At 61.3% G+C, this 56,599-nt stretch carries 54 protein-coding genes and 1 tRNA gene (1 of these 55 only partly in view); 31 read left to right on the forward strand and 24 right to left on the reverse strand.

The genetic code is table 11. The annotated features are described in order from the left end of the window. The 7 genes from rpoB to I5L03_RS03530 all read left to right on the forward strand — a co-directional run. Nucleotides 1–1,901, forward strand: the 3' portion of a protein-coding gene (gene rpoB / locus I5L03_RS03500; protein ID WP_197920290.1) for a DNA-directed RNA polymerase subunit beta. It extends 2,290 nt beyond the left edge of the window; only the last 1,901 of its 4,191 coding nucleotides appear in the window; its start codon lies off the left edge, out of view; the stop codon is at nt 1,899–1,901. Between the two features lie 71 nt (nt 1,902–1,972). Further along, complete coding sequence (gene rpoC / locus I5L03_RS03505; protein ID WP_197920291.1) at nt 1,973–6,313, forward strand: DNA-directed RNA polymerase subunit beta'; 4,341 nt, start codon at nt 1,973–1,975, stop codon at nt 6,311–6,313. A gap of 90 nt (nt 6,314–6,403) precedes the next feature. Beyond that, nucleotides 6,404–7,216, forward strand: coding sequence for a hypothetical protein (locus tag I5L03_RS03510; protein ID WP_197920292.1), 813 nt, complete (start codon nt 6,404–6,406; stop codon nt 7,214–7,216). Continuing rightward, nucleotides 7,213–7,701, forward strand: coding sequence for a hypothetical protein (locus tag I5L03_RS03515; RefSeq protein ID WP_197920293.1), 489 nt, complete (start codon nt 7,213–7,215; stop codon nt 7,699–7,701). Before I5L03_RS03510 ends, I5L03_RS03515 begins: the two co-directional genes overlap by 4 nt. Nucleotides 7,702–7,799: 98 nt before the next feature. Beyond that, nucleotides 7,800–8,243: a DNA-directed RNA polymerase subunit beta' gene (locus I5L03_RS03520; protein ID WP_197920294.1), complete on the forward strand. Its 444-nt coding sequence runs from the start codon at nt 7,800–7,802 to the stop codon at nt 8,241–8,243. A 61-nt stretch (nt 8,244–8,304) separates the two neighbouring features. Then, entirely contained in the window at nt 8,305–9,636 is a 1,332-nt protein-coding gene (gene gltX, locus I5L03_RS03525; protein WP_197920295.1) for a glutamate--tRNA ligase, read from the forward strand. A 128-nt stretch (nt 9,637–9,764) separates the two neighbouring features. Then, entirely contained in the window at nt 9,765–11,903 is a 2,139-nt protein-coding gene (locus I5L03_RS03530; protein WP_197920296.1) for a TonB-dependent receptor, read from the forward strand. Between the two features lie 318 nt (nt 11,904–12,221). Here the strand turns inward: I5L03_RS03530 and dcd are convergent, their stop codons facing one another. Continuing rightward, entirely contained in the window at nt 12,222–12,776 is a 555-nt protein-coding gene (dcd, locus tag I5L03_RS03535; RefSeq protein ID WP_197920297.1) for a dCTP deaminase, read from the reverse strand. Nucleotides 12,777–12,961: 185 nt separating this feature from the next. Between dcd and I5L03_RS03540 the strand changes: the two genes are divergently transcribed. Next, nucleotides 12,962–13,912: a hypothetical protein gene (locus tag I5L03_RS03540; protein WP_197920298.1), complete on the forward strand. Its 951-nt coding sequence runs from the start codon at nt 12,962–12,964 to the stop codon at nt 13,910–13,912. Here the strand turns inward: I5L03_RS03540 and putA are convergent, their stop codons facing one another. Next, the gene (putA, locus tag I5L03_RS03545; protein ID WP_197920299.1) at nt 13,913–17,020 is read right to left on the reverse strand and encodes a bifunctional proline dehydrogenase/L-glutamate gamma-semialdehyde dehydrogenase PutA; all 3,108 of its coding nucleotides are present in this window, start codon (nt 17,018–17,020) and stop codon (nt 13,913–13,915) included. 89 nt (nt 17,021–17,109) lie between these two features. On the opposite strand from putA, the gene I5L03_RS03550 reads away from it, so the two are divergent. Beyond that, the gene (locus I5L03_RS03550; protein ID WP_197920300.1) at nt 17,110–17,841 is read left to right on the forward strand and encodes an Nmad3 family putative nucleotide modification protein; all 732 of its coding nucleotides are present in this window, start codon (nt 17,110–17,112) and stop codon (nt 17,839–17,841) included. Here the strand turns inward: I5L03_RS03550 and I5L03_RS03555 are convergent. Genes I5L03_RS03555 through ftsE form a run of 4 tightly spaced genes read right to left on the reverse strand, consistent with a single transcriptional unit; the run spans nt 17,838 to nt 20,765 of the window. After that, nucleotides 17,838–18,545, reverse strand: coding sequence for a lysophospholipid acyltransferase family protein (locus tag I5L03_RS03555; protein WP_197920301.1), 708 nt, complete (start codon nt 18,543–18,545; stop codon nt 17,838–17,840). The two genes, I5L03_RS03550 and I5L03_RS03555, sit on opposite strands and share 4 nt — an antisense overlap. 9 nt (nt 18,546–18,554) lie before the next feature. Then, on the reverse strand, nt 18,555–19,082 hold the full coding sequence (locus I5L03_RS03560; protein ID WP_197920302.1) for a YdcF family protein: 528 nt from the start codon (nt 19,080–19,082) through the stop codon (nt 18,555–18,557). Between the two features lie 40 nt (nt 19,083–19,122). After that, entirely contained in the window at nt 19,123–20,043 is a 921-nt protein-coding gene (locus I5L03_RS03565) for a cell division protein FtsX (RefSeq protein ID WP_197920303.1), read from the reverse strand. After that, entirely contained in the window at nt 20,040–20,765 is a 726-nt protein-coding gene (ftsE, locus tag I5L03_RS03570; protein WP_197920304.1) for a cell division ATP-binding protein FtsE, read from the reverse strand. The genes I5L03_RS03565 and ftsE overlap by 4 nt, the downstream gene beginning before the upstream one ends. A 161-nt stretch (nt 20,766–20,926) precedes the next feature. Here ftsE and I5L03_RS03575 point away from each other — a divergent pair, with 161 nt between their 5' ends. Together I5L03_RS03575 and I5L03_RS03580 are read left to right on the forward strand one after the other, a co-directional pair. Beyond that, a complete protein-coding gene (locus I5L03_RS03575; RefSeq protein ID WP_197920305.1) occupies nt 20,927–21,742 on the forward strand; it encodes a zinc-ribbon domain-containing protein in 816 nt (271 codons plus the stop codon). Between the two features lie 114 nt (nt 21,743–21,856). Then, nucleotides 21,857–21,943 (forward strand) — tRNA-Leu (locus I5L03_RS03580). Between the two features lie 142 nt (nt 21,944–22,085). On the opposite strand, the gene I5L03_RS03585 is transcribed toward I5L03_RS03580, so the two are convergent. Next, on the reverse strand, nt 22,086–22,976 hold the full coding sequence (locus tag I5L03_RS03585; protein WP_197920306.1) for a LysR family transcriptional regulator: 891 nt from the start codon (nt 22,974–22,976) through the stop codon (nt 22,086–22,088). 106 nt (nt 22,977–23,082) lie between these two features. Between I5L03_RS03585 and I5L03_RS03590 the strand changes: the two genes are divergently transcribed. Both I5L03_RS03590 and I5L03_RS03595 read left to right on the forward strand, forming a co-directional pair. After that, on the forward strand, nt 23,083–23,784 hold the full coding sequence (locus I5L03_RS03590; protein WP_197920307.1) for a pirin family protein: 702 nt from the start codon (nt 23,083–23,085) through the stop codon (nt 23,782–23,784). An 83-nt stretch (nt 23,785–23,867) separates the two neighbouring features. Next, the gene (locus tag I5L03_RS03595) at nt 23,868–24,461 is read left to right on the forward strand and encodes an FMN-dependent NADH-azoreductase (RefSeq protein WP_197920308.1); all 594 of its coding nucleotides are present in this window, start codon (nt 23,868–23,870) and stop codon (nt 24,459–24,461) included. Nucleotides 24,462–24,491: 30 nt separating this feature from the next. On the opposite strand, the gene kynU is transcribed toward I5L03_RS03595, so the two are convergent. From kynU to I5L03_RS03610, 3 genes are read right to left on the reverse strand one after another with little or no spacing between them, the layout of a single operon-like run. After that, the gene (gene kynU, locus I5L03_RS03600) at nt 24,492–25,727 is read right to left on the reverse strand and encodes a kynureninase (protein ID WP_197920309.1); all 1,236 of its coding nucleotides are present in this window, start codon (nt 25,725–25,727) and stop codon (nt 24,492–24,494) included. Continuing rightward, the gene (kynB, locus tag I5L03_RS03605; RefSeq protein WP_197920310.1) at nt 25,727–26,362 is read right to left on the reverse strand and encodes an arylformamidase; all 636 of its coding nucleotides are present in this window, start codon (nt 26,360–26,362) and stop codon (nt 25,727–25,729) included. Before kynB ends, kynU begins: the two co-directional genes overlap by 1 nt. Continuing rightward, nucleotides 26,359–27,282 carry a tryptophan 2,3-dioxygenase gene (locus I5L03_RS03610; protein ID WP_199803177.1) on the reverse strand — a complete coding sequence of 308 codons (924 nt, stop codon included), beginning with the start codon at nt 27,280–27,282 and terminating at the stop codon, nt 26,359–26,361. The genes kynB and I5L03_RS03610 overlap by 4 nt, the downstream gene beginning before the upstream one ends. Nucleotides 27,283–27,468: 186 nt before the next feature. On the opposite strand from I5L03_RS03610, the gene trxB reads away from it, so the two are divergent. From trxB to I5L03_RS03630, 4 genes are all read left to right on the forward strand, one after another. Further along, complete coding sequence (gene trxB, locus I5L03_RS03615) at nt 27,469–28,440, forward strand: thioredoxin-disulfide reductase (protein WP_197920311.1); 972 nt, start codon at nt 27,469–27,471, stop codon at nt 28,438–28,440. A gap of 5 nt (nt 28,441–28,445) precedes the next feature. Further along, nucleotides 28,446–28,901, forward strand: coding sequence for a MaoC family dehydratase (locus I5L03_RS03620; protein WP_197920312.1), 456 nt, complete (start codon nt 28,446–28,448; stop codon nt 28,899–28,901). Then, the gene (locus I5L03_RS03625; protein WP_197920313.1) at nt 28,898–29,299 is read left to right on the forward strand and encodes a hypothetical protein; all 402 of its coding nucleotides are present in this window, start codon (nt 28,898–28,900) and stop codon (nt 29,297–29,299) included. Before I5L03_RS03620 ends, I5L03_RS03625 begins: the two co-directional genes overlap by 4 nt. A gap of 104 nt (nt 29,300–29,403) precedes the next feature. Further along, on the forward strand, nt 29,404–29,634 hold the full coding sequence (locus tag I5L03_RS03630) for a hypothetical protein (protein WP_197920314.1): 231 nt from the start codon (nt 29,404–29,406) through the stop codon (nt 29,632–29,634). A gap of 9 nt (nt 29,635–29,643) precedes the next feature. Here the strand turns inward: I5L03_RS03630 and I5L03_RS03635 are convergent, their stop codons facing one another. Genes I5L03_RS03635 through hisC form a run of 3 tightly spaced genes read right to left on the reverse strand, consistent with a single transcriptional unit; the run spans nt 29,644 to nt 32,442 of the window. Next, on the reverse strand, nt 29,644–30,411 hold the full coding sequence (locus tag I5L03_RS03635; RefSeq protein ID WP_197920315.1) for an enoyl-CoA hydratase: 768 nt from the start codon (nt 30,409–30,411) through the stop codon (nt 29,644–29,646). Between the two features lie 26 nt (nt 30,412–30,437). After that, nucleotides 30,438–31,343 (reverse strand): prephenate/arogenate dehydrogenase family protein, encoded by a 906-nt coding sequence (locus I5L03_RS03640; protein WP_197920316.1) that lies wholly within the window; start codon nt 31,341–31,343, stop codon nt 30,438–30,440. Continuing rightward, nucleotides 31,330–32,442: a histidinol-phosphate transaminase gene (gene hisC / locus I5L03_RS03645; protein ID WP_197920317.1), complete on the reverse strand. Its 1,113-nt coding sequence runs from the start codon at nt 32,440–32,442 to the stop codon at nt 31,330–31,332. The genes I5L03_RS03640 and hisC overlap by 14 nt, the downstream gene beginning before the upstream one ends. Nucleotides 32,443–32,516: 74 nt before the next feature. Between hisC and metX the strand changes: the two genes are divergently transcribed. Next, a complete protein-coding gene (gene metX, locus I5L03_RS03650; protein ID WP_197920318.1) occupies nt 32,517–33,620 on the forward strand; it encodes a homoserine O-acetyltransferase MetX in 1,104 nt (367 codons plus the stop codon). Then, a complete protein-coding gene (metW, locus tag I5L03_RS03655; RefSeq protein WP_197920319.1) occupies nt 33,617–34,207 on the forward strand; it encodes a methionine biosynthesis protein MetW in 591 nt (196 codons plus the stop codon). Before metX ends, metW begins: the two co-directional genes overlap by 4 nt. Here metW and I5L03_RS03660 read toward each other — a convergent pair. The 6 genes from I5L03_RS03660 to I5L03_RS03685 all read right to left on the reverse strand — a co-directional run bounded on the left by I5L03_RS03660 (nt 34,204) and on the right by I5L03_RS03685 (nt 39,016). Continuing rightward, nucleotides 34,204–34,698, reverse strand: coding sequence for a VTT domain-containing protein (locus I5L03_RS03660; protein WP_197920320.1), 495 nt, complete (start codon nt 34,696–34,698; stop codon nt 34,204–34,206). The two genes, metW and I5L03_RS03660, sit on opposite strands and share 4 nt — an antisense overlap. Before the next feature lie 84 nt (nt 34,699–34,782). Then, nucleotides 34,783–35,616 (reverse strand): S-formylglutathione hydrolase, encoded by an 834-nt coding sequence (gene fghA / locus I5L03_RS03665; protein ID WP_197920321.1) that lies wholly within the window; start codon nt 35,614–35,616, stop codon nt 34,783–34,785. After that, nucleotides 35,616–36,011, reverse strand: a complete 396-nt coding sequence (locus I5L03_RS03670) for a VOC family protein (protein ID WP_197920322.1) — start codon at nt 36,009–36,011, stop codon at nt 35,616–35,618. Before I5L03_RS03670 ends, fghA begins: the two co-directional genes overlap by 1 nt. A 9-nt stretch (nt 36,012–36,020) precedes the next feature. Further along, nucleotides 36,021–36,359: a hypothetical protein gene (locus I5L03_RS03675; RefSeq protein WP_197920323.1), complete on the reverse strand. Its 339-nt coding sequence runs from the start codon at nt 36,357–36,359 to the stop codon at nt 36,021–36,023. A 109-nt stretch (nt 36,360–36,468) separates the two neighbouring features. Further along, complete coding sequence (locus I5L03_RS03680; RefSeq protein ID WP_197920324.1) at nt 36,469–37,575, reverse strand: S-(hydroxymethyl)glutathione dehydrogenase/class III alcohol dehydrogenase; 1,107 nt, start codon at nt 37,573–37,575, stop codon at nt 36,469–36,471. A 10-nt stretch (nt 37,576–37,585) separates the two neighbouring features. Beyond that, the gene (locus tag I5L03_RS03685; protein WP_197920325.1) at nt 37,586–39,016 is read right to left on the reverse strand and encodes an NAD-dependent succinate-semialdehyde dehydrogenase; all 1,431 of its coding nucleotides are present in this window, start codon (nt 39,014–39,016) and stop codon (nt 37,586–37,588) included. A 132-nt stretch (nt 39,017–39,148) separates the two neighbouring features. Here I5L03_RS03685 and I5L03_RS03690 point away from each other — a divergent pair, with 132 nt between their 5' ends. From I5L03_RS03690 to I5L03_RS03705, 4 genes are all read left to right on the forward strand, one after another. Next, a complete protein-coding gene (locus I5L03_RS03690) occupies nt 39,149–39,499 on the forward strand; it encodes a hypothetical protein (RefSeq protein WP_234035006.1) in 351 nt (116 codons plus the stop codon). Nucleotides 39,500–39,554: 55 nt separating this feature from the next. Beyond that, nucleotides 39,555–40,226: a glutathione S-transferase family protein gene (locus I5L03_RS03695; protein WP_197920327.1), complete on the forward strand. Its 672-nt coding sequence runs from the start codon at nt 39,555–39,557 to the stop codon at nt 40,224–40,226. A gap of 268 nt (nt 40,227–40,494) precedes the next feature. Continuing rightward, a complete protein-coding gene (msrB, locus tag I5L03_RS03700; protein ID WP_197920328.1) occupies nt 40,495–40,905 on the forward strand; it encodes a peptide-methionine (R)-S-oxide reductase MsrB in 411 nt (136 codons plus the stop codon). Between the two features lie 116 nt (nt 40,906–41,021). Next, the gene (locus tag I5L03_RS03705; RefSeq protein ID WP_197920329.1) at nt 41,022–43,286 is read left to right on the forward strand and encodes a transglycosylase domain-containing protein; all 2,265 of its coding nucleotides are present in this window, start codon (nt 41,022–41,024) and stop codon (nt 43,284–43,286) included. Between the two features lie 93 nt (nt 43,287–43,379). On the opposite strand, the gene I5L03_RS03710 is transcribed toward I5L03_RS03705, so the two are convergent. From I5L03_RS03710 to hflK, 3 genes are all read right to left on the reverse strand, one after another. Then, on the reverse strand, nt 43,380–44,912 hold the full coding sequence (locus I5L03_RS03710) for a Do family serine endopeptidase (RefSeq protein WP_197920718.1): 1,533 nt from the start codon (nt 44,910–44,912) through the stop codon (nt 43,380–43,382). A 159-nt stretch (nt 44,913–45,071) separates the two neighbouring features. Continuing rightward, nucleotides 45,072–45,941 carry a protease modulator HflC gene (hflC, locus tag I5L03_RS03715; RefSeq protein ID WP_197920330.1) on the reverse strand — a complete coding sequence of 290 codons (870 nt, stop codon included), beginning with the start codon at nt 45,939–45,941 and terminating at the stop codon, nt 45,072–45,074. Nucleotide 45,942: 1 nt separating this feature from the next. Beyond that, nucleotides 45,943–47,094 (reverse strand): protease modulator HflK, encoded by a 1,152-nt coding sequence (gene hflK, locus I5L03_RS03720; RefSeq protein WP_197920331.1) that lies wholly within the window; start codon nt 47,092–47,094, stop codon nt 45,943–45,945. A gap of 137 nt (nt 47,095–47,231) precedes the next feature. Here hflK and I5L03_RS03725 point away from each other — a divergent pair, with 137 nt between their 5' ends. The 3 genes from I5L03_RS03725 to hemH all read left to right on the forward strand — a co-directional run bounded on the left by I5L03_RS03725 (nt 47,232) and on the right by hemH (nt 51,635). Then, nucleotides 47,232–48,200 carry a P-loop NTPase gene (locus I5L03_RS03725; RefSeq protein ID WP_197920332.1) on the forward strand — a complete coding sequence of 323 codons (969 nt, stop codon included), beginning with the start codon at nt 47,232–47,234 and terminating at the stop codon, nt 48,198–48,200. Then, nucleotides 48,197–50,467: a molybdopterin cofactor-binding domain-containing protein gene (locus I5L03_RS03730; RefSeq protein ID WP_197920333.1), complete on the forward strand. Its 2,271-nt coding sequence runs from the start codon at nt 48,197–48,199 to the stop codon at nt 50,465–50,467. Before I5L03_RS03725 ends, I5L03_RS03730 begins: the two co-directional genes overlap by 4 nt. 133 nt (nt 50,468–50,600) lie before the next feature. Continuing rightward, nucleotides 50,601–51,635, forward strand: coding sequence for a ferrochelatase (hemH, locus tag I5L03_RS03735; RefSeq protein ID WP_197920334.1), 1,035 nt, complete (start codon nt 50,601–50,603; stop codon nt 51,633–51,635). A 3-nt stretch (nt 51,636–51,638) separates the two neighbouring features. Here the strand turns inward: hemH and I5L03_RS03740 are convergent, their stop codons facing one another. Then, complete coding sequence (locus I5L03_RS03740; protein WP_197920335.1) at nt 51,639–51,794, reverse strand: DUF1674 domain-containing protein; 156 nt, start codon at nt 51,792–51,794, stop codon at nt 51,639–51,641. Nucleotides 51,795–51,852: 58 nt separating this feature from the next. Between I5L03_RS03740 and I5L03_RS03745 the strand changes: the two genes are divergently transcribed. Together I5L03_RS03745 and I5L03_RS03750 are read left to right on the forward strand one after the other, a co-directional pair. Next, nucleotides 51,853–53,067: an RsmB/NOP family class I SAM-dependent RNA methyltransferase gene (locus tag I5L03_RS03745; protein WP_197920336.1), complete on the forward strand. Its 1,215-nt coding sequence runs from the start codon at nt 51,853–51,855 to the stop codon at nt 53,065–53,067. 76 nt (nt 53,068–53,143) lie between these two features. Continuing rightward, nucleotides 53,144–53,626, forward strand: a complete 483-nt coding sequence (locus tag I5L03_RS03750) for a DM13 domain-containing protein (protein ID WP_197920337.1) — start codon at nt 53,144–53,146, stop codon at nt 53,624–53,626. 105 nt (nt 53,627–53,731) lie between these two features. Here the strand turns inward: I5L03_RS03750 and msrA are convergent, their stop codons facing one another. Then, on the reverse strand, nt 53,732–54,265 hold the full coding sequence (gene msrA / locus I5L03_RS03755; protein ID WP_407647594.1) for a peptide-methionine (S)-S-oxide reductase MsrA: 534 nt from the start codon (nt 54,263–54,265) through the stop codon (nt 53,732–53,734). A 93-nt stretch (nt 54,266–54,358) separates the two neighbouring features. Here msrA and I5L03_RS03760 point away from each other — a divergent pair, with 93 nt between their 5' ends. From I5L03_RS03760 to folK, 3 genes are read left to right on the forward strand one after another with little or no spacing between them, the layout of a single operon-like run. Continuing rightward, a complete protein-coding gene (locus tag I5L03_RS03760) occupies nt 54,359–55,198 on the forward strand; it encodes a class I SAM-dependent methyltransferase (RefSeq protein ID WP_234035007.1) in 840 nt (279 codons plus the stop codon). A gap of 6 nt (nt 55,199–55,204) precedes the next feature. Then, nucleotides 55,205–56,068 carry an N-carbamoylputrescine amidase gene (gene aguB / locus I5L03_RS03765; protein ID WP_197920339.1) on the forward strand — a complete coding sequence of 288 codons (864 nt, stop codon included), beginning with the start codon at nt 55,205–55,207 and terminating at the stop codon, nt 56,066–56,068. A 5-nt stretch (nt 56,069–56,073) separates the two neighbouring features. Then, complete coding sequence (gene folK / locus I5L03_RS03770) at nt 56,074–56,589, forward strand: 2-amino-4-hydroxy-6-hydroxymethyldihydropteridine diphosphokinase (protein WP_197920340.1); 516 nt, start codon at nt 56,074–56,076, stop codon at nt 56,587–56,589. The last annotated feature ends 10 nt before the right edge of the window (nt 56,590–56,599 follow it).

Genomic DNA, 56,599 nt, shown 5'->3' on the forward strand with positions numbered 1-56,599 from the left:
CGGGCGTCGACATCTACAGCCTGCAGAAATTCCAGCGCTCCAACCAGAACACCTGCGTCAACCAGCGTCCGCTGGTGAAAGTGGGCGATGTGGTGGAAAAGGGCGACATCATCGCAGACGGTCCGTCGACCGATCTGGGTGAACTCGCTCTCGGCAAGAACGCGCTCGTCGCCTTCATGCCGTGGAATGGCTACAACTACGAGGACTCCATCCTCATTTCCGAGCGTATCGTGAAGGACGACGTCTTCACCTCGATTCACATCGAGGAATTCGAAGTCATGGCGCGTGACACCAAGCTTGGCCCGGAAGACATCACCCGCGACATTCCCAACGTCGGCGAGGAAGCGCTACGCAACCTCGACGAGGCGGGCATTGTCTACATTGGTGCCGAAGTGCACCCGGGCGATATCCTGGCTGGCAAGATCACGCCGAAGGGCGAGTCCCCGATGACGCCGGAAGAAAAGCTGCTGCGCGCCATCTTCGGTGAAAAGGCCAGCGACGTGCGTGACACCTCGCTCCGCCTGCCGCCGGGCGTTGCGGGTACCGTCGTGGAAGTCCGCGTCTTCAACCGTCACGGCATCGAAATCGATGACCGTACGCGTGCCATCCAGAACGAGGAAATCGAACGCCTCAAGAAGGATAGCGAAGACGAGCGCAACATCCTCAACCGTGCAACCTACAACCGCCTGGAAGAAATGCTGGCCGGCCAGACCGCGTCCGCCGCTCCAAAGGGTGTGAAGAAGGGTACGGTGATTGACGCATCGGTGCTGGAAGGCATCGAGAAGCGCGACTGGTTCAAATTCGCCGTTGCCGATGACAACATGCAGGCGCAGCTCGAAGCTGTGAAAGGCCAGTATGATGAAGCGGTAAAGGCCATCAAGGACAAGTACGAGGACCGCAAGGAGAAGCTCGAACGCGGTGATGAACTCGCGCCGGGCGTTCTGAAGATGGTCAAGGTCTTCGTCGCGGTGAAGCGCAAGCTGCAGCCGGGCGACAAGATGGCTGGCCGACACGGTAACAAGGGTGTGATTTCGCGCATTCTGCCGGAAGAAGACATGCCGTTCCTCGAAGACGGTACGCCGGTCGATATCGTGCTGAACCCGCTGGGCGTGCCTTCGCGCATGAACGTGGGGCAGATCTTCGAAACCCACCTCGGTTTCGCCGCTCGTGGTCTTGGCCACCAGATCGGCGAGCAGCTTGACGAATGGCGTGCATCGAACCCCGATGCCACCGCCGGCAAGCCGCCTGCTGCGCTGATGGACAAGCTCAAGGACGTCTATGGTGAGAACTATTACGACGATCTGGAAAGCCGCACGGGTGAAGAAGTCGCCGAACTCGCACACAACCTTCGTGCCGGTGTCCCGATGGGCACGCCGGTGTTCGATGGCGCGCGTGAAGGCGATGTGACCGACATGCTGCTGAAGGCAGGTTACGACAGCTCCGGCCAGTCCGACCTGTATGACGGCCGCACCGGTGAGGTGTTCGACCGTAAGGTGACCGTGGGCGTGATCTACATGCTCAAGCTGCACCACCTGGTCGACGACAAGATCCACGCCCGCTCGATCGGCCCGTACTCGCTCGTCACCCAGCAGCCGCTGGGCGGTAAGGCGCAGTTCGGTGGCCAGCGCTTCGGTGAAATGGAAGTCTGGGCCCTGCAGGCCTACGGCGCCGCCTACACCTTGCAGGAAATGCTGACGGTGAAGTCCGACGACGTGGTCGGCCGCACCAAGGTTTACGAAGCGATTGTCAAGGGTGACGACACCTTCGAAGCCGGCATTCCGGAGAGCTTCAACGTGCTCGTCAAGGAAATGCGCTCGCTGGGCCTCAACGTCGAACTCACCTCGCTTACCGATGGCGAAGAGGAAGACGAAGACGGCTTTGGCCAGATCGCCGCTGAATAACAGGGGCAGGGCGGGCCGCACGGTCCGCCTCCCCGCCAACCCCTGTTTATCCCCCCAAGGGAAGTGAAGACATGAACGAACTGACAAAATTCACCAACCAGCTCTCCAAGCCGGAGACGTTCGACCAGATCCAGATCGGTCTTGCCTCGCCAGAGCGCATCCGCAGCTGGTCTTTCGGCGAAATCAAGAAGCCGGAAACGATCAACTACCGTACGTTCAAGCCTGAGCGTGATGGCCTGTTCTGTGCGCGCATCTTCGGTCCGGTGAAGGATTACGAATGCCTGTGCGGCAAGTACAAGCGCATGAAGTACAAGGGCGTCGTCTGCGAAAAGTGCGGCGTTGAAGTCACCGTTACCAAGGTGCGTCGTGAGCGCATGGGCCACATCGAGCTCGCTGCTCCGGTCGCGCACATCTGGTTCCTGAAGTCGCTGCCGTCGCGCATCGGCCTGCTGCTCGACATGCAATTGAAGCAGCTCGAGCGCGTGCTGTATTTCGAAAGCTACATCGTGACCGAGCCGGGCCTGACCCCGCTCGAGAAGTTCCAGCTGCTCACTGAAGACGAGCTGATGGACGCGCAGGACGAATATGGCGAAGACGCCTTTACTGCCGGTATCGGTGCCGAAGCTGTCAAGCTTATGCTCATGGATCTCGATCTGGAGCAGGAAAAGGCCGATCTGCTGGAAGAGCTGGAGACCACCAAGTCCAAGCTGAAGCCAGCCAAGATCATCAAGCGTCTGAAAGTCGTTGAAAGCTTCATCGATTCGGGCAACCGCCCCGAATGGATGATCCTTGAAGTCGTACCGGTCATTCCGCCCGAGCTGCGCCCGCTGGTGCCGCTGGATGGTGGCCGTTTCGCGACATCCGATCTCAACGATCTCTATCGCCGCGTCATCAACCGTAACAACCGCCTGAAGCGCCTCATGGAACTGCGCGCGCCGGACATCATCGTCCGCAACGAAAAGCGCATGCTGCAGGAATCGGTCGATGCGCTGTTCGACAACGGCCGCCGCGGCCGTGTGATCACCGGTGCCAATAAGCGTCCGCTGAAGTCGCTGTCCGACATGCTCAAGGGCAAGCAGGGCCGCTTCCGCCAGAACCTTCTGGGTAAGCGCGTCGACTATTCGGGCCGTTCGGTCATCGTGACCGGCCCTGAGCTCAAGCTGCACCAGTGCGGGCTGCCGAAGAAGATGGCGCTCGAACTGTTCAAGCCGTTCATCTACGCCCGCCTCGATGCGAAGGGTCTTTCGATGACCTTGAAGCAGGCGAAGAAGTGGGTCGAGAAAGAGCGCAAGGAAGTCTGGGACATCCTCGACGAAGTGATCCGTGAGCACCCGGTTCTGCTGAACCGCGCGCCGACGCTTCACCGTCTCGGCATCCAGGCGTTCGAGCCTGTGCTGATCGAAGGCAAGGCCATCCAGCTCCACCCGCTCGTCTGCTCGGCCTTCAACGCCGACTTCGACGGTGACCAGATGGCTGTCCACGTTCCGCTGAGCCTTGAAGCCCAGCTGGAAGCGCGCGTGCTGATGATGTCGACCAACAACATCCTCTCGCCCGCCAACGGCAAGCCGATCATCGTTCCTTCGCAGGATATGGTGCTGGGTCTCTACTATCTCTCCATGGACCGCGAAGGCGAGCCGGGAGAGGGCAAGGTGCTGGCCGATATCGATGAAGTGCACCAGGCGCTTCACGTCGGTGCCGTTACGCTGCACTCGAAGATCCACACCCGGGTCCCGCAGACGGACGAAAAGGGCAAGACCTTCATGCAGCGGGTGGAAACCACGCCGGGCCGCATGCTGATCGGCGAATGCCTGCCGAAGTCGCACACCGTCCCTTATGACGTCGTGAACCGCCTTCTCACCAAGAAGGAAATCGGCGATGTGATCGATCAGGTCTATCGCCACACCGGCCAGAAGGACACGGTGCTGTTCGCCGACGCCATCATGTCGTTGGGCTTCCGCCACGCGTTCAAGGCCGGCATTTCCTTTGGTAAGGATGACATGATCATTCCGGACACGAAGGACGGCATGATCGCAGAAACCAAGTCGCTGGTTGCCGATTACGAGCAGCAGTATCAGGACGGTTTCATCACCCAGCAGGAAAAGTACAACAAGGTGATCGACGCGTGGTCGCGTTGCGGTGACCAGGTTGCAGCTGCCATGATGGATGAGATCAAGGCGATGCCGAAGGACGACGATGGTCGCCAGGCACCGATCAACTCGATCTACATGATGAGCCACTCCGGCGCGCGTGGTAGCCCTGCGCAGATGAAGCAGCTTGCCGGTATGCGCGGCCTCATGGCCAAGCCGTCGGGCGAGATCATCGAAACGCCGATCATCTCGAACTTCAAGGAAGGTCTGACCGTTCTTGAATACTTCAACTCGACCCACGGCGCACGTAAGGGCCTCGCGGATACCGCTCTCAAGACGGCAAACTCGGGTTACCTGACTCGCCGCCTTGTCGACGTGTCGCAGGACTGCGTCATCGTGGAAGAGGACTGCAAGACGAAGAACGCACTCGAAATGCGCGCCATCGTGCAGGGCGGCTCCGTAATCGCCTCGCTGGGTGAGCGTATTCTGGGCCGCACGGTCGCGGAAGACATCGTGAATGCCGCAACGGACGAAGTGATCGTCAAGGCCGGCACCATGGTGGACGAAGCGCTGGCGAAGGACATCGAGGAGGCCGAAGTACAGGTCGCCAAGATCCGCTCGCCGCTGGTCTGCGAAGCCGAACAGGGCGTTTGCGCGACCTGCTACGGCCGTGACCTTGCTCGCGGTACGCCGGTCAATATCGGTGAAGCTGTCGGCGTTATCGCCGCTCAGTCGATCGGTGAGCCGGGCACGCAGCTGACCATGCGTACGTTCCACATCGGTGGTGCTGCGCAGATCAACGAAACCTCGCACCTTGAGTCGATCTCGGACGGTAAGGTCGTGTATCGCGACATGCCGACCATCAAGGACAAGAAGGGCCGTCGCCTGTCGCTGGCTCGCTCGGGTGAAATGGTCGTTGTCGATGCCGAGGGCCGTGAGCGCGCGATCCACCGCGTGCCTTACGGTACCGTCCTGATGTTCGAGGATGGCGGCAAGGTGAAGGAAGGCGATCGTCTGGCAGAATGGGATCCGTTCACCCTGCCGATCATCACCGAACAGGCCGGTGTCGTGCGTTATCAGGATCTTGTCGAAGGCAAGACTCTGGAGGAGCGTGTCGACGATGCGACGGGTATTGCCCAGCGCGTGGTCACCGAATATCGCGCCACGGGTCGTTCCAAGAAGGAAGACCTTCGTCCGCGCCTGACTTTCCTTGGTGAAGATGACATCAAGGGCAAGGGCAAGACAAAGAAGGGCGAGGAAACCGAAGCCCAGCGTTACATGCTGGCTCCGGGCACCACCTTGTCGGTCGAAGACGGTCAGGAAGTCGAAGCGGGTGACATCCTTGCGCGAGCATCGCGTGAAGCTGCCAAAACGCGCGACATCACCGGTGGTCTTCCGCGTGTTGCCGAACTGTTCGAAGCCCGCATTCCGAAGGATGCTGCGGTTATCGCCAAGATCTCTGGCCGGATGGAATTCATCCGCGACTATAAGGCGAAGCGCAAGATCGCGATCGTTCCGGAGGAAGGTGAGCCAGTCGAGTATCTGGTCCCCAAGACCAAGGTGATCGACGTCCAGGAAGGCGATTTCGTCAAGAAGGGCGATACGCTCATTTCCGGCTCGCCGAACCCGCATGACATTCTGGAAGTTTTGGGGATCGAGGCGCTGGCCGAATATCTCTGCACGGAAATCCAGGAAGTCTACCGACTGCAGGGCGTGAAGATCAACGACAAGCACATCGAGGTGATCGTTCGCCAGATGCTGCAGAAGGTTGAAATCACGTTCGGTGGGGACACCACGCTGTTGCCGGGCGAACAGGTCGATCTGGAAGAGATGAACGAAGTCAATTCCAAGCTGCCTCCGCGCAAGAAGAAGGCGGAAGGCAAGCCGATCCTCCTGGGCATCACCAAGGCAAGCTTGCAGACGCGTTCGTTTATTTCCGCCGCTTCGTTCCAGGAAACCACCCGCGTGCTCACGCAGGCGGCCGTGGAAGGCAAGAAGGACACGCTCGTCGGTCTCAAGGAGAACGTCATCGTGGGCCGCCTCATCCCGGCTGGTACCGGTGCCGGCATGAACCGCATGCGTGTGACGGCTTCGTCGCGCGACGCGGCGATCCGTGCGCAGTACAAGAAGCAGCAGGAAGCTCTTGCAGCTGAAGAGGCCGCAGCGGATGTCGATGATGTCGAACCCGATGCACCCACCAGCGAAGAAGCGATGCTGGCTGCCATGGGTAATCCGATCGGCAATGCCGAAGGCGAAGCACATGGCACCGATGCCGATGCTGGCGACTACCTGACGGAAGAAGCGAAGGACGATAAAGCCGAATAAGCTCCCGTTCATCGCAACAGTCGGAAATGGCCCCGGAGGTTCGCACCTCCGGGGCTTTTTCGTACCTGTCACGGATGAAAGGGATTGCCGATGAGGATATTGTGGTTTGCTGCACCGCTGGGGCTGCTTGCCTGCACCCCGGCGCCCGCTTCGGGCGACATTGGGGGCGACACCGCGGGCGAACCTGCCGCCGACCTCGAATTCCGCTCTATTCACGGCACCTATGTGGTAAATTACGTGAATGAGGCCGAGCCGATGATCGGCATCGCAGGTCACGAGCCGACCGTCACCATCGATGCAGAGCGCATCCATTTCCAATCGCAATGCATCTACGAGAACTGGTCTTACGAGCGTGACGGCGAAAATCTCGAGACCGGCCCTTGGGACTACGGTGGCGATCCCATCGAGATGTGCGCGCGCGGCGTCGCGGCCGGAGAGGAAGCGATCATTGCTGCGATAGACGGTGCGGATACTGTGCGCTTGCTGGCCGATGGGATCTGGATGAGCGGACGCGGCGGCAATGTGCAAATGGGTTTCGAGCCCGACGCAGAGGATCGCGCCGCACGCGCCGTCGACCTCACCGGCAGCTGGACGGTGCAGGCGCTCGACGGGGAGGACCTCTCACCCGGCATTGCGGTCGAGGTCAGCTGGTTTTCCATCTGGTGGGAGCCGAACTGCGCGGGGCAGGGCGTTAGCTATATGATCGAAGGTGACCGCTTCGACGCCCCCCAACCCGGCAATCCCGGCATGGTCTGCGATATCGGCTTCCCGTCCGAGCTCCCCGAAATCTGGACTGCGATGGCCGAAGCGGACAGTATCGAGCGCACGGCAAATGGCAGCGTGCTGATATCCGGCAATGGTCGCAGCGTGCTGCTTGCACCCGCAGCAGGAGGGGGAGCGTGAGGATCCTTTTGTCGCTGGCGCTACTGATAGCTCTGGCGGGGTGCGAGCAAGCGCCCTCCGATGAGCAGCTAACGACGCTGCCCGCACCAGATGGCATAGAGAATCCGCCGCCTGCGCCTGGTAGACCAGCACCGGCTACCCTCGAAGGTGATTGGCGCGTTGCCGGGATTGACGGGGAAGCACTGGACACAAATTCCGGCCTCGCACTGACGGCGGATGATGAAGAATTGTGGTGGGAGCCGCGCTGCTTTGGAGCCATTCGAGGCTATGTCATTGTCGGCGATGCGATCACTTTCGGCTCCCGCACCAGCACGCCGCCAGCAGTAGAAGGTACGCCGCCTCCTGTCGTCTGCTTGATCGCGCCACCTCCTGGCCTGCATGAGGTGATGCAGGCGATCGACGCGGCCGAGAACATTGAAACCACGCCCAACAATGGTGTGCGCATTTCAGGCGGAGGGCGCAGCGTGACGCTCTTTCGACAATAGGCGATCACAGCTTTTATCGCTATTGCAAATCATTCGCATTGTAATTGGCAAATCACCTGCTAGATCTGTTGCGAATCAATCGCAAAAGAGGTCCATGCATGTCCCACATCCGCAAATCGAGCCCGACCACTGCACAGGTGGCAGTCGCAAATCTCGTCGCCAAGCTTTCGCGTATGCCGCGCATCGGCGATTACGGGATCGATGCGGCGAAGACAGTGATGGCGCTGCGGCTTGTCGCGCTTTGCAGTAAATCAGGTCATGATCCGATGGCGGAACTGACCAAACGGTTGAATGATGTCGGTGCAGCCAAGAACATGCTGGCCCTGCTTGATCGCTGCGGTGCGCTCTGGCCCGAAGCGGTTCACGTCCATCGCCCCTGCTGTGCAGAGCTGAGCCCTGACGAGACAATCATTGCTGGAATGGCCCAAGCTGCCAGCGATGGCGATCACCGAGCATTCGACAAAGTGCTCGACGGCTTCATCCCGGCCGCACAGCGCGAAGGCCTGTTCGCCGAAGCGCTAATGGTAATGGAGACGCTTTAGCCTCTCAATCCGTCTGCAAGTCATGTAGCGCTCTTCTGCGCCGTGCGCTAAGGGCGCGGCTATGACAACGATCACTCGCTTCGCCCCCTCGCCGACAGGCCGCCTTCATGTCGGCAATATCCGCACCGCGCTCCATAATTGGATGCTGGCGCGCAAAACGAGTGGGCGCTTTGTGCTGCGGATCGACGATACCGATGCGGAGCGCAGTGAAGAGCGATTTGTCGATGCGATCCGTGCCGATCTCGATTGGCTGGGCCTGACCCCCGATGCAGAAGAGCGGCAGTCGGAGCGATTAGCGCTTTACGATGCCGCCTTTGAAAAGCTGAAAGCGAGTGGCCGCGTCTATCCTGCATATGAAACGCACCAGGAGCTTGAGCTCAAGCGCAAAATACAGCTCGGGCGTGGCCTGCCACCTATCTATGATCGCGGTGCGCTGCAGCTTTCTGAAGGGGATCGCGTTGCGAAGGAAGCGGACGGCATAGCGCCGCATTGGCGTTTCAAGCTCGATCATGACGAGCCCATCACATGGGATGACGGCGTGCGGGGCGCGCAGAAATTCGATCCGGCGCAGCTCTCCGATCCGGTGATCCGGCGTGCGGACGGCTCTTGGCTCTATATGCTGCCGAGCGCAGTCGATGACATCGATATGGGTATTACCGATGTTCTTCGCGGCGAAGATCATGTGTCCAACACCGCCGTGCAAATCCAGATGTTCACCGCGCTCGGTAGCGAGCCACCGCGTTTCGCACACGAGGCGCTCCTGGTGGGCAAGGAAGGCAAATTGTCGAAGCGTCTTGGTTCGCTCGGTTGCGATGCCATGCGGGAGAAAGGGATCGAGCCCGAAGCGTTGATTGCCATGCTCGCGCGTCTCGGCACATCGCAACCCGTCGAACCTATTGCCGATCGCCATCTGTTGCTCGACACTTTCGATCTATCGACTTTCGGGCGTGCGCCAGCGAAATTCGACGATGCCGAGCTGGAGCGGGTGAACACCGCTATTGTTCACGTCATGCCTTATGCCGATGCTGAACCACGCCTGCCAAAAGGCATCGACGAAGACGGATGGCATGCCATTCGGCCTAATCTCTCGACCGTGGCAGAGGCATCGGAATGGTGGCGATTGGTCACCGGGCCGATCGATGCCCGCGAATTCGATGAAGAGACGCGCGAATATCTGGCGCAGGCGGAAAAGGCGTTGAGTTGGTCCGACACGCCATGGCAGGATCTGATCTCCACGCTGAAAGAGACCACAGGCCGCAAAGGCAAGGCGCTGTTCCTGCCGTTGCGCCAGGCACTGACGGGAATGGATCACGGCCCCGATATGGGCGAGTTGCTGCCGCTTATCGGCGAAGACCGGGCGCGAGAGCGACTAGACCGCGCAAAGCGTGGCTAATTTGCGACACTCTGATCGTAAGAAAACCGCAGTTTGTCGAACTGTGCTGGTTCAACCTTGACTGAGAAGGACGCAATCCTCAGTGAGAAATGATACAACGTAACGTATTCAGGACCGTGTCGTCTCTCATGAAAAAATTTGCTTTCAGCCTTCTCGCTACCGCCGCCATGCCCTTGAGCGCTTTTGCGCAAGACACTTCGCAGCAAGATGCCGATGAAGACACGATTCATCAGGATCGCATCATCGTGCAGGTGGATGGCCTTGATGATCTCAGCATCCTGGCGGGTCAGTCCGTCGTGTCGGGGGAAGATTTGCTTCGCAATCGCTCCGGCCAGATAGGCGAAATTATCGATACTGTTCCTGGGGTCGCGACGACGGGCTTTGCCCCCGGCGCATCGCGCCCGATCCTTCGCGGTCTCGAAGGTGAGCGCGTGCGTGTGTTGACGAATGGCATCGGCAGCATCGATGCCTCTGCTGCATCGGTCGACCACGCCGTTTCGATCGATCCGCTGACGGCCCGCAGCATTGAAATTCTGCGTGGACCTGCAACGCTGCTTTACGGTTCGTCGGCCATCGGCGGCGTCGTCAACGTCAATGACAGCCGCTTGCCGACCGAGCTGCCCGAAGACGGATACGAGCTCAGCGCTTTCGTCTCGGGCGATACCGCTTACGAATTGCGCGAAGCTGGCGCAGCGGTCGATATCGGCCTCGGCGGCGATTTCGTGCTTCACCTCAGCGGAAGCTACCGCGAGACCGATGATTTCGAGATCCCAGGCTTCCAGCTGACCGATGACCTGCGCGCCGATCTTCTCGCCGATGCGGCTGAGGAAGAGGAAGAAATGGAATTCGAAGAAGCCGAAGAGCTTCGCGAACAGGCCAATGTCACGGGCTTCGTGCCCAACAGTGCAACCGAAACCTATTCCTTCGCCGTAGGTGCCGGATATGTGGGCGAAGGCTTCCGCGTAGCAGCCTCCGCAAGCTATTACGACACCTTCTACGGCATTCCGTCCGGCCCCGGCGGCCACGCTCATCATGGCGAAGAAGAGCATGGCGATGACGACGACCATGACGAAGATCACGGCGAGGAAGAAGGCGAAGAGCAAGAGATCGTCTCGATCGACCTCGAGCAGGTTCGCTTCGACTTCGAAGCTGGCGTCGAACTCGGTGGCTTCTTCGAAGAGCTGGTCCTCCGCATCGGACATTCGACCTACACGCATACAGAGCTTGAAGGCGAGGAAACCGGCACGGTGTTCGACGTGCGCGGTACGGAAGGCCGCATCGAGCTTGTGCAGGCTCCGAGTGACAATTGGCGCGGTGTGACAGGCGCCCAGTTCTATATTCGCGACTTTGCAGCTGTGGGTGCCGAAGCTTTCATTCCGCCGCATGAGACCGACCAGTTCTCGGTGTTTACCCTGCAGGAATTCTTCTTCGGCGGCTTCGAGGTGGAAGCCGGCGCGCGATATGAAAGCACCAACCAGGATGCTTTCCTGCTCGGCATCGAGCGTGACTTCGATACGTTCTCCGGCGCACTCGGCCTGTCTTACAATACGCCTTCGGGTCTGCGCGTCGGTGCAAACCTGACGCGGACTGAACGCGCGCCATCGGGTACGGAATTGTTTGCAGACGGCCCACACCTCGCCACGCAGAATTTCGAAATCGGCGACCCTGATCTCGATGTCGAGTCCGCTTGGGGCATCGAGGGCTATGTCGATGCGAGCATCGGCCCCGTGCAACTGCGCGCCAGCGTTTACAACAACTGGTTCGATGACTTCATCTATCTCATGGAAACAGGTGCCGAGGAAGATGAGCTTCCGGTGTTCATGTTTGCGCAGGAGGACGCCGATTTCTTCGGTTTCGAAATTGAAGCTTCTGCCGAACTGTTCGAAATTGGCGGCGGTCGCCTGATCGCCGATGCGGGCCTTGGATATATCGAAGCGGAGCTGAATGACGGCTCTGCGCTGCCTCGCATTCCGCCGCTTGAACTTCTCGGTGCGCTTGAGTGGCAGTCGAACCTGTTCGACCTGCGCGCTGAAGTCGAATATTATGGCGACCAGACCGATGTGGCTGCATTCGAGGAAGAAACCGAAGGCTTCACCCATGTGAACCTGTCGGCATCTATTCACCCCTTCCGCACCGACCGACTGGTGCTGCTGCTGCAGGCGGACAATATCTTCGACGAAGAAGGCCGCCGCCACACCAGCTTTACGAAGGAATTCGTGCCGCTCGCGGGCCGCAACTTCCGTGTGACCGCGCGGGTGAATTTTTAAGGGTTACGCCCGCCCATCCGGGCGGGCATCCTTGGTTTGTTTGTTTCATGATCGCCCATCCGGGCGATCGTCCTCGGTGCTATTCGCTCCGGCGGGCTTCGTCCGCCTGCGCGGCACCTGCGGGTCGCGCCGTGCGCTCGGTCGCTGACCTTCGGCCAGCGAGACCAACGCTCCATTCGGTCGGTATCGCGGAGCACGCTCGGCGACCAGCCGTGGGCAAGGCCGAACGGCCGCCCGCAGCGGGCGCGTAGCGGAGCGGAGCGCGTCTAGCGAGGACGAACCTGCGGATGCAGTTTCATGAGACAAATATTCCCGGGTTCACAACCTCGGCAACGTAACCCCGCGCTGGCCCATATATTTGCCCGCCCTGTCAGCATAGGTCACTTCGGGCCGTTCATTACCCTGAAGGAACAGGAACTGGCACGCGCCTTCATTGGCGTAGATTTTGGCAGGCAGCGGCGTGGTGTTGGAGAACTCCAATGTCACATGGCCTTCCCAGCCCGGCTCCAGCGGGGTGACATTCACGATGATGCCGCACCGCGCATAGGTGCTCTTGCCCAGGCAAATCACCAGCACATCGTCGGGGATGCGGAAATATTCGACCGTGCGCGCGAGAGCAAAGCTGTTGGGCGGGATGATGCAGACATCGGTTTGCCGGTCGACTAGAGAATTGCCGTCGAAATTCTTCGGGTCCACCACCGCGCTATCGACGTTGGTGAAGATCTTGAACTCATCCGCCACCCGCGCGTCATAGCCGAAGGAGCTGACGCCATAGGAAATGCAGCCGTCACGCCGCTGCGCTTCGACGAACGGCTCGATCATGCCGCGCTGTGTCGCCTGTTCCCGAATCCACTTGTCTGAGAGAATTGCCATGCCGACAGGGATTCCCGAAGGCGAGGGCGCTGGCAAGCGGTCGGCTTGCATTTCGGTATCGGCGCGGTGGAAAAATGTCGCTCGAGTGCAAGACAACTCAAACCGAATGCCTGTATGAAAGTCCAAGGGTCACCACTGAGGGAATGGGTCGCGTGCAAAACTGGGGTCGTTTGAGCACTGTCGTCGTGGCGGGTATGTTGGTCGTTTCATGTGGAGGCGGCGGATCGAGCCCGACGCCGACTGCCACGGGCGGGGCAACGCCCACGCCGACGCCCACGCCAACGCCTACTCCCACACCGACTTTCACCTATTCGGAATTTTCCAACCTGACCGGTGTTCAGGACTTCGGTACAGCCTGTTTCGCCTATGGCGTGCGGGGCAACGGAGTGCCTTTTGCGGACGGTTTCGTGCCTTTTTCCGGCCCCGGCGTAATCGATTTGGACGCTGATGCCGGGGTGTGGACCATCTCCGAAATCAATGGCGGTAACTTCGCTTCGGTCGGGCCGAGCGAGCTGGTGCTCGATACGCCTGAACGCTTGGAATACGAAGGCACGGAAACACCGATCCCGACGCGCTACGTAGTGAATGTACCGCCTGTCAGCAGTGGTGGCTTTGCCGAGTATGGCCGCAATGTCTTTTTCCGCCTGCCACTGGCGGGAGGCGGTGTGCAAACGGCAATCTGCACACTTGGCGTGCCAACCGATCCTGAAGACATTCCTAGCGCAACGACGGTCACATACAACGATGTCGAATTCGTGGGCGCGATTTTCGATGAGAACCCGGCTGGTGGCTCGGCATTCATTTCGCAAATCGTGGAGTCCTCTGGCACGTTCGAAGGCAATACCGAGACAGGCATTATCAGCATCAGCCTGACTTTCACTATCGAGGCAGCCGGCGGTGCACGCACAACGATTGGCCCGCTTACAGGGGAAGCGTCAATCGATCTTAGCAGGGATGATCGCGCTGGCTTCGAAGGCATTGTCAACTTCGGTGGAGCGCCGGAATATTTCATCAGTGGCGGCTTTTATGGGCCGCAAGGACGTGAGGCCGGCTTCGTAATCTACGCCAACCAGGACCAGAATTTCGATGGCCTGAATGAACGGTTTGCTTTGATCAGCGGTTACGCAACGCGCTGATTAGCCCCCGGCCAGCAAACTCGCATTGCCTCCGGCTGCTGTCGTATCGATCGTCGTCACCCGCTCGGTGGCGAAGCGTGTCACATAATGCGGGCCGCCAGCCTTCGGGCCGGTGCCTGACAGGCCTTCGCCGCCAAAGGGCTGGCTGCCGACCACGGCGCCGATCTGGTTGCGGTTGACGTAGAAATTGCCGACTTTGGCGTGGGCTTCCACGAATTTGCGCGTTTCTTCGATCCGGCTGTGCAGGCCCATGGTGAGGCCGTATCCGGTCGCATTGATGTTATCGATGACCTGCCGCAGCTTTCCGACGGGGTAGCGCACGACGTGCAGGATCGGGCCGAAATGCTCTTCATCCAGATCGAGGATCGAGCTGATTTCGATGATAGTCGGCGCGACAAAATGGCCGTCCTTGCAATTGACCGGCAACGGCAGGCGCGTCACCGGGAAGCCTTCTTCAGCCATCTCGGCGACGTGGGCTTCCAGCTTGTCCTTGGCTTCCTGATCGATCACCGGGCCGACATCTGTGGCCAGGTCTTTGGGATCGCCCACCACCATCGCATCGAATGCGCCCTTCATCATTTCCAGCATGGTATCGGCAATATCGGATTGCAGGAACAATACGCGCAGCGCCGAACAACGCTGGCCGGCGCTCTGGAATGCACTGGCAATCACATCGCGTGTCACCTGTTCTGGCAGAGCGGAGGAATCGACGATCATCGCGTTCTGGCCGCCTGTCTCCGCAATCAGCGTGCCGATCAATCCATCGCGTTGGGCGAGTGTGCGGTTGATAGCGTGCGCCGTGCCTGTTGAGCCGGTGAAGGCGACGCCTGCTATACGCGGGTCTGATGTGATCGCCGCGCCCACCTTGCCGTCTCCGGGCACGAATTGCAGCACGTCTTTCGGAATGCCCGCTTCGTGGCACAGGTCTATCGCCAAGGCAGCGATAAGAGGGGTTTGCTCGGCTGGCTTGGCAAGCACGCAATTGCCCGCGGCGAGCGCGGCTGCGGCTGGCCCCATAAAGATGGCGAGCGGGAAATTCCACGGGCTGATACAGGCGAATACGCCGCGGCCATGCAGACGAAGCAGGTTCGTCTCGCCCGTAGGCCCGGGCAGCGGCTGCGGTGCACCGAACAGCATGCGCGCCTCGCACGCATAATAGCGCAGAAAATCGACAGCCTCGCGGACTTCGAGCACGGCATCGGGCAGCGATTTTCCGGCCTCGCGCTGACACAGGTCCAGCAGGCGCGCCATATTGTCTTCGAGCAGGTCTGCCGCCTTGATCAGCAATTGGGCGCGCCCTTCGCCTCCGCGCGCATCCCACATGGGCTGGGCAGCCACAGCGCGGGCGATAGCGAGGTCGATATCCTTGTCCGTCGCGGAGACCCATCCGCCCACTTCCTTGCCCGAGAAGGGCGAGCAAACAGGATGCATCTTGCCGCCGCGCTGGGCGCGTAATGTCGGGCGGGCGAGCGGATCATCGTGTGACCATTCCTCCAGCTCCTCGCGCAACGGCGCGAGCACCAACGGATCGGCAAGGTCGACGCCCATCGAGTTACGGCGGTTGGGATAGATATGCGCGGGCAGCGGAATGCTGGGATTGCGCCGTGGGTTCATTTCCGAAAGTTCGGCCACCGGATCGCCGGTCATTTCCTCTATCGGCACATCGGCATCGGCCATGCGATTGACGAAGGACGAGTTCGCACCGTTTTCCAGCAGGCGGCGCACGAGATAGGCGAGTAATTCCTTGTGCCCGCCGACAGGTGCATAAATACGCACGCGGGTTGGCGCATTGTGCTCGATCTTGGCAAGCGTATCATAGACCTCTTCGCCCATGCCGTGCAGGCGCTGGAATTCAAAAGGTGTGCTGCCAGCCAAGGCTTTGATCGCCCCGATGGTGTAGGCGTTATGCGTGGCAAAGGCCGGGTAGATCGCATCGTCTGCCGCGAGCAATTCCTTGGCGCAGGCGAGATAGGACACATCGGTCGCGATCTTGCGGGTGAAGACGGGATAATCTTCATGCCCGCCCACTTGGCTCAGCTTGATTTCCGCGTCCCAATAGGCGCCTTTCACGAGCCGCACGAAAAATTTGCGATCGTGCTTGCGCGCCAGCCGCGCGGCCCATCGGCATAGCGGCACACCGCGCTTTTGATAGCCCTGGATGGCGAGGCCGAAGCCGTCCCACGGTGTGCCATCGGCCTTGGTGAAAAGCGTGTCGTCTTCGGCCAGCGCTTCGATGATATCCATGCTGAGTTCGAGCCGCTCGGCTTCCTCCGCATCGACAGTAAAGTGGATATCCGCCTCACGCGCCTGCTCCGCCAGGTCACGCAGCACGGGCACGATGTGCTCGCGCGCGGCATCCGCATGAAGGAAATCGTATTTGGGATAAAGCGCGGACAGCTTGACCGAAATACCCGGCCCGCCATGCACGCCGCCTTCCTCTTGGGAGAGGCGCTCGATCGCGCGGGAATAGGCCTGCCGATAACGCTCGGCATCGGCCATCGTCATCGCCGCTTCGCCCAACATGTCGAAGCTGTGCGTCAGGTGCTTTTTGCGCTCCGGCGCGGCGCGTTTCATCGCCTCGTCAATCGTGCGGGCGTAGACGAACTGGCCACCAAGGATCCGCATCGCCTGCTGCACAGCCTGCCGGATCACCGGCTCACCCAGCCGCCCCGTCGTGCGGCGCAGCGTGTTGGCGAGGCCTGTCTCACGCTTGTCGCTGCCGCGCAGGACTTCGCCCGTCAGCATCAGCGAAAAGGTGGCGGCATTGACGAAGACCGAACGGCTCTCGCCCAGATGTTCGGCCCAATCGACATTGGCGAGCTTGTCCTTGATCAGCGCATCTGCGGTTTCCTGATCGGGAATGCGCAGAAGCGCCTCCGCCAGGCACATCAGCGCAATGCCTTCATCAGTGTTCAGACCGTACGTCGCCATAAAGGCATCCATGCCTTTGCTGGTGCGCGCACGGGCGCCTTCGATCAGCTGTGTGGCGAGCGCATTGGCTTCGTCATGCACGGCGGACACAGGGGCGGCCTGTTCCAGCCGCTCGGCGATGCAGGCCTCCTCTTCCATGCGATAGGCTTGGCGGAGAGCGAGTCGATCAATCGTCATATGCTGCGCCCCATCGCATACGGCTTCGGGTGCAATCAAGCGAAGTCGAACAGGTGCATGTCCGCGCGCCCTGCGTTAAGGGGGCCCGGATGAAAATTATCTTTAGTCGCAAAGGCTTCGATAGCGCGTCGGGTGGCGGGCCATCGCCCATCGTGAATGGTCGCGCACTGAGCCTGCCGATCCCCGATACGATGGGCATTTCGCGCATAACTTACGGCAATCTGGGCCTGGGCGGGCATGCTAGGCGCGCGAGCCGGGGCAAGCTTTCCGGCCGCCACCGCTGCCACAATGATCCGATGTTCTGCGACGATGGGCAGGCGCTCCTTGGCCAGTGCAGCGCAGCGCAAACGCATCTCGCCAATCACGGGGTGGGGGAGGGGGATGTGTTCCTCTTCTTCGGCCTGTTTTGCGAAGATGGCGGTGCGCCGCATCATCGCATCTTCGGCTATCTTCAGGTCGAGCGTGTTGTCCATCTGGCGCAATGCAGCGAGGCTGAGCGGGCGGAATTTGCCGCACTCGATCATCCGCATGCGCTGGGCATGCATGCGAGCAATGATGCGATTTATTGCGGGCGTGGGTCCGCTGCCGCCCCTGCCGATGACGCGCTGCAATTGACGGCGCAAGGCGAGAACCCGAGCATCTGGCGCATTCCGGCGTGGCTGGAGGAAACCGGCCTGTCCTATCATGCGCGACAAGACCGCTGGCTCGGCGAGGGCCGCTTGCAAAGCGTCGCGCGGGGTCAGGAATTCGTCGCCGATATTGGCGAGCGCGAGGATGCGCGGCGCTGGGCGCAGGAGATAATCGCGCTGATCGAAAGCTAGTCCGTCGCGGCCTTTTCGAGGGCGGGCGCATTCAGCGCATTGATGCCTTCATGCACGCGGCGTTCGACTTCATCGCGCGGAAGGCCCGGCTCGATCGGCTCCCCAAAATGCCAGGTGATCGTGCCCTTTGGTTTGAGCAGGTTGCGATAGATCGGCCCGCTATCGACTGCGACAGGCACCACGGGCAATTTGAACAGCTTGTAGAGGCCAGCAAAGCCCGGGCGCAGCTCGCGATGGTCCCCATGCGGCACGCGTGTGCCCTCGGGAAAGATCACGATGGGCCGGCCTTGCGCCACGGCCTGTTTACCTGCCCGCATCAATTGCCGCAGCGCCACCGCGCCTTGCTCCCGCGCGACGGGGATGAGGCCGTAGGCAATCCCTGCACGGCCCCAAAAGGGCAAGTCGAACAGCTCCTGCTTGGCAACGCCGGCTGGGTTCTCGAACATATGCGCCATCGCAATCGCTTCATAAAAGCTCTCATGCTTGATGGCGTAAAGCGCGGGACCTTCTGGCCGCGATCCGGTTTCGCGGATGGTGAGGCCGAGCAGGCGCGTGCAGCTCCAGTGATGCAGGTCAGACCATTTATCGCATAGCGGCCGCACGAGCGATGGCCGCAAATAGCTGGCTGCTGCCGCCGCCATCGAAATCAGGAATGATCCCGGATAGAAAACCAGATAAAAGGCAAGATTGCGCAGCAGGATCATCGCGATAAGCTATCCCAACACCATCAGCAGCCACGCGGCGATGAATTTGTGAAATTCAAGAAACAGGGTCCAGAGGCTCGGCTCTGATCGCACGGCATCGCGGGTGATGGAGATATTGCTTGGCAGCTGCGCTTCCAACTCAGCCGCCGCGCGGCGCATGTGCCAGTCGGCCGTCACCAAGCGCATGGACGTGTAGCCCTGCTGCTGCATCCATTCCGCCGTCTCAACCGCATTGCCGCGCGTATCGAGAGCGGAGAAGCCCAGCGCCACGCAGCAATCCATCAGCCTGTTCGGCACATCATATTGCACCTGGAATTCGCCCGGTTGCACGGCGACATCGACGCCGGTCACCAGCATCTGCTCTGCGCCCCCCTGCTGCAGGATTTCCAGCCCGCGCTCGATCCGGCCACCGCTGCCAGTGGGGACGACCACAGCATCGCTATGCGCAAGCGGCACCGGCTGCGGCAAAGTGATGACAAACAGGACAAAGCCCAGCGCCCAGATGATGAGCGGAATTGCGATGATGCGGCGGATCATGGCCGAACTTTCAATCCTTGGGCTTGGCAATTTGGCTTTATCACAACATGCGCCTCAATGCGGTGATCACCGTGAACCGCGCCGTAATGGCGGCGAGGATGATCCCGATGATCGGAATCGCCCCTATAGTGATCCAGTCCACGGGGCCAAGCCCCCCTCCGGCGACCAGCCCCGATCCCAGCGCGGCAAATTGCTGGCCGAGGATGAAGACCGCTGTCAAGCCGAGGAGCAATCCCGCCGCGCCGCCAATCGCTGCGTCCCATGCGATGGAGCGCTGAAAGATAGCCGCAATTTGCCCATCCGTCCCGCCAAGGTGGTGTATGACTTCGATCGTATCGCGATTGGCTCCCAGCGCGCTGCGCGCTGCCAGCCAGACAGCCGCTGCACTGGTGATCGCGAGCAGGATCACGAGGCCGAGGGCGAGGATCTGCAGCGAGCGAATGGCATCGAACACTGGGCCGAGCCAGTTCGCCTGTGCATCAACACGCGCCGAAGGTGCTTGCGCGAGCAATTCGCTGCGCATGTCGCGAAGCCGCGCTGCTGTGACCGGGCCGGACAGCCGCACATCGACCATTGCGGGAATCGGCACGCCGTCCTCCGCGCTATCGCCCAACTCGCCGAGCCAGGGCTCGAGCAGTGCCTCAAGTTCATTGTCGGGCACGCGGCGTACGCTGGAAACATCGTCGCGATTGGAGAAATACGAAACGGTGCGTTCAGCTTGCCGATCACGCTCTGCCGGCGCGGCTTCCACGATCTGCACGGTAATCCCCCCGGCGATTTCGTCACGCGCATTATCCGCGACGTTCTTGAGAGCGAGGCCCGCAGATGCCGCCATCACTGTCAGTGCGATCATGATGGCGATCACCCATGGCATGGGGCCAGCGATCCGCGCCTGCTGCAGGATGCGCGCGGAATCGCCAAATCGCGGTGCGCCGCGGCGGATGGGGGAAGGCGAACTCACTTGCCGCTCATCTCTCTTTTGGGCGGATAGCGCAGTGCGCCCGTCGGGTCGGACAAACGCCCCTTGTCGAGCCGCATGATCAGCGAGTCCGGCACTTTGCGCAGCAGATGCACATCGTGCGTTGCGACCACCACGGTTGTGCCGAGCCGATTCAGCGCTTCGAAAAGGCGCAGCAATTTGACTGCCATTTCAGGATCGACGTTGCCGGTCGGCTCATCGGCCACTAAAATTTCGGGACGGGCGATAACCGCACGCGCGATGGCGACACGCTGTTGCTCTCCCCCGGAAAGCGTTTCCGGCCGCGCGTCCATGCGGTGCGTCAGGCCCACCCATTCGAGCATATCGGCGACAGGCTTCTGGATCTGGTTTTCGGACATGCCGCTGATCCGCAATGGCAGCGCGACATTGTCGAAGGCAGAAAGATGAGGGACGAGCCGGAAGTCCTGAAAAACCACGCCGATCCGTCGGCGATAATCGGGAAGGTCACCGCGCGGCAGAGTGATGACATCGCTGCCGAACATCGAAATCATCCCGCGCGATGGGCGCTGTGCGAGATATAATAGCTTCAGCATGCTGGTCTTGCCCGCGCCGCTGGCACCGGTGAGAAAATAGAAGCTGCCGGGATAGAGCGTGAAGGAGATATCGCTCAGCACTTCGCGATCGGTGCCGTAGCGCAGGCCAACATTGGCAAACTGGACAATGGAGCTGTCAGCGGCACTCATTCGGCTTTGCTAAGGCTTTGCGCAGGGGACGGAAAGGGCGTTTGCGGCGCTGGATGCGGAAATTCGTGCTGCTCCTTGTGGAAAAGGCCGCATTCGGGGCACCGACGGGCGCTGTTAATCTTGTTGCATGGCCATGGCGGGCGTAGGCATTGTGTCGGCCCATGATCATTCAATGCCCTGCCTGTTCAACGAAATATGTCGTTCCCGATACAGCCATCGGCGTTGAAGGGCGCACTGTGCGCTGCGCGAAATGCCGCCACAGCTGGTTCCAGGAAGGGCCGGTGATCGACGTGCCGGAGCAGGCCGCTTCCGCCGCTGCTCCGCCGCCCCCTCCTTCAGCGCCTGCTGAAGAGCCGCAAACAGCGCCTCCGGAACCGGTCGAGGAGCCGCAAACCGCGCGGGTCGAGGATCACGAGCCTCCATTGCCGGAGCCGCCTCCGTCCCCGGCATCGCCAGCCGTGCCCGACGAAGTGCCCACTCCGCCTGTCTCAGACAGTTACGGTGATGATGAGCCATCGCATTTCGATCACGAGCCGCCTTTCCGCCCCCGTCGCAATCCGCTGAAGCTTTGGACGTGGGCTGCAGGCATCTTTGCCCTTTTGGCAGCGGCAACGATCTTCGCTGTTTCTTATTGGGGGCTGCCCGACTGGGTGCCAGTCGACCGCCCGACTTTCGCTGCGGCCGATGCCGATCTGCAGCTCGATTTCCCACCCGAGCAGTGGGAGCGGCGCACGCTGCCTAATGGCACCGAATATTTCGGCGCCAGCGGCACCATCACCAATATCGGCACGACCACGCGCGATATCCCGTCGATCCTGATCGTGCTGCGCGATTCGCGCGATCGCAAGGTGTATGAATGGGTCGTCGCGCCGCCGCAGCGCACGCTCGCGCCGGGCGAAACCGTAGTGGTGAACGAGGCTGTGACGGACGTTCCGCGCGCGGCGCGCAATGTGCAAATCGGGTGGAAGCCCGAGTAAGCCTGCGCCCGCTTTCGTAAGGGGCTAATAGAGTGCTTGCAGGCCCGAAACCCTTTTGCTAGGGGCGCGCTCCTACCAAGGCGGGCCGGTATGCGGTCCTTCCTTCATTGATGTGCGGTCGTGGCGGAACTGGTAGACGCGCAACGTTGAGGTCGTTGTGGCCGAAAGGCCGTGGAAGTTCGAGTCTTCTCGACCGCACCATCTTTTAATTTTTGGTTTTGCGCTCGCCCATCTGGGCGAGCATCCTCGCAGCTATTCCTTCCGCTTCGCTGCAGGGCTGCTGCGGGCGGGCGGTTGCGCTTGCGGAGGCTTTGCCTCCGCATTTGCGCTCAATGTTTAGCTGCTAGGCGAGCGCGTCCCGAAATGCGTCGATCATCCAGCTGGCTGAGGGGCCGGGTTTGTCGTCGCGTCGCCACAGCGCGCTGAAAGTGTAATTGGCGCCGGGCTTTTCCGGCAAGTCGAGAACGACAAGTCGGCCCGCCGCAATATCTTCCGCCACTAGCGGGCGCGGCATATTGCCCCAGCCAATGCCTTCTTTCAGCAGCGCATGCTTGGCGCTCAGATCGCCAAGCCGCCATGCGAGAGGACTGAGAACGGAGAACTCCCGTCCCTGTGTGAGGCGAGAGCGGTCAGTGAGGACCAATTGAAGATGCTCGCGGCTTTGTCCGGGCTTCACATCGGGTCGGTCGAGCGCATGGCCGGGCGCCGCGACGGGTAGGAGGTCAACCGTCCCAATCGCCTGTCGCTCAAAATCGGGATGATCGGCAATCACCGGGCCGCCAATGGCAAGCTGCGATTCCTTTTCCATCAGGCAGGCAGCCACCGCCCCCAGCCCTTCGATCTGCAACCGCAACCCGACCGTGGGGAACATGGTGCGGAAATCGCGCAGCACACGGGCGATGACATCGCCGGGCACCATGACATCGACCACGAGGGCAAGATCGCTTTCCAGCCCGGCGTGCAAGCTGCGGGTCTTGGCGAGCAGGGCATCGGCGCGGTCCGTTATGGCCTGCGCCTCGCTCAGCAGGCCGCGCCCCGCATCGGTCAGCACTGGACGGCGCGATCCTTCACGCTCGAATAAAGTCACGCCGAGCTGCGCTTCCATCTGCGAAATGCCGTAGCTGATCGCCGAAATCGCGCGCCCCATGCGCTTTGCTGCCGCGCCGAAACTGCCTTCCTCCTCCACCGCGAGAAAGATCCGCAGCTGGTCCAGCGTCGGTTCGCCCAATTTCACTATTCGGATTTCCTGAACATTAGGGTGCGTTTTATCGCAGTTATCAGATGGAACGGCAAGGCCTATCTCGGCGTCATTGAAAGACACTCCAACCAGGAGAATTGCGATGATCGAACTGCGTCCCTTCGAAAGCCTTGGCTCGGCCAATCACGGCTGGCTGCAGGCGAACCACCACTTTTCCTTTGCCAATTACCATGACCCCTCACGTGTGCATTGGGGTGCGCTGCGGGTGTGGAACGATGACACGATCGCTCCGAACACCGGCTTCCCCACGCATCCGCACAGCGACATGGAAATCATCACCTATGTCCGCAAAGGCGCGATCACGCATCGCGACTCCATGGGCAATGAAGGCCGCACCGAAGCGGGCGACGTACAGGTGATGAGTGCTGGCAATGGCGTGCAGCATTCAGAGTACAATATGGAAGACGAGGAAACGACGCTCTTCCAGCTCTGGATCATCCCGTCAGAGCGCGGCGGAGAGCCGAGCTGGGGTGCGCGCAAATTCCCGAAGGATGATCGCGCCGGCCAGTTCATTCCGCTCGCCAGCGGTGTCGCTAATGACGATGATGCCTTGCCGATCCGCACCGATGCGCGCGTGCTCGGCGCAACGGTAAAGGCGGGCGAAAGCGTCACCTACACGCCGCGCGATGCCTCGCGTCACCTCTATCTCGTCCCTGCCACCGGCAAGGTGAAAGTGGAGGATGTCGAAGCGAAAGCGCGCGACGGTGTGGCGATCACCCAGCGCGACAGCGTCATCATTACCGCGCTTGAGGACAGCGAACTCGTCCTCGTCGACGCGGCGTAAACCCCGGCCCCTTTCCCATTCCCCTCCCTCCCCCTCAGGCGGAAGGGGCCACCCCTTCAAAGCCAGTTCCGAAAGGCCAGACCATGACTCATATCCTCCACATCACCGCCAGCATTCATGGAGACGATTCCGTCAGCCGTGATCTCAGCAACCGCATCGTCGCCGGTTCGAAAGAGCAGGGCGATGTTACCGTCACCGAACGCGACCTTTCGAAAAACGATATTCCCTTCGTCGACGCAGATCGCTTTGCGGCCAATTTGTCACCCTACGCCGAACGTACGCCAGAGCAGCAGGAACTCGCCGCGATTGCAGACACGCTGATCGAAGAATTGCAGGCTGCGGACACCATTGTACTGGGCGTGCCGATTTATAATTTCTCCGTGCCCGCAACGGTAAAGGCATGGGCAGATCTCGTCGCCCGGGCCGGCACCACTTTCGAATATACGCCCGAAGGTCCCAAGGGTAAGCTTGAAGGCAAGAAAGCCTATATCGCCGTCGCATCGGGCGGCACGCCGGTGGGTAGCGACTACGATCACATGACCCCGTGGCTCAAATTCTTCCTCGGCTTCCTCGGCATCACCGATGTCGAAATGGTCGCCGCCGATGGCATTATGGGCGAAGGGCGTGAAGAGAAGATTGCAGAGGCAAAGGCCAAAGCCGAGAAGCTTGCTGCCTGATTCTGCCGGATATCGATAAGGAGCGCGCGGTCAGGTAACGGCTGCGCGCTCTTTATATTCGGGTCTGTCCCATTCGCGGCTCTCGCAAATCGACCGCAGCCGCGCCGCCGCCTCCACCATGTCGCGGTAGGAGAGGTAAAGCGGCGTGAGCCCGAAGCGCATGACATCGGGCTCGCGGAAATCACCGATCACGTCGCGTGCCTTCAAGGCCTGCATCATCGCGTAGCCATCTTTGTGGGAATAAGAGACATGGCTTCCGCGCTGGCCCGCATCGCGCGGACTGACGAGAGTGAAGCTGTGGTCACCCGCCCAGCCATCCATGCATTCGATGAATAAATCACCCAGTGCAGCAGACTTGCGTCGCACTTCGGCCATATCGGCGCGCAGCATCAGTTCTACGCCTTCCTCCAGCGCCGCCATGCCGAGAATGCCCGGCGTGCCGCACAGGAACCGCTCGATATTATCCGCTGCCTCGTATTCTTCCTCGAACGCGAAGGGGCGGGCGTGGCCGAACCATCCGGCCAACACCGGCATGGCTTCATGGTGGCGCTTGGCCGCATACAGAAAAGCTGGCGCACCGGGGCCTCCATTCAGGAATTTGTAGCCGCAGCCGACCGCGAAATCGACATTTGCCGCGCCCAGAGCCAGCTCCACTGCGCCCGCGCTATGGCTCAGATCCCAGACGACGAGCACGCCGTGCTCTTGCGCTTTTGCCGTTACCGCCGCCATGTCGCGCATCCGGCCGGTCTTGTAATGCACATGGGTCAGCAGCAGCACCGCGACATTATCGCTCAGGTGATCGAGCACATCCTCCGGCGCGGCGGAACGTGTTTCGATCCTGCCGCCTGAAAAGGCCGTGATGCCCTGCATCATGTAGTGATCGGTCGGGAAATTGGTCGTCTCGGTCAGCAGGATCGAACGCTCCGGCTGGAGCGAAAGCGCCGCTGTCAGCGCCTTGAAGATATTGATCGAGGTGGAATCGGTGACCACCACTTCGCCTTCGCCTGCACCGATAATCGGCGCGATCTTGTCGCCAATCCGCCGCGGGGCATTGACCCAGTCCGCCGCATTCCAGCTGGTGATCAGCCCCTCGCGCCATTCCTGCTGGATCGTGCGATCCATGCGCGCCGGTGTGCGCTTGGGCATGGCGCCCAGCGAATTGCCATCAAGGTATATTAGTCCGTCGCGCAGCGCGAATTCGTCGCGGAAAGCGCGAAGCGGATCGGACGCATCGAGCGAATCGGCTTTGTCGAAAATAGCGTCCATTATGGCAATTCCCTCAGGATGGCGCGCACCGGGCTGGCATCGGCACCCTCGATGGCGAGTGGCAGCGCGATCAGCTCGTAAGCGCCCGGTGCAACATCGTCGAGCACAAGGCCTTCGAGAATGCGCATGTCGCCTTGCAAAACTTCGTGATGCGCATCCATCGTCTTTGAATTCTGCGGATCGAGCGAAGGCGTATCGATCCCGATCAGCAGCGCGCCGGCATCGCGCAGGCGGGCAATCACATCGGGTGCGACGGCGGTGAAATTCTCGTCCCACGCATCGTGCGGGAATTTTCCGTAGGTACGGAAGAGCACGCGCTCTTCGCCTTCGATCTCGCTCCAATCGCAGTCCTGCATCTCGATCCGCGCACCGCTCGCGCGTGCATCGACCACCATGCAGCGCCCCAAATAGGGCTCCAGCGGACTGTCCGCGCTCGCGACGCCATCACTGCTGTAATGCAGGGGCGCATCGGCATGGGTGCCCGAATGCAGGGGCAAGGAAATTGCACCGATATTCACCGGACATTCGGCCGAAATGCTGGCATGCCGGCTGACTTTCAGCTCCGGCTCACCCGGCCACAGCGGCGTGTTGCTGCTGAGGCGCTGCGAGATGTCCCAGATGCGTGGATCGCTCATACGGGGCAGCCTTCGGCATGCCCGCCGCCGTGGCTTCCACCTTCAGGCTTGTCCGCTTCCATCCGCGTGCGCATCGACCAAAGTTCGGGGAAGAAGCGCAGTTCCAGCGCTTTCACCAGATACTTCACTCCTGCCGAACCGCCGGTGCCATGCCGGTGGCCGATCACGCGCGATACCGTCTTCATGTGTTTGAAGCGCCATTCCTGGAAGTAGTATTCGAGCGAGGTGACCTTTTCTGCCAGCGCGTAAAGCTCCCAATGCTCCTGCGGGTTGGAGTAAATCTCCAGCCACGCATTTTCGATCGTGCGATCGGATTCGTATGGCTTGGTCAGGTCGCGCCCGATCACTTCCTTAGGAATTTCATATCCGCGGCGATCGAGGAGGTAGAGCATCTCGTCATAAAGCGATGGGGCGGCGAGGGCCTCTTCCAGCGCGGCGGTGCGTTCCGGATCATCCATATGGATGGTAATCAGCTCGGGCCGCTTCAGGCCAAGGCGGAATTCCAATTCGCGGTACTGGTGAGACTGGAAGCCAGAAGCTTTGCCCAAATATCCGCGAAAGGTCATGAATTCGGACGGGCTGAGCGTTGCGAGCACTTCCCACGAATGGATCATGTGTTGCATGATCGTGGCGATGCGATCGAGCGTGCGCGAGGCTTGCGGAAGCTCGTCCGCACGAATTTGCGCCATCGCCTGCTTGCACTCATGGATCTGCAGCTTGATCCACAATTCCATCGTCTGGTGCATGATGATGAACAGCATTTCATCATGCTTGCCGCTCATCGGCACCTGCGCACTCAATAGCGGGTCGGTCTGCAAATGATCGGCATAGGTGAGGCCGCGATCCCACACGATCCGCTCACCATCGAGCTCCGCCTCGAAAGTCTCGATACCGTTTTCGATTGTCCGCTTGATGCTCAACGCGCTCTCCTTGCAGCCCGAATAGATCAGCCGCGCCGCCAATCAAAGGCCAGTGTGACCGCCTATAGTATCACTTGATACCAATGCAGCCCAATTCCTCCTTGGGGAGAAACCGGTCGCTCGCTTGAAGCGAGAGGAGGGGGGCCTTACCTCCGTAGCGAACACGAAAACCGATTCGAGACAGATATGACTACGCACAAAACCCGCATGCTCATCGTCGGCTCCGGCCCGGCAGGCTATTCCGCCGCCATCTATGGCGCGCGCGCCGGGATGGAGCCGATCGTGGTGCAGGGCCTGCAGCCCGGCGGCCAGCTAACGATCACCACCGATGTCGAGAATTATCCCGGCTTTGAAGATGTGATCCAGGGCCCGTGGTTGATGGAGCAGATGCAGAAGCAGGCCGAACATGTCGGCACCCGGATGATGTGGGACACGATTGTCGAAGTCGATCTGGAAGGCGGATCGCCGTTCAAGGCAATCGGTGACAGCGGCGATGAATATATCGGCGATGTACTGGTGATCGCCACGGGCGCGCAGGCCAAGTGGCTCGGCGTGCCGGGCGAGCAGGAACTGGGCGGCAAGGGCGTGTCCGCCTGCGCCACATGCGATGGCTTTTTCTATCGCGGCAAAAAGGTCGCGGTAATCGGCGGCGGAAACACGGCGGTTGAAGAGGCGCTCTACCTCACCAACCATTCGGATGATGTGACGTTGATCCACCGCCGCGATGAGCTGCGCAGCGAAAAGATCCTGCAGGACCGCCTTTTCGCCAGCGAGAAGATCACGCCCTTGTGGAACAAGACGGTCGAGCGTTTTGTCGAAGGTGAGGACGGCAAGCTGCACCACCTCGAACTGCGCGACACGCAGACCGGCGAGCTCTCAACGCTCGAGGTGGACGGTGCCTTCGTCGCCATCGGCCACGCGCCTGCAACCGAGCTGTTCAAAGGCAAATTGCCGATGGACGATGGCGGATATTTGCTGGTCGAACCCGGTACGCCCAAGACTGAAATCCCCGGCGTGTTCGCTTGCGGCGATGTGATGGACCATACCTACCGCCAGGCAGTGACCGCTGCGGGCACAGGCTGCATGGCGGCTCTTGATGCAGAACGCTTCCTTGCCACGCTGGAGCATGCAGCGAAGATTCCCGAACCGGCGGAATAATAGCGGTGAGCCAGCTTTATCTCGACGATCTGTCGGTTGGCGACACATTCGAAAGCAGCGAATATGAAATGACCGAGGATCGGATCACCGCCTTTGCGCGCGATTACGATCCGCAGGTCTTTCATACCGACCCCGAGGCAGCGCAGGAGACCTTCTTCGGCGGGCTCGCCGCGAGCGGCTGGCACACGGCGGCTGTTACCATGCGGCTGATGGTGGAATCGGTGCCTTTCGCCAATGGGACGATCGGCGCGGGCGGCGATCTGCGCTGGCCGGAGCCTACGCGCCCTGGCGATCGGCTGCGGCTGCTGACGTGGATTGAGGAGATTATTCCTAATCGCTCCAAACCCGGCCGCGCGCGCATCGTCGTGCAATGCCGCACGCTCAACCAGCATGATGCGTTGAAGCAGGAATTCCGGCCGAACCTGATGGCGTGGAAGCGCGGCGTGGATCCGCAGGCATGAGATCTTGGCTGGCTCTTATCGTGCCCTTTCTGCTCGCAGGGTGTGCGCATCAGGTGAGCGAACCTGTGGAGCCGTTGTTCCTCGGAGCGGATACCTATCCTGCCGACTTCTACTATGGGAGTTATGCAGCGCGGGGCAGCCAGCAGTGCGACAGGGGGCTAGGTCAGGCCGCTGAACGCGATTTTCAGCGCTATTTCGGATATCGCTTCGACAGGGCAATGGCTGCATATGTAGAACGATATGGTCCAGCACCTGACCCGATCATCCTCACAATCTGCCGTCGCTGGAGCGGCTCCGATGCAGCGTTCTTCCGTGAAAAACGCGAACTCAGGCGCGAGTTTGCACTTTGGCTCGCCCGCGTAGAGGTGGGCATTGAAAGCTGGTCTGACATCCCCTGATTTTGCGCGGCGGGATCAGAATCGCGCCTTTGTGCATTCTACCTCACATCACAGCGGGCAAATCACCGGGTGAGATGCACGCGCACGCAATCAGGGAAGTCCGCGTGAACGACAACGAATTGCTCAACCAATATCGGCATTCCGCCAACAATTGCCGGCAGATGCTCAAAGCGGTCGATCGCAAGCTCGCGGCTGCGCTCGATTGCCTTTATAAAAATGATTACGATTGCTGCCGCACCAAGCTGGAAGAGCTGACCACGGCTCTGCCCGAAGCAATGGAAATCATTGCCCACGAAAATGACGAGCAGCGCGACTCTGGCGAGGCGACCGGGTAGGCTGCGCAGCTAAGAGCGCGAGAAATCGGGCGCCCGCTTCTGCATGAAGGCGGTGAAAGCCTCGCGCGCTTCCTCGCTTTGCAGGCGCTGAGCGAAGATCGCAATCTCGGTCTCCATGGTCTCGGCGATCGTCTCGCGATCGCGCATCAATGCCTTGCTCGCCTGCACCGCGCCGGGCGGAAGGGCAGCGATGCGCTGCGCGGCATCGCCGACTGCGTCGTTCAGGCCTTCGACTGGAACGATCGCATTGGCAAGCCCGCTGGCCAGCGCTTCCTCAGCCGCAATCGCTTCGCCCATCGCCATCATGGCAAAGGCTCGCTGGTGGCCAATGGCCGAAGGAAGCAATTTGCTCGATGCGGCTTCCGGAACGAGGCCGAGCGTGGCGAAAGGTGCAGTCAGCTTCGCATCGTCAGCCAGCACGACGTAATCGCAATGAAGCAGCATCGTGGTGCCGATGCCGACAGCGCGGCCCTGCACGCCTGCCACCAGCGGCTTGGTACTCGTGCCGAGCAGGCGAATGAAGCGGAACACGTTGGCCCTGGTGATGTCGCCGCCGCTCGCCGCGACCATGAAATCACCGATGTCATTGCCCGCGCAGAACATTTCGCCATGCCCGCGGATCACGATGACGCGCACCGCCTTGTCGTCCTGCGCGCCCTCAATCGCATCTGCCATCGCGCCATACATGGCATCGGTCAGCGCGTTTTTCTTGTCCGGCCGGTTCATGGTGAGGGTGAGGATGCCGCCATCCTGCGTAATGGAAGTATGCTCGCTCATCGCTCTCTCCTAATCGTGTTTCCGGCCTAACTGTGTTCACGGCCAAAGTCGGGCCGCGCATCATCCTGTCCCTGTTCGAGAATGCCCCGGCGGATCGCGCGGGTGCGGCTGAACAGGTCGAACATGGCATCGCCATCTGCGGCTTCGATGGCATCGCGCATCGCGCCCAGATCGCCAAGGAACCGGTCCATCATTTCCAGCACGGCATCCTTGTTGTGCAGGAAGACATCGCGCCACATGGTCGGATCGCTGGCGGCGATACGGGTAAAATCGCGGAAGCCACCGGCGGAATATTTGATGACCTCGCTGCGGGTCACATCCTCAAGATCGCTCGCCGTGCCCACGATGGTGTAGGCGATGAGGTGGGGTATGTGGCTGGTCACCGCGAGCACCATGTCGTGGTGCTCGGCATCCATGATCTCGACCGTTGAGCCGAGCCTGCGCCAGAAATCGCCGAGCGCCTCCAGCTTGCTCGCATCCACACCATCGGGGGGAGTGATGATGCACCAGCGCTTTTCGAACAGGCTGGCAAAGCCCGCTTCGGGGCCGGATTGCTCGGTGCCTGCAACAGGGTGGGCTGGAATGATAGTATGATCGGGCAGAGTTTCCGCAAGCGCATGGGCGACGCGCTGCTTGGAAGAACCGACATCGCTGATCACGGCATCGGGAGCGAGGCCGGGTGCGATGGCCGTGGCCGCCGCGCGCATCGCCCCAACAGGCACGCACAAAACCACGAGGTCAGCACTGCGCACCGCCGCTGCCGGATCGTCAGCAATCGCGTGGCAAAGGCCCAGCTCGCGGGCTTTTTCCCGCACCGCAGGATCGGCATCGAAACCAGTTGTGTGTACATCGGGCAGATGCTTGCGCACCGCAAGGCCGAGCGAGCTGCCGAGCAGCCCCAGTCCGATAATCGCGACGTTACGAAACGCCATTCGCCTCGCCCGTTAGCTCTGCAAGCACATCGGCGATCCGGTCCATATCCTCTCGCTTGCCAATAGTGATGCGCAGGCAATCGCCAAGTCCCTGCCCGGGCAAGTGCCGCACAGCGTAACCGGCATCGGCAATGGCGTGTAGCGCCTGTTCTGCGGTTACTTCTCCCGAGAAGCGCACCAGCGAGAAATTCGCCTTGCTCGGAATAGCCGTAAGACCGTGATTGCCCAGCGCCGCGATACGCTTTTCAAAGCGTGCAAGTTCGGCATTGTTATGATCACGGCTTCGCGCAACGAAGTCCTGATCCGCCACCGCAGCCACCGCAGCCGACTGGCCCGCCAATGTCACGTTGAACGGACCGCGGATGCGATTGAGTGCGTCGATTATATGCGGCGCGCCGGTCGCCCAGCCAATCCGCTCGCCCGCCAGCCCGTAAATCTTGGAAAAAGTGCGGGTGACCAGCACGTTTTCATGGGCGGCTGCGAGCGCCATTCCGCCATCATCCTCCCCCGGCTCAAGATATTCGGCATAAGCCTGATCGACTACCAGCAGCACATCGGCGGGAAGGCCTGCATGGAGGCGCGCGATCTCGTTGGCTGGCAGATATGTGCCGGTAGGGTTGTTGGGATTGGCGATAAAGACAACGCGCGTTTTGTCGGTCACCGCCGCCAGCAGCTTGTCGACATCGGCGGTGTAGTCGGTGTCGTTTACTTCCACCGGCGTCGCGCCGCAGCGCTTGGCGGCGATATCGTAAACCGCGAAGCTGAAGCGGCTGAACATCACTTCATCGCCCGCGCCGGCATAGGCTTGCGCGGCAAGGTTCAGCAGCTCGTCGGAACCCGTTCCGCAGACGATGCGCGCCGGATCAAGGCCGTGCAATTCGCCCAGCGCCTCCCGCAATTCGCGCGCATCCGGGTCCGGATAGGCATTGGGCAGGGGCGCCGCAGCGCGCGCTTCCAGCGCAGCCGCAGAGGAGCCGAGCGGATTTTCATTCGCCGAAAGCTTCACCAGCGGCTTGCCGTCCTTGCCCGAGCTTTTGCCCGGCACATAGGCATGGATCTGCGCGACATAGGGCTTCATTTCTGGACGTTTCGCAGTCATGCGCGTGGCGATAACGCCGTTGCTCTTCGATTGACAGTAGGCAAGGCCTCGCCCAAGTCGCTTTTTCTCTGATTATGGCCAGCCAGACCGCCCTTTCCGTTCAGAAGGTGACCCTGCCGAAAGCGCTCGCACTCGATAGCGGGCGCGAGCTTGAGGGCGTGGAAATTGCCTATGAAACGCATGGCGATCTGGCGGAGGACAAGGCGAATGCGATCCTGATCTTCCACGCGCTGACGGGTGACCAATTCGTGGCGAGCGAGCATCCGGTGACGGGCAAGCCCGGCTGGTGGGAACGGATGGTCGGCCCCGGCAAGCCGATCGATACGAGCCGCTACCATGTGATCTGCGCCAACGTGCTGGGCAGTTGCATGGGCTCCACCGGGCCTGCGAGCACTAGCCCCGGCGGCGCGCCCTATGGGATGGACTTTCCGGTCATCACCATTCGCGACATGGTGCGCGCGCAGATGGCGCTGCTCGATGTGCTGGGGATTGAAAAACTCCACGCAATTGTCGGCGGATCGATGGGCGGGATGCAGGCGCTCAGCTGCGCGGCAAACTTTCCGGAGCGGACAAGCCGAGTGCTCGCTATCGCGACCACCGCGCGGCACAGCGCGCAGAATATCGCCTTTCACGAAGTGGGGCGGCAGGCGATCATGGCCGATCCCAATTGGCAGGGCGGGGCCTATTACGGCGGTGAGACACCTGACAAGGGCCTCTCCGTCGCGCGCATGGCGGCGCATATCACCTATCTCTCCGAAGCGGGGCTGACCGAGAAATTCGGGCGGCGCTTGCAGGACCGTGATGCCAAGAGCTTCGGCTTCGACGCCGATTTCCAGGTCGAAAGCTACCTTCGCTACCAAGGCATCACTTTCACCGATCGCTTCGATGCGAACAGCTATCTCTACATCACCCGCGCGATGGATTATTTCGACCTGGCAGAGGAAGCGGGCGGGAAGCTCGCCGATGCCCTTGCGGGTGCGAAGGACACCCGCTTCTGCCTCGTCAGCTTCGACACGGACTGGCTCTACACTACCGCCGACATGCGCGAAGTGGTCCACGCACTGAACGCCGTCGCCGCGCCGGTGAGCTTTGTGGAGCTTTCTGCGCCATACGGACACGACAGCTTCCTGCTCGATGTCCCCGCGCTCGACCGCGTGGTGAAGGGCTTCATCGGATGAGCACCTTGCGCCCCGACCTCGCCAAGATCGCCGCCAATGTGCCGCAGGGTGCACGCGTGCTCGACGTCGGCTGCGGCGATGGCGCGCTGATGGCGGAATTGCGCGACGCGAAGAGCGTCGATGCGCGCGGGATCGAGATCGAGGCGGAAGAGGTCGAAAAGGCCGTCGCACGCGGGCTGAGCGTGGTGCAGGGCGATGCCAATCGCGACATCATGGATTACCCCGATGCCGCTTTCGATGTGGCGATCCTCAGCCAGACTTTGCAGACGGCGCAGCGGCCCGATTTCCTGCTCCACCAGCTGCTGCGCATCGGTCGCACCGCTTTCGTCAGCTTTCCCAATTTCGCCTATTGGCGCATGCGGATGGCGCTGCTGCTCGGCGGCAAGATGCCGGTCGTCCGGCACCTGCCGGTGACTTGGTACGAGACCAAGAATATCCACCATCTGACGATCCACGATTTCGAGGATCTCGCCGACGAGATGGGCATCGCTATCGAGGATAGCTGGTTCTTCGTCGGCGGCCGCGAAATTGGCGGATCAAACGCCAATTGGCGCGCCGAACATGCGGTTTTCAGGCTGAGCCGTTAGAGCATCGCCAGCCCGCTGCCCGCGAGTGCAGCGATCGTAAGGACGGGCAGCATTCCGGCAAGGCTGGCGATTGCAAAGGCTCGCGCTGTCATGGGCGTGGGCGCAGCGCCTGCCGTAATCAGCAGATGCGGAACGCCGCCAAAGCGCGCGGTGGCGACGTAAATGGGGCCGCGTTTACCCAGATGCTGGGAAACAAGATCGAGCCGCTTGCCGAACCGCATCTTCATCCGGTCACCGAGCCAGTAGCGTGTAGCGAGGAACAGCACATGACTGCCGAGCAGCGCGGCGAAAAGGACTATAAAGAGTCCGCCAATGCCGAACAGCAGGCCGGAGACAAATGCCGTCGGCGTCATCGCCCCAGGCACGGAAAATAGCATGATGCCAAAGGCGATCAGCGCGAGCATGGCTGGAGCCGCGATGTCGCCATAAGGCGTCGCGGCCAATCCCTCTATGATGCCGAGGGGCAACCATGAAGGCGCGGTAAAATCCATATTACTCCAGCGCGGAATTGCCGTTGCAGTTCCTTTATATTCGCCGGAAATTGCGGAATGGTTTCAGCCTGGTGTCGAAAAGCCTCAGGCTTTCAGATGCTCGGCATGCCACGCGATGTGATCGGCGATGAACGTGCTGATGAAGAAAAAGGAATGGTCGTATCCGTCGTGCAGGCGGATATCGGCCTCCATACCGGCTTTCTCGCACGCTTCTGCAAGCAGATGGGTCTTCAATTGCTCGACCAGGAAATCATCCGCCATGCCTTGCTCGACCCGCAGGTGATCGAGCCGCGCGCCTTCTTCGATCAGCGCGCAGGCATCATATTCGCGCCATGCGCTCCGGTCATCGCCCAGATAGCCGCCCAGCGCCTTTTCGCCCCACGGGCAATTGAGCGGTGAGACGATGGGAGAGAATGCCCCGGTCGAGCGGAAACGGCCCTGATTGCGTAAGCTCACGGTCAGCGCGCCATGCCCGCCCATCGAGTGGCCGGTGATCGCCTGTCGCTCCATATCGAGAGGGAAATGCTCGGCGACCAGCGCGGGGAGCTCCTCTTCCACATAGCGGCGCATGTGGAAATGCTTGGCCCACGGGTCTTGCGTGGCGTTGACGTAAAAGCCTGCGCCCTGTCCGAAATCATAGGTTTCGTCGTCCGGGACATCCTCACCACGCGGAGAAGTGTCAGGACAGATAAAGGCGATCCCATGCTCGGCGCAGGCCTGCTGGTAATGCCCCTTCGTCATCGCATTTTCATGCGTGCAGGTGAGGCCGGACAGCCACCAGAGCACCGGCAGCTTCGCACCTGCCTCGTGATCGGGAATATAGATGGCAAAGGTCATCGGCGTGCCGGTGGCGGCACTGTCATGCCGCCAGACTTGTTGCTCGCCGCCGAAGCTCCTGGTGGTGGAGACCTGTTGCATCAACCGGCGCGGTGGATGCCGCAGATCTTGTGACCATCCAGGTCGCGGAAATAGCACAGGTGCAGAGTGCCGAGTGCTCCGCCATCGCGCGGTCCGGGCGGGTCTTCGATGCTCGTGCCGCCAGCGGCTACGGCCGCATCGTGCAGCGCCTTCACCTGCTCGGGCGAATTGCAGCGCAGGCCGATCGTCGAGCCGTTGGCGCAACTGGCAGGCTCGTCATTAATCGGGTTGGTGAGGATGAGAATGGAGCCGTCATGATTGAACAGGGCGCGGGTCTGGCCGGTGGCATTTTCATGCATCATCGGTGCTCCGGCACCCAAAACGCCGAGAACTTTCTCATAGAATTTTACGGATTTTTCCAGATCGTCCGTGCCGATCATTACGTGACTGAACATGTATTTTCCCTAATCTTGATTTTGAAATGCTCGGAGGTCGAAAAGCCGTGTTTCTGTCGGCTCAAAGCTCTCGATTTGGCGGATCGTCATCTTTCCCGGATAAAGTTCGCTTCTAGCAGAGTAAGGCTCGTAATCTGCCCGTATCGTCAAGCGCGCTGCCCGGCGATCAAAATGCATTTCGGTGAGGGCGAAAGAAGAGAACTCTTCCCAAAGTGGGTCGTCTCTAATTTCGAAAGGGGTGTCGATCCCGTAAACGGAATCGGAGCAGTTTTCGAAAAATGCCATCTGGCCGTGCTGGTCGAAAAAGAACAACACGTTTGAAATGCGAACGTCTTGAGCTGCTTCCAAGGGGCTTGTGCAAGGGTCGAATCCCAGGTCAGACCGAACGTCCGTGCTCTCGCAGGCGACGCATGCGAGTGTAGCTGACAAGCCCATCAGTCTTACGAACCCGAGCAATTTAATACACCACCACGCTGCGGATGCTTTCGCCCGAATGCATCAGGTCGAAGCCTTTGTTGATCTCGTCCAGCGTGAGTGTGTGGGTAATCATCGGGTCGATGGCAATTTTGCCGTTCATATACCAGTCGACGATCTTGGGCACGTCGGTCCGGCCTTTCGCTCCGCCGAACGCGGTGCCGCGCCAGTTGCGGCCGGTCACCAGCTGGAACGGGCGGGTGGCAATTTCCTTGCCCGCCTCGGCCACGCCGATGATGATGCTGGTACCCCAGCCCTTGTGGCAGCATTCCAGCGCTTGGCGCATGACATCGGTATTGCCGGTGCAGTCGAAGGAGTAGTCCGCTCCGCCATCGAGCATGTCGACAAGGTGCGCGACCACATCCGACGTTTCCTTTGGATTGACGAAATCGGTCATGCCGAATTTCTCGCCCCATTCCCTCTTCGCCGGATTGATATCGACGCCAACGATGCGGTCCGCGCCCGCCATCTTCGCGCCCTGGATGACATTGAGGCCGATCCCGCCAAGTCCGAACACCACGACATTGTCGCCGGGCTGCACCTTCGCGGTATTGGTGACCGCGCCAACGCCGGTGGTCACGCCGCAGCCGATATAGCAAGAGGTCTCAAACGGCGCATCCTCGCGGATTTTCGCGACCGCGATTTCAGGCAGGACGGTGAAGTTCGAAAAGGTCGAACATCCCATATAGTGGTAAATCGTCTCGCCCTTGTACGAAAAGCGGCTGGTGCCGTCCGGCATCAGTCCCTTGCCCTGCGTTTCGCGGATGGCGCTGCACAGGTTCGTCTTGCCCGAAAGGCACATTTTGCACTGGCGGCATTCAGGAGTGTAGAGCGGGATCACATGGTCGCCCGGCGCAACGCTGGTAACGCCAGCGCCCACTTCTCGCACCACGCCTGCACCTTCATGGCCCAGCACGCTCGGGAACAGGCCCTCGCTGTCCAACCCATCGAGCGTGTAAGCGTCGGTATGGCAGATACCCGTTGCCATTATTTCAACGAGCACTTCGCCCGCCTTTGGCCCTTCGAGGTCAAGCTCGACAATCTCAAGCGGCTGTTTCGGCGCAAATGCGACCGCGGCACGGGTTTTCATGCGTCTCTCCTCAGCCTTCGTGAACGGTTTTGGGCACCATGCAGGCGCGCACGCCTTCGGGACCGTCTTCGCTGCCATAGCCCGACCATTTGACGCCGCCGAATGGCGCATCGACGGTCGAGACGCTGCCGCCATTGATGGCGAGCATGCCTGCTTCGACCTCGGCGGCAAGGCGGCGGCGGCGGGCGGGATCGTTCGTCCACGCATAGGCGGCAAGGCCATAGGGAAGGCGGTTCGCTTCTTCGATCATCGCCTGTTCGCCTGCCATCGGATTGAGGATGGCGACGGGGCCGAAAGGCTCTTCATTCATGATGTCGGCATCGGTGGGCACTTCAGCGAGCACCGTGGGCTGGTGAAAGAAGCCCTGATTGCCGATCCGCTCTCCGCCGGAAAGCAACGCGCCGCCAGCATCCTGCGCCTGTGCAATCAGCTTGCCGACATTCTCGCGCCCGCGGGAATTGGCCATCGGTCCCATGTCCGTGCCTTTTTCGAGGCCATTGCCAACCTGCATTTTTCCGACCCGCTCGACAAAGCCATCGCGGAATTTGCCGAATACATCCTCTTCGATGAGGAAGCGTGTGGGGCTGACGCAGACCTGGCCCGCATTGCGGTAAGCGCCGGGGGCCATGGTATCCAATGCCTTGTCGATATCGGTATCGTTGAAAATCAGGACGGGGCCGTGGCCTCCCAATTCCATGGTGGTGATCTTGAGATCTTCTGCCGCGAGCTTGGCGAGATGTTTGCCGACGGGGGTGGATCCGGTGAAAGTCAGCTTGCGGATGATGGGGGAGCCGAGCAGGTGCTCGCTCACATCGCTTGGTACACCGAATACGCATTGCACCACTCCGCCGGGCACGCCTGAGTCGAGCAGTGCCTGCACCACGGCGATGCCCGAAGCGGGCGTTTCCTCGCTCGGCTTGACAATTGTGGAGCACCCCGCCGCAAGCGCGCCGCCGATCTTGCGCATCACATTGATCGCGGGAAAATTCCACGGGGCAAAGCCTGCGACAGGGCCTACGGGGTGATACTGCACTTCCACGCGGCTGCCTTCCGGGCGCACCAGCGTGCGGCCATAGGTGCGCTTGGCTTCCTGCGCGTAAAATTCCAGCAAATTGGCCGAATACATGAACTCGCCGCGCCCCTCGGCCAGCGTCTTGCCCTGTTCCATCGTCAGGATCGTGCCGAGATCGCTCGCCCGTTCGCGCAGCAAATTTGCCGCTTTTGTCAGGATCGCGCAGCGCTTGTCCGCGCTCGTCGTGCGCCATTCCTTGAACCCGCGCTCGGCTGCTTCGAGTGCGCGGTCGAGGTCGTCTGCCGTCGCGTGCGGCAAGGTTCCAAGCACGTCCTCTGTAGCAGGATTGATAACATCTTCGGTCTTGCGGCCATCGCCGCTGATCTGTTCGCCATCGATAAGCAGGTGAAGCGTGGGGTAATCAGTCATGGTTTCTCCTTGAAACGCATATCCTCTCCCAACGCTGCACCTTCAAGCGATTTCCCCAAATCGATGGAAATAGATTGGACGCCGCGTGATCGTGAACTTGCCGTTCATCCTCAGCAGGTCATAATATCCGCCATGCTATCGATCCTTGCTTCGCTCGTTCTTGCTGTTTCACCGCTGACTGCCACGGCGCAGGAGGATTTGCCTCAGCTGTCTTTGGAGCACCGGATGCTGGCGCGCTGTTCGGCGGCCTTCGCTCTGGTGGCTGAGGGGCAGTCCAACGGCAATGCCGCCGCGCTGCGCTATCCCGATATTCGCGAAAGCGGCAGCGAGTTCTTTGTGCGAGCAGGCGCGCGCCTGATGGATGAAGCGGGCCTTTCGCGCGAGCAGCTTACCGTGCTGTTTTCCGCCGAAGCGCAGGATTTATGGGACAATGACACGCTCGACGATGTCATGCCCGCGTGCCTTTCCATGCTTGATACTTAGCGGGAATTCCCCGCTGGACCGGGAACCACGCATGGGGCAATAGCGATGGTCACATATGTGGCACCTCTATCACTTCCCGCTCTGTCCATTCAGCCGCAAGGTTCAGCTCGCGCTGGGTGAGAAGGGTTTGGGCTATGAATTGGTGCCGCTTTACCCGTGGGATGCGGACCCGAATTTCCGCCAATTGAACCCTGCAGGCCGGGTGCCGGTGCTGCACGATCCGACCAAGAATTTCGCGCTGATCGATAGTCAGGCGATTTGCGAATATCTGGACGAGACCGAAAGCGATCGCCCGCTGATCCTCGGTTCGGCGCGATCGCGAGCGGAAATCCGGCGGCTGGTGGCGTTGTTCGATGAAAGCTTCTTCGGCGATATCACCGGGCCGCTGCTCGTCGAGAAGATGAAGAAGCGGTTGGTCCTGCGCCAATCGCCGGACAGCAAGGTACTCCGCCATACGCAGCGCCTGCTGCACGATCACCTCGATTACATCGACTGGCTGATCGACAATCGCCGCTGGCTTGCCGGATCGCAGCTGAGCCTGGCGGACTTCACCGCTGCTGCGCAAATCTCCGTGGTCGACTATTTCGGCGATATCGATTGGAAAGGTCATGACAGCGCGCATGGCTGGTATCGCGTCATGAAAAGCCGGCCCAGCTTCGCACCGTTGCTTCGCCAGAAAATGGAAGGCCTGCCGCCTACGCGACAATATGCGGATGTGAATGCGTGATTGGTTTTGCGAAGCCGCATCCGCGGCTTCGTCCTCGCTAGATGCGCTCCGCTACGCTGCGCGCCCGCTGCGGGCGGCCGTTCGGCCTTGCGGGCTAGTCGCCCGTGCTCCGCGTTCCTATATAGATGAAGCTCTCGTATCGCTGGCCGCAGGTCAGCGACAGCGAGCAACCGCGAACCCCCGCAGGTGCCGCGTAGGCGGAACGTAGTCCCGCCGGAGCGAATAGCACCGAGGACGCGCGCCCGGATGGGCGTGCGAAAGGAGAAAAATGACCGAGAAACTCAACCTTACCGAAGCCGAATGGCGCGAGAAACTGACGCCGGAGCAGTATCAGATACTGCGCGAAGGCGGCACGGAGCGTGCCTTCACCGGTAAGTATGAAAAGAACAAGGATGAAGGGCTGTACAAATGCGCCGCCTGCGGATTGCCGCTTTTTCCGTCCGACACAAAGTACAATAGCGGCTCCGGCTGGCCGAGTTTCACGGCGCCGACGGATCAGGACAATGTCGAGCTGAACAAGGATATGTCGCACGGCATGGTCCGCACGGAAGTGGTCTGCGCGCGGTGCGAAGGGCATTTGGGGCACGTCTTCCCCGATGGGCCCGGCCCGGAAGGCCTGCGCTATTGCATCAATTCCGCCTCGCTCGATTTCGAGCCGCAGGAAAAAGCGGGCGATTGAACGCTGTCAGGCGTTCACGCCGGGTTACATTTATCCTATGCATAATCCTGAGTTGCGAGGATAAAGGGTGGCTGCGTGCACGCAGCGTTTCGCCCAAAGAGGGAATGTAAGGTCTGATGGCCAGACGCAGGGGCAGTGGCTCCAAGAAGAGAGGCTACCGTTCGCGCAAGGCAGCGGCAGAGGCGCGTCAAGCGCGCGCTGGCGGCTGGAAGTCGGCGCTTTGGACGTGGACGAAGCGCGGCGCGATAGCCTGTGTCGCCATTGCCTTGATCGGCGCGATCGCGCTCTTCACCTCTGTCTATTTCGCGGCGCAATCCATGCCGAGCTATTCGGAGCTTCGTCAAAGCCAGACGGGGCAGACCATCCTTGTCCGCGCCCGCGATGGCTCGCAAATCGTGGAACTGGGGCCAAGCTACGGACAATGGCTGGAAGCCGATGAAATTCCGCAAGTGATGAAAGACGCGATGATCAGTGTGGAGGATCACCGCTTCTATTCGCATTTCGGCATCGACCCGATCCGCACGACAGGAGCGATCATCGAAGGTGTGTTCGGGGAGGACCGTATCGGCGGAACCTCTACCATCTCGCAGCAGCTGGCGCGCAATGTCTTTCTTAATTCCAACCGCACCATGGATCGCAAAGTGCGTGAAGCCATTCTGGCGCTGGCGCTGGAATGGAATTTCACCAAGGATGAGATTCTCGAGCTGTATCTCAACAAGGTGTATTTCGGCGGCGGCGCTTACGGCATCGATTCCGCCAGTCGCAAATTCTTCAGCCATTCCGCGCGTGAGCTTTCGCTCGAGGAAGCGGCCATTATCGCCGGCCTTGTAAAAGCGCCCAGCCGTTATTCGCCCACTGCCGACATTGATGCTGCGGTCAGCCGCGCCAATGTCGTGATCGGGCAGATGGTGCGGTATGGCGATCTCGATCCGGCCGTGGCGCGGCAGGTGAATGTCGACGCGGTAAATCTTCGCGAAGAAGTCGGGCAGGATTCGATTCGCTACTTCACCGACTGGGCGCTGCCGCAGCTCGACCTGTTGCTGCCGAGCGGTACGTTCGAGCCGATCGAGGTTTGGACCACGCTCGATGTCGGAATGCAGCGCGCGGCAACTACGGCGGTGCAGAGCAATGTGCCGGAAAGTGCGCAGGGTGCGCTCGTCAGCCTGGACCGCGACGGGGCCATTCTCGCGCTGGTGGGCGGGACCGATTACGTGACCAGCAATTATAACCGCGCCACCGATGCGATGCGGCAGCCGGGCTCGTCCTTCAAACTGTTCGTCTATCTCAGCGCTCTGGAATCAGGCTATACGCCGGATGACATGGTGGTCGATACACCGGTCACTATCGAAGGCTGGTCCCCGCGCAATTCCAACGGGCGCAATGTCGGCGAAATCGACGTACGCAGCGCCTTTGCCTATTCGACCAATACGGTCGCGGCGCAGCTCGGCAATGAAGTGGGCTTTTCCAATGTTGCCAGCATGGCGCGGCGGTTTGGCATCACGACGCCAATTTCGACATTCCCGTCCATGGTGCTCGGCTCATCCGAAGTTCGGTTGATTGACATGACGCGCGCGTTTGCGGCGGTATCTGCAGGCGGGGAATCTATCGAGCCCTATGGCATTTTGCGCGTGACGACGGCTGATGGGGATGAGTTGTATCGGCATGAGAATGCGCGCAGCTATCGCCTGGTCCCCGATTACGTCGCGGCCGGAATTACGGATCTGCTGCAGACGGCCGTCGCCACCGGCACCGGCCGCGCGGCGCAAATCGGGCGCCCTGTTGCAGGCAAGACGGGAACCACAAGCGAGAACCGTGACGGCTATTTCGTTGGTTTTTCCAGCGGGATCACCACCGGTGTCTGGATGGGGCGCGACGACAATGGCCGCGTGGGCGGATTGGGCGGGGGCACTGCTCCGGCGCGAGCCTTTGCATCCTATATGCGCTATGCCGTGCGCGATCGGCCGGTCGAGGAATTCGACACCGATTTGCAATTGCCGGACTGGCAGCTTGAGCCCGATGACGAATATTATTTCGGCGAAGAAGGCGAATACTACTATTACATCGATGAGCAGGGCAATCTGGTCGAGCCGGGGCGCAGCGAGCGGATCGGCAATGGCGAATTCGATCAGGAAGGCGAGAGGCGAGAGCCGCGTGATCCACTCGATCCGCGTGGCATGGATCAAGAACGCGGCGGCGAACGTCCCAGCGTGACTACGGGCAATCGCCCATCAAACAATTCGGTCAACCGTCCGGCGGAAGAAAAGCCGCCTGCCGCAGCGAGTGATGATTTTCTCGAGCGTGCGACAGGGCGCGAAGTTCCGGATGATCGGCCTCGTCAGCGACGTTCCGACGAAGCATTGGTGAACGAACGGCGCGACTAAACGCCCGAGCGCAGAATTAGAAAACCCGCTTCCCGGCGTTGTGCTGGGAAGCGGGTTTTCTATTTGCAGCCGGACTTCTGCCAGCCTGCGAGATCAGTCGTTCAAACGAACCGGGATCGACTGTGCCGGACCGCCACGAGCCTGGACGCGCAAGAGGATCGCGCCGCGTCCGGCGTCGCGCGCATCGGCAATAACCGCTTCAAGATCGGCAAGGCTCTCAACCTCTCGACCATTTGCACGGCTGATTACCACGCGGCGCTGCAGACCCCGGCGGGCGGCATCGGAGGATGGATCCACGCTCACGATGGCAAGTCCGGTGGTGTCTGGCGAAATGCCAAGCTGGCGGGCGATGTTCGGATTGATCGCCACTGCGCGAATACCCAGCGCTTCTTCGATCATGCTGCTGCCATCACCATCGCTGGGCGCCGCTTGATCGTCATCATCCTCATTCTGGAACATCTGCTGCTGGCGCATTTCTTCCGCGCTTGGGCGGCGGCCAACGGTCACGTTCACGCTGCGACGCTCGCCATCGCGGATGAAAGTGACAGGCACCGTCGTGCCCGGCGCGATATTGGCGACAATGTAGGACAGGGTGTTATCCGGCGTGATGGTTTCGCCATCTACGGTCAGCACCACATCGCCTGCGCGCAGGCCCGCGCGTTCGGCTGCTTCATCGGGCTGGACCATCTGGATCAGCTCGCCGCGATCATCCTCGATCCCCAGCGCCTCGGCAATGTCGTCATTCACCGGCTGAATCTGCACACCGAGATAGCCGCGCAGGATTTCTTCGCCCGAAATCAGCGACGCAACGATGGGTTCTGCATCCTCCGCCGGAATGGCGAGGCCGATGCCGACGCTGCCGCCAGAGGGTGAGAGAATGGCATTGTTGATGCCGATCACATTGCCCTGCATATCGAACAGCGGACCGCCCGAATTACCGCGGTTAATCGCAGCGTCGGTCTGTAGATAGCGATCGAAGGCGCCGCCTTGGCCGGTGCTGCGATAGACCGATGATACGATACCGCTCGTCACCGTACCGCCGAGGCCGAAGGGATTGCCGATGGCGATGACCCAGTCACCCACGCGGGCTTGGCTGGAATCGCCGAAGCGCACGAAGGGGAAGGGCTCTGGGCGGCTGATCTTGAGCACTGCGAGGTCGCTCTGCGGATCGGTGCCGACCACTTCGGCCTCATATTCACGCCCATCGGGCAACGTCACCGTCACCTCTTCCAGCGTCGCCTGAACGCGGCCATTGCTTTGCGGCGCGACCACGTGATTGTTGGTCACGATGAAGCCATCGGCGCTCACGATGAAGCCTGAACCGAGCGAAGTCGCTTCGCGCGTCTGTGGGCCGCTGGGTGCGCGGCGGCGGTTGAAGAACTGGTCGAACGGGCTTGCCTGCTGCTCCACCGTGATAGACTGGCGGGTGGAGATATTGACCACTGCGGGCTGCAGAACTTCGGTAAGGTCGGCAAAGCTTGCCGGTGCCCCGTCCACAGGAACGGCGTCCTGGATCTGGATTCGATCGTTCTGCGCAACCTGCGCGCCGGCGGGGTAGCCGGTGATCATTGAGATGGCGGCACCGCCGATCAGCAATGCCGTTGTGATGCCGTAAGAATAGCGCACTGGCTTCACGTCCTTTATTCCTCTTTGTTGTGTCCGTTCAGGGCAAACTTCTTCGCCCGTGAACGCATGGGTCCCTCCGATGTTTCCAGCCGATCACGGCTGAATACCTCTTTAACGACATTTGTAGTCGAATGCCGTCTAAGAAGCTTGGACCGAGTATCAGCGGCCGCCGCGGAACTGGCGGAGATATTCATTATCCGGACTGAGGACGACAGAGCTGTCACCGACGTTCTCCGAACTCTCGCCACTCTGCACAGGGCCAAATGTCCGGCGATAGCTCTCCATGGCGCGGTAGAAATCGTAAAAACCGGGGTCCTGATTGTAAGCTTCGGCGTAAATCTGTGCGGCATTGGCTTCTGCCTCTGCGCGAATGATTTGCGCATCGCGGCGTCCACCTGCACGGATGGTTGCTGCTTCTTCTTCACGTTCGGAACGCATACGCTCGAACGCAGCGTTGAGCGGACGGCCTTCGGGCAGGTCGGCACGCTTGATGCGCACATCGATAATCTGCGCGCCGTAATTGCGCGCCTCGGTGTCCAGCGTGTCGCGGATGTTGGTCATCGCACTGCCGCGCTCCGCCGTCAGCAGGCTTGCAAATGTCCGGCGACCAAGTTCCTGCCGCAGCGCCGAGCTGAGGATCGGTTCGAGCTGATCGGTCAGAGTTTCTTCGTTTCGCGCACGCTCCACGAAGAGCACTGGATCGAAAATGCGATAGCGCGCGTAAGCGTTCACTTCGAGACGCTGCTGGTCATTCGACAAGACGGTTTCGCCTTCCATGTCGAGATCGAGGATGCGGCGATCGACCATCTGCACACGCTCATAACCCGGAATGCGCCAGGAAATGCCAGCGCCTGTCGCACCGAATTCCTGAGCGGGGTCGAAGCGATTGATCACGCGGACGGGCTCACCTGCGCGGATCACCACGCCCTGCTGCGTTTCGGGCACGATGACAATTGTGCTGAGCGCAATGATAATGAAAACGGCGATAGCGATCAGCGCCGCTTTCTGGTTTTGCCAGAGCTTTTCCATCTTACTGGCCTCCCTGCGGGCTTGCGGAGAGCGACGACGCTCCGCGCGCGCGCTGGTTGATTTCGGGCAGCGGCAGATAAGGCGTTACGCCATCCGTCTCGATAATTGTCTTGTCCGTGCCGCGAAGCACGGTTTCCATTGTCTCGTAATAGAGGCGGCGACGCGTCACTTCAGGGGCGAGTCGATACTGCTCATAGATTTCATTGAATTGCGCCGCGTCACCCTGTGCCTGCGCGAGGAGCTGCTGTTCGTACCGGCGTGCTTGGTTCAGCAGCTGCTCACGGTTCTGGCGTGCGGCCAGCACGTCGTTAAAGGCATCGATCACTGCCTCAGGCGCTTCCGTGCGGTTGATATCGACGCCATCGACAGCGATCCCGGCACCATAGGCATCGAGAAATTGTTGCATCCGCGTGCGAACCCGCAGCTGCGTCTGCGCGCGGCCTTCACCCGACAGGATATTGTCGAGCGTGGTCTCCGCCACCGCTGCACGCATCGCCGATTCCGCGGCCTCGCGCAGTGTATCTTCAGGATCTTCCAATTCGAAGCGATATTGCACCAGATCGCGTACGCGCCAGCGCACGAGATAGGACAGGTCGACAAGGTTCTGGTCACCGGTCAGGATCAGGTTCTCACCCCCGCCATCGCCGATGGTCAGGCGGCGGATTTCATCGGTGTTTTCGATATCCACCGTCTGGATCGGCCACGGAGCGGTGAAATTCAGGCCGTCGCTCATATCGCCGGCATATTGACCGCCGAACCAGGTCTTGAAGCCTTTTTCGGAGGGGTCGACGATATGCAGCGATGTCGCGAGGACCCAGACACCGGCAATCGCTGCCAGCGCGACCGGAAACCAGCTCTTGCCGCCGGGGCGTTGCGGGATGCGGAAAGTAGGACCTCCGCCTCCACCGCCGCCGCGGCGCGGACCTTCCGGCCCGCGGTTCTTGAAAATATCCTCAATATTCGGGCCACGGCGGCCGCCATTATTGCCGCCTCCGCCGCCGCCACCGGGAAGCCACGGGTTGCGCGGACCATCCGATCCGCCATTGCCGGAGCCTTTGCCGCCGGACGGCGCATCGCCATCGCCGGAGTCACCTCCGCCCGATCCGCTGCCGCCGCTGGAGGACTTGCCCCAGGGGTTGCGTTTGCCGGCCATAGCCAAGCCAATTCTCTCGATAAAACCGCCCAATCGTTCCATACACTCTTCTATAGGTAGCTGTTTTGCAAAAAACAGGGGGTAGCGCGCAGCAAAATTGCTGACCTGCCCATTTCAAGCCGCTAGCAAGGCCTGAGATGAGTATTGATGAGACAATTCGCGCACGCATTCCAGCCGAACTTTCGGGCATGGTCCGTTCGGCCACGCTGCGGGGTAATGTGGCAACGCTGGTGGTCGACGCGGGTGGCCTCGGCCGCTCCGCCGCGGCGCAATTGCAGCGCGAGCTGGAAGAGGCGGTCGGCGCGCTCGATCACGTAAGCGAAGTGCGCGTCGCGCTGATGGCGGACAGGAAAGAACGCCAGATCATCGCCGTCGGTTCTGGCAAAGGCGGAGTCGGCAAAAGCACGCTGACGGCCAATCTTGCCGTTGCGCTGGCAGGGATGGGCCATAAGGTCGGCGTGGTCGATGCGGATATCTACGGTCCCTCGCAGGCGACACTGCTGGCCGATACGCCGAGCAAGCTGCGCGCTGAGGGGGAAAAGCTGATCCCGCATGACAGCGATTTTGGAGTGAAGTTCGTCTCGATGGGCCAGCTGGTCGAAGCGGGCAAGGCGATTGCATGGCGCGGCCCGATGGTGGGTCAAGCACTGAGCCAGCTGATGGATGCCGATTGGGGCGATACCGATGTGCTGCTGGTCGATCTGCCACCCGGCACTGGCGACGTGCAGCTGACCATGCTGCAGAAATTCAAGCCGAGCGCCGCCGTGGTCGTTTCCACACCGCAGGATCTCGCACTCATCGATGCGAAGCGCGCGCTCGACCTGTTCCGGCAGGCGCAGGTGCCGATTGCGGGGATTGTCGAAAACATGGCGGGATATATGTGCCCGTCCTGCGGCGATATCAGCGATCCGTTCGGCAAGGGCGGGGCAGAAGCTGCGGCGAAGGAATTGGGCCTGCCTTTCCTCGGCCGGGTGCCGCTGGCGATGGAAATTCGCCAGAAAAGCGATGCGGGCACACCTCCCGCTGCCGCTGCAGACAGCGATATGGGCAAGCCGTTCATCGGCATCGCCGCGCAGCTGCATCGGGCGCTGGAGCAGGTGGGATGAAAGTCACCCGGCGCGGCCTTCTGACGGGCGCTGCCGTTGGCGGCGGACTGCTGGTCGCGTGGAATTTCCTGCCGCGCGAGTTTGAAACGCCGCTTTCCCCCGGGCCGGAGGAAATTGCTTACGACGCGTGGCTGAAGATTGCCTCCGATGGGGTGGTGACTGTCGCCGTGCCGCAATTGGAAATGGGGCAGGGCGTCACCACGCTACTGCCGCAGATCGTCGCGATGGAGCTTGGCGCTGACTGGCGACAGGTCGCGGTGGAACCTGCGCCTGTCAGCGGCGCGTATGCGAACCTGCCTCTCGCTGTGGAATGGGCGCCGCTGTGGAAGCCGGTCATCCCCGCTCTGGCGAATGATGCAGGTGACGCACTGCTCGAACGCTGGGCGAGCGAGAACAAATTCAACGTCACCGCCAAGGGCACATCGCTCGCTGCCTATGAAATGGCGTGCCGCAATGCCGGAGCCTCGGCGCGGGCGATGCTGGCGAAAGCGGCGGCAGAGCGGTGGGATGTGCCGTGGGAGCAATGCCGCGCGGAAAACGGCTTTATCTATCACGAAGGTAATCGCGCGAGCTTTGCGGAGCTTGCGCTGGAATCGGCAGGCTTCTCTGCCCCCGATCCTCCGCCTTTGCTGCCCGAAGAGCCTGCAGAGCGTGCTCCGCCAAGCGAGATGGAAGGTGAGCGGGTCCTTACCTGGCCGCGGCTCGATCTCCCATCCAAAGTCGATGGCAGCTATGTGTTCGCAGGCGACGTGCGCCTCCCCGATATGGTGTTCGCAGCGATCCGCCACGGACCGCTCAACCAGTCTGAATTGGGCACTTTCGATGAGACGCTCGCGTCAGGCCAGCGCGGGCTCATCCAGCTGGTTCGCGGAAAACGCTGGCTGGCGGCGATTGCGGACAATTGGTGGGCCGCCGAAGAGGCCCTGCGCCGGATCGCGCCGCGATTTGTGGTCCGACGGCCGGTGGAAAGCAATGAAGTTGTCGAGACTTTGGACGCGGCTGTGCGGCGCGGTGTTCCGACCACGGTCGAAACGCGCGGGGCAGGCGATGACAATTACGCGCCCGATGAGGCGCGCCGATATGATGTCGCGCCCGGTGTCCATGCCACCATCGAAACCACCACTGCGACTGCGCGGCTGAGCGATGGGTTGCTGGAACTGTGGATGGCGACGCAAGCACCCGAACCGGCACGGCAGGCGGCGGCGAAAGCAATCGGCCTCTCGGCTGCCGACGTTGTGCTGTATCCCGTCGCGGCGGGAGGCAGTTTTGATCGGCGGCTGGATAATCAGGCGGCGGTCGAAGTGGCCCTGCTGGCGCGCGAGGCGGGGAGGCCAGTGCAGCTTACGTGGTCGCGCTGGCAGGAGCATGCGGCATCCTATCCGCGCCCACCGGTCGCGGCACTGATCGGCGCGGAATTGCGCGAGGAAGGCTCGATCAGCCAGCTGCGCGCCAGGATCGCCGCGCCTTCGACCATGCGCGAATTTGGCGAGCGCCTGTTCGAAAATTCGGTGAGCTGGGCGGCGATTGAAGCGGTGGAAGGTGAGGCGGACCCCTTCGCTGTCGAAGGCTTCGCGCAAAGCTATGCCATTCCGGACATGGTCGTGCAGCACATTCCGGTGTCGCTCGATCTGCCGACAGCCCTGATGCGCGGCGGGGCGCATGGCTATACGTGCTTTTTCCGCGAAAGCTTCATCGACGAGATCGCGCAGGAATATGAGCGGGAGCCGCTGTCCTATCGCATAGCCATGCTCGGACAGGATGCGCCGATGGTCGATCTGCTGCAGCGCGCCGGGCGGCTAGCGGCGTGGGACGGCGGAACGCGCGGGAGCGGGCAGGGGCTCGCCTGCCACCGCATGCAATTGGGAGAAGCGACGGGCCGCATCGCGCTCGTCGCGCAGGCCAGTGCGGGCGAAGGCGGCGTCCGGGTGCGCCACCTCTATGCAGCAGTCGATATCGGGCGTGTCGTCAATCGCGACATAGCGCTTCAGCAGATCGAAGGCGGTCTGGTCTTCGGCCTTGCGCAGGCGCTGGGCGGTGCGACCGAATATGCCGACGGCCTGCCGACGCACCAGCGGCTCGCCGCGCTTGGCTTGCCGACGCTGGAGGATTGCCCGCAGATCACGGTGGAGCTGCTCGATAGCGATGCGCCGCCTTTCGATTCGGGCGAGATCGGCGTGCCGCCCGTAGCCCCCGCCGTCGCCAATGCTTTCTTCAGCGCCACGGGCCTGCGCCTGCGCCGCCTGCCATTGCTCTCCGCATTTGCATGAGGCGTGCGATTACCGACATTGGGGCGAGTTTCCTTTCCGCCTCAGCTAGGGCATGGGGCACGGAACATCGGGGCGCGCCAAGCGTCCAACCCATTCGGCAACGGGTCCGCCGCTGCCTTGCAGGACGTAACGAATGACAGAGCCGTTTTCCGGCCTCCCCCAGCACTTACCCGCTGACCATCCGCCGGTGAAAAGCGGCAAGGTCGGCGTGTTGCTCGTCAATCTCGGCACGCCCGACGCGCCCGAGACGGGGCCGGTGCGGCGCTATCTGGCGGAATTCCTGTCGGACAAGCGGGTGATCGAGATCCCTTCGCTGATCTGGCAGCCGATCCTGCGCGGCATCATTCTCAACACCCGGCCCAAGAAAAGCGCGGCGGCTTACAAGAAGGTGTGGTGGGATCGCGGTTCGCCGCTGGCGGTGATTACCGAAGATCAGGCGATCGGTTTGCAGGCGCGGCTGGGCGAAAATGTGATGGTCGACTGGGCGATGCGCTACGGCGAGCCCGCCATCGCGCCCCAGCTCGATAAGCTCAAAGAGGCGGGCTGCGATCGCATCCTGCTTGCGCCCATGTATCCGCAATATTCGGGCGCGACATCGGCCACCGTCGTCGACAAGGTCAGCGACTGGCTGCGCGAGCAACGCTGGCAGCCGGCGATGCGCACCGTCCCGCCCTACCACGACGATCCGACTTACATCCGCGCGCTGGCAAAGGATATCGGCACGCAGCTCGATGCGCTCGATTTCACGCCCGAAGTCCTGCTCATGAGCTTCCACGGCATGCCGCTTCGCACGCTGACCGAAGGCGACCCCTATCACTGCCACTGTCAGAAAACATCGCGCCTGCTGCAGGCGGAACTGAACCGCCCGGACATCCGCATGGTGACAACATTCCAGAGCCGCTTCGGCCCTGCCAAATGGCTCGAACCTGCCACCGATGACACGATCATTGCCGAGGCCGAGGCAGGCACCAAACGCATGGCCATCGCCGCGCCGGGCTTCTCCGCCGATTGCCTCGAAACGCTGGAAGAGCTCGGCATGGAAGGCCGCGACGAATTCATCGAAGCGGGCGGCGAAAAGTTCGCCCGCATCGAATGCCTCAACGCCCGCACCACCGGCATGGACATGATCGAGGCGATCATCCGGCGCGAGCTGGCGGGCTGGGTTTAAGCTCTAAAAATCGATCGCGATGCCCTTGTGCACCCAGTCGCCGTAGCGGGTGGGGCTGAGCTTTTCGTCGACTTCGCCCTTTTCGGGCTCGGGCGGTGGTTCGCTCGTCCAGTGGGCGGGCTTCTTGAAGTTTTCGGGGCGTTTGGTTGCGCGTTTCATAGCCTCTGCAACATGGGCGCTCTGGCGCTGATGCGCAACTGGGCCTAGGGGCACCCCTATGAACACCATTCCGGGAAGCGGGGCGCGCAAGGCGGCGCTGAAAATGCTCGATGCCGTGCTGCGGCGCGGCGATACGATGGAGCAGGCGGGCGGCGCGGCGAACGGACTGCCGAGCTTTGCCGACCGTGCGCTCGCTCGCGCGATTGCCGGCGAAGTGCTGCGCTGGCTCACCGATCTCGATGCGCTGATCGATAGCGCCACGAACAAGCCGCTGCCCGATGATGCCAAGGCGCGCATGGTCCTGCGCATGATGCTCGCCCAATGGCTGCGGCTGGAAACACCGCCGCACGCCGTGATTGCGACGGCGCTACCGCTACTCGCAGGCGGGCCGAAGCGATTGGCGCATGGTGTTTTCGCGACGCTCACCCGGCAAGATGCGACCCTGCCCGACGCGCCGACTTTGCCGGAAGCCGTCGCCCATCGCTGGGGCGATATGGCTCCAGAGATCGCCAAGGGTATCGCCGCCCCGCCGCCGCTCGACCTGTCATTGCGCGGGGATCTGCCCGAAGGGCTCGAAGGCGAGAGCCTGCTTCCCGGACACCTCCGCCTGCCGCGTGGCACGGCTATCGAAAACCTGCCGGGCTTCGATGACGGCGCATGGTGGGTGCAGGACCTTGCCGCATCGATACCTGCGCGGCTGCTCGGCGCTGGCGAGGGCAAGCGCGTGCTCGACCTGTGCGCGGCGCCCGGCGGCAAGACTCTGCAACTGGCCGCTGCGGGATGGAAAGTGACGTCGCTCGACAATTCCTCCCGCCGCCTCGAACGGCTGCGCCAGAACCTGAAGCGCACCGGCCTTTCCGCCGATATCGTAAAAGCCGATGCGATGGGCTGGCATCCGGATGAGCTTTACGACGCCATCCTGCTCGATGCACCCTGCACGGCGACAGGCACCTGCCGCCGCAACCCGGACGTAATCCACCGCATCGGCCCGCGCCAGATTGAGGCGATGGCGCTGCTGCAATCGCAATTGCTGGAGCGCGCCGCCAATTGGCTGAAGCCCGGTGGAACGCTGGTTTATGCTGTATGCTCTCTCGAACCCGAGGAGGGCGAGGACGTGGCGGCAAGTTGCACGTTGGCGCCTCTGCCCGTGATGAGCGATGAGCTTCCCGAAGGCGTGGAGCCGGGTGCTTGGGGCCATGTGCGCACGCACCCGGGCATGTTGGCCGAAACGGGCGGTCTCGATGGCTTTTTCATTGCGCGCTTCCAAGGCTAGCGCAGCTCGTATTGTAACCAATCGCCCGCCCCAGCGAATAACCCCGGCATAAGAAACCACTTTGCCGGGAGGCACCATGAAGAAGATTTTAGCCCTGATCGTTACCCACGCCGCCGCGCTTGGCGCGGGCTTTGCGCTGGGGGTTTATTTCCTGCCGATCCTGACCGCGCCGGATGCTCCGGCTGCCGAAGTGCTGGAGGAACAGGCTGCCTCGGCCGAATACTCCGCCGAACTGACCCGAGATCTCGCTGGCAGCGATGCCCTGCATTGGGGCGAGGGCACCATCAGCGTGTCCGATAGCAGGATTGTCCACCAAGGCGAGCTGGCGCCGGGGCCGGACTACATCGTCTATCTCACGCGGGAGTTCGTTGAGGACGAAGCGGAATTTGAAGCCATCAAGGACGAAGCGGTCGCCATAGGCGGCGTCGAGACATTCGACGGCTTCCTGCTCGATGTGCCCGCAGGCGTGAATATCGAGGATTACACTACGGTGGTGGTCTGGTGCGAAGCCTTTGGCGAGTTCATCACTGCGGCCGAATATCGCTCGCTGATAAGTTAACGTCTGGCCGAAAAGCGAAGGCCCGCCGCACGAAAACACCGTGCCGCGGGCCTTTCTTCATGGTTAACTCAAGCGCGCTCCAGCACTTACCACAAAGTAAACAAATCAGCTTTTCACCTTGTCGGCAAAGCTCTTGCGCAGCTTCATCAGCTTGGGCGGAATCACCGCCATGCAATAGGGGTTTCGCTGGCCTTCGCCTTCCCAATATTCCTGGTGGTAGTCCTCTGCCGGATACCATTCGCCGCTTTCGATCGTGGTGACGGCGCTCTGGCCTTCGTGACTTTCGTTCCAGCGGGCGATGGCGGCTTCGGCCTCGGCGCGCTGCTCGTCGGACAGCGGGAAAATCGCGCTGCGGTACTGCGTGCCAACATCATTGCCCTGGCGGTTCAGCTGGCTGGGATCGTGCGTGCCCATGAACATGTCGTAGATTTCCGGCAGGGTGACTTGCTCTGTGTCGAATGTCACTTTCACCCCCTCGGCATGGCCGGTGTTGCCAGTGCACACCGCCTTATAAGTGGGGTTCGGCACATCGCCGCCGATATAACCGCTTTCGACCGACTGCACGCCGATCACGTCCTTGAACACAGCCTCGGTGCACCAGAAGCATCCGCCGGCTACGATTACAGTCTCACTCATCATGGTCTCCTTTGCCGTGATATGTGGGGACGAAGGCCGCGCTTGTCATCTGGCCATTGGGCTGCCATTTCGCATCCACACAATCCTTGGGAGAATATGATGCGTTACACCCCCCTGTTTGCCGCTGCGGCGGCTCTCGCCGTCGCCAGCCCCGCTGCCGCCCACAATCATGGTCCGCATGAGCACGGTGCGCACGAGCATGAAGGCCACTCGCTCGATCACGTGCTCGCCATGTCGCACCGCGACGAAGATCGCGCCCGCGACCAATACCGCAATCCGGCAGAAACGCTCGCCTTCTTCCAGATCGAGCCGACTATGCGCGTCGCTGAATACGGCCCCGGTGGCGGCTGGTACACCCGCGTGCTGTTGCCGTGGATCGGTTCGCAGGGCCAGTACTTCGCTTTCCAGGCAGGCCGTGATCCGGCAGAGGATGGCTCCACCTGGCCGCAACGTTTCACCACGGCCGTGGCTCAGGCCGACTGGTCCGGCTCCATGCCGGTCACCGCATTCGAAAGCGATGCGATCCCAGAGGACGTGGTCGGCACGCTGGACCGTGTGCTGATCTTCCGCTCCATTCATGGCCTGCTGAATGGCAACCGCGCCGATGCGGAGCTCCGCGCCATCCGCACGCTGCTTTCCGATGACGGGATGGTCGGCGTGGTCCAGCACCGTGCACCCGAAGACGCGTCTTACGGATTCGCCAATGGTTCAAATGGCTATCTGCGCCAGAGCGATGTGGTGCGCCTGTTCGAACTGCACGGCTTCGAGCTTGCAGGTAGCAGCGAAGTGAATGCCAATTCCGACGATCCCGCAAACTGGGAAGGAGGCGTTTGGACGCTCCCGCCCACGCTGCGTTACGGCGATGAGGACCGCGCGCGCTACGAAGCTATCGGTGAGAGCGACCGTATGACGCTGCTCTTCCGCAAGCGGGACTAACGCGCCTTGGCCACACTGTCCGTTGCAGCGCTCCAGCTTTCCCTGGGCTCCGACGATGAGAGCGAGAACATCGCTGCGGTCTCTGCGCAGGTAGAGGAGGCGGCACAGCAGGGTGCGCAGGTGATCCTGCCGCCCGAGCTGTTTTCCGGCCCCTATTTCTGCCGCGAGGAGAAGGACGAGTTCTTCGCCCTCGCACGGCCCACGGCAGAGCATCCCTCGGTCGTCGCCATGCAGAAGCTTGCGAAAAGCCTTGGCGTCGCAATTCCAACGAGCTTTTTCGAGCGAGACGGGCACCACTATTACAACACGCTCGCAATGATCGGCCCCGATGGCGAGATCATGGGCACATACCGCAAGAGCCACATCCCCGATGGACCGGGCTATGAGGAAAAATTTTATTTCCGACCCGGCAATGACGGGTTCAAGGTGTGGGACGTTTTCGGTGCGCGCATCGGCATCGGTATCTGTTGGGACCAGTGGTATCCCGAAACCGCGCGTGTACTGGCGCTGAAAGGCGCTCAGGTGCTCTTCTACCCCACTGCCATCGGCTCCGAGCCGAAAGATGCGGAGATGGACACAAGCCGCATGTGGCGCCGCGCGATGATCGGCCATGCGGTGAGCAATTGCATGCCTGTCGTCGCCGCGAACCGCATCGGGCACGAAGGCAGCGATAGTGACGGCACGACCTTCTACGGCCACTCCTTCATTTGCGACGAATGGGGGGACATGCTGGCCGAATATGGTGCGGCGGAAAGCGGCGTGCTGACCGCCACGCTCGATCTCGACGCGGCACGCCAGCACCGCGCCAGCTGGGGCTTTTTCCGCGATCGCCGCCCGCAGCTTTACGGGCGGATTGCGGAGGACATCTGATCGCGATGCGCAGGCTGCGGGATGATCTGGTGGGCGTGGCAAAGACCGATCACACCTATCTGATCGCAGTCGGCAGCAATCAGCGGCACCAGCTGTTCGGTAGGCCGCGGGAGATCGTGGCCATGGCCATGGAGCTTCTCGAGGGGACGGCAGGCACGGTCACCGCGCGCTCGCGCATTGTCGACAGCGATCCCGTCGGGCCGAGCCAGCGGCGCTTCGCCAATGCGGCGCTGTTGTTGGACACGCGACTTGATCCGCTCAGCCTGCTGGCCGTGCTGCATGAAGCGGAAGCGGCGCTTGGCCGTCAGCGCAGGGGGCAGCGCTGGCAGGCGCGCGTGCTTGATCTCGACATCGTGTTGTGGAGTGGCGGCATCGTGGGCACGCCAGACCTGATCATCCCCCATCCGCTGTTCCGCGAGAGAGACTTCGTGCTCGGCCCCGCGGCTGAGATTGCACCTGACTGGCGCGATCCGCTGAGTGGCTTCACCCTGCGCCAACTCTCGGCGCGCCATCGCAAGTAACATCGCCCGA

The sequence above is a fragment of the Aurantiacibacter sediminis genome (genome assembly GCF_016019885.1).
Lineage (GTDB): Bacteria > Pseudomonadota > Alphaproteobacteria > Sphingomonadales > Sphingomonadaceae > Alteraurantiacibacter > Alteraurantiacibacter sediminis.

Excerpts from the sequence above, each read along its gene's own strand:
- rpoC (WP_197920291.1), top strand. The coding sequence starts at position 1,973 with ATGAACGAACTGACAAAATTCACCAACCAGCTCTCCAAGCCGGAGACG.
- I5L03_RS03510 (WP_197920292.1), top strand. The coding sequence starts at position 6,404 with ATGAGGATATTGTGGTTTGCTGCACCGCTGGGGCTGCTTGCCTGCACC.
- I5L03_RS03520 (WP_197920294.1), top strand. The coding sequence starts at position 7,800 with ATGTCCCACATCCGCAAATCGAGCCCGACCACTGCACAGGTGGCAGTC.
- gltX (WP_197920295.1), top strand. The coding sequence starts at position 8,305 with ATGACAACGATCACTCGCTTCGCCCCCTCGCCGACAGGCCGCCTTCAT.
- I5L03_RS03530 (WP_197920296.1), top strand. The coding sequence starts at position 9,765 with ATGAAAAAATTTGCTTTCAGCCTTCTCGCTACCGCCGCCATGCCCTTG.
- dcd (WP_197920297.1), bottom strand. The coding sequence starts at position 12,776 with ATGGCAATTCTCTCAGACAAGTGGATTCGGGAACAGGCGACACAGCGC.
- putA (WP_197920299.1), bottom strand. The coding sequence starts at position 17,020 with ATGACGATTGATCGACTCGCTCTCCGCCAAGCCTATCGCATGGAAGAG.
- I5L03_RS03550 (WP_197920300.1), top strand. The coding sequence starts at position 17,110 with ATGAAAATTATCTTTAGTCGCAAAGGCTTCGATAGCGCGTCGGGTGGC.
- I5L03_RS03555 (WP_197920301.1), bottom strand. The coding sequence starts at position 18,545 with ATGATCCTGCTGCGCAATCTTGCCTTTTATCTGGTTTTCTATCCGGGA.
- I5L03_RS03560 (WP_197920302.1), bottom strand. The coding sequence starts at position 19,082 with ATGATCCGCCGCATCATCGCAATTCCGCTCATCATCTGGGCGCTGGGC.
- ftsE (WP_197920304.1), bottom strand. The coding sequence starts at position 20,765 with ATGAGTGCCGCTGACAGCTCCATTGTCCAGTTTGCCAATGTTGGCCTG.
- I5L03_RS03575 (WP_197920305.1), top strand. The coding sequence starts at position 20,927 with ATGATCATTCAATGCCCTGCCTGTTCAACGAAATATGTCGTTCCCGAT.
- I5L03_RS03590 (WP_197920307.1), top strand. The coding sequence starts at position 23,083 with ATGATCGAACTGCGTCCCTTCGAAAGCCTTGGCTCGGCCAATCACGGC.
- I5L03_RS03595 (WP_197920308.1), top strand. The coding sequence starts at position 23,868 with ATGACTCATATCCTCCACATCACCGCCAGCATTCATGGAGACGATTCC.
- kynU (WP_197920309.1), bottom strand. The coding sequence starts at position 25,727 with ATGGACGCTATTTTCGACAAAGCCGATTCGCTCGATGCGTCCGATCCG.
- kynB (WP_197920310.1), bottom strand. The coding sequence starts at position 26,362 with ATGAGCGATCCACGCATCTGGGACATCTCGCAGCGCCTCAGCAGCAAC.
- trxB (WP_197920311.1), top strand. The coding sequence starts at position 27,469 with ATGACTACGCACAAAACCCGCATGCTCATCGTCGGCTCCGGCCCGGCA.
- I5L03_RS03625 (WP_197920313.1), top strand. The coding sequence starts at position 28,898 with ATGAGATCTTGGCTGGCTCTTATCGTGCCCTTTCTGCTCGCAGGGTGT.
- I5L03_RS03635 (WP_197920315.1), bottom strand. The coding sequence starts at position 30,411 with ATGAGCGAGCATACTTCCATTACGCAGGATGGCGGCATCCTCACCCTC.
- I5L03_RS03640 (WP_197920316.1), bottom strand. The coding sequence starts at position 31,343 with ATGGCGTTTCGTAACGTCGCGATTATCGGACTGGGGCTGCTCGGCAGC.
- hisC (WP_197920317.1), bottom strand. The coding sequence starts at position 32,442 with ATGACTGCGAAACGTCCAGAAATGAAGCCCTATGTCGCGCAGATCCAT.
- metX (WP_197920318.1), top strand. The coding sequence starts at position 32,517 with ATGGCCAGCCAGACCGCCCTTTCCGTTCAGAAGGTGACCCTGCCGAAA.
- metW (WP_197920319.1), top strand. The coding sequence starts at position 33,617 with ATGAGCACCTTGCGCCCCGACCTCGCCAAGATCGCCGCCAATGTGCCG.
- I5L03_RS03660 (WP_197920320.1), bottom strand. The coding sequence starts at position 34,698 with ATGGATTTTACCGCGCCTTCATGGTTGCCCCTCGGCATCATAGAGGGA.
- fghA (WP_197920321.1), bottom strand. The coding sequence starts at position 35,616 with ATGCAACAGGTCTCCACCACCAGGAGCTTCGGCGGCGAGCAACAAGTC.
- I5L03_RS03670 (WP_197920322.1), bottom strand. The coding sequence starts at position 36,011 with ATGTTCAGTCACGTAATGATCGGCACGGACGATCTGGAAAAATCCGTA.
- I5L03_RS03680 (WP_197920324.1), bottom strand. The coding sequence starts at position 37,575 with ATGAAAACCCGTGCCGCGGTCGCATTTGCGCCGAAACAGCCGCTTGAG.
- I5L03_RS03685 (WP_197920325.1), bottom strand. The coding sequence starts at position 39,016 with ATGACTGATTACCCCACGCTTCACCTGCTTATCGATGGCGAACAGATC.
- I5L03_RS03690 (WP_234035006.1), top strand. The coding sequence starts at position 39,149 with ATGCTATCGATCCTTGCTTCGCTCGTTCTTGCTGTTTCACCGCTGACT.
- I5L03_RS03695 (WP_197920327.1), top strand. The coding sequence starts at position 39,555 with ATGTGGCACCTCTATCACTTCCCGCTCTGTCCATTCAGCCGCAAGGTT.
- msrB (WP_197920328.1), top strand. The coding sequence starts at position 40,495 with ATGACCGAGAAACTCAACCTTACCGAAGCCGAATGGCGCGAGAAACTG.
- I5L03_RS03705 (WP_197920329.1), top strand. The coding sequence starts at position 41,022 with ATGGCCAGACGCAGGGGCAGTGGCTCCAAGAAGAGAGGCTACCGTTCG.
- hflC (WP_197920330.1), bottom strand. The coding sequence starts at position 45,941 with ATGGAAAAGCTCTGGCAAAACCAGAAAGCGGCGCTGATCGCTATCGCC.
- hflK (WP_197920331.1), bottom strand. The coding sequence starts at position 47,094 with ATGGCCGGCAAACGCAACCCCTGGGGCAAGTCCTCCAGCGGCGGCAGC.
- I5L03_RS03725 (WP_197920332.1), top strand. The coding sequence starts at position 47,232 with ATGAGTATTGATGAGACAATTCGCGCACGCATTCCAGCCGAACTTTCG.
- I5L03_RS03730 (WP_197920333.1), top strand. The coding sequence starts at position 48,197 with ATGAAAGTCACCCGGCGCGGCCTTCTGACGGGCGCTGCCGTTGGCGGC.
- hemH (WP_197920334.1), top strand. The coding sequence starts at position 50,601 with ATGACAGAGCCGTTTTCCGGCCTCCCCCAGCACTTACCCGCTGACCAT.
- I5L03_RS03740 (WP_197920335.1), bottom strand. The coding sequence starts at position 51,794 with ATGAAACGCGCAACCAAACGCCCCGAAAACTTCAAGAAGCCCGCCCAC.
- I5L03_RS03745 (WP_197920336.1), top strand. The coding sequence starts at position 51,853 with ATGAACACCATTCCGGGAAGCGGGGCGCGCAAGGCGGCGCTGAAAATG.
- I5L03_RS03750 (WP_197920337.1), top strand. The coding sequence starts at position 53,144 with ATGAAGAAGATTTTAGCCCTGATCGTTACCCACGCCGCCGCGCTTGGC.
- msrA (WP_407647594.1), bottom strand. The coding sequence starts at position 54,265 with ATGATGAGTGAGACTGTAATCGTAGCCGGCGGATGCTTCTGGTGCACC.
- I5L03_RS03760 (WP_234035007.1), top strand. The coding sequence starts at position 54,359 with ATGATGCGTTACACCCCCCTGTTTGCCGCTGCGGCGGCTCTCGCCGTC.
- folK (WP_197920340.1), top strand. The coding sequence starts at position 56,074 with ATGCGCAGGCTGCGGGATGATCTGGTGGGCGTGGCAAAGACCGATCAC.